Annotated in this window: 40 protein-coding genes; 8 read left to right on the top strand and 32 right to left on the bottom strand. The window is 52.3% G+C overall.

Annotation, left to right across the window (positions count from 1 at the left end; genetic code table 11):
- Window positions 1-14: 14 nt before the first annotated feature.
- The 9 genes from nagZ to adhE form a co-directional block, all read right to left on the bottom strand.
- On the bottom strand, window positions 15-1,676 hold the full coding sequence (gene nagZ / locus POTG_RS13125) for a beta-N-acetylhexosaminidase (protein WP_050769757.1): 1,662 nt from the start codon (window positions 1,674-1,676) through the stop codon (window positions 15-17).
- 5 nt (window positions 1,677-1,681) lie between these two features.
- Window positions 1,682-3,289, bottom strand: a complete 1,608-nt coding sequence (locus tag POTG_RS25155; protein WP_009225315.1) for a response regulator — start codon at window positions 3,287-3,289, stop codon at window positions 1,682-1,684.
- Window positions 3,264-5,114, bottom strand: a complete 1,851-nt coding sequence (locus POTG_RS13115; RefSeq protein WP_009225314.1) for a cache domain-containing sensor histidine kinase — start codon at window positions 5,112-5,114, stop codon at window positions 3,264-3,266. Before POTG_RS13115 ends, POTG_RS25155 begins: the two co-directional genes overlap by 26 nt.
- Before the next feature lie 51 nt (window positions 5,115-5,165).
- Entirely contained in the window at window positions 5,166-5,993 is an 828-nt protein-coding gene (locus tag POTG_RS13110; protein ID WP_036645272.1) for a carbohydrate ABC transporter permease, read from the bottom strand.
- The gene (locus tag POTG_RS13105; RefSeq protein ID WP_009225312.1) at window positions 5,993-6,877 is read right to left on the bottom strand and encodes a carbohydrate ABC transporter permease; all 885 of its coding nucleotides are present in this window, start codon (window positions 6,875-6,877) and stop codon (window positions 5,993-5,995) included. The genes POTG_RS13110 and POTG_RS13105 overlap by 1 nt, the downstream gene beginning before the upstream one ends.
- 92 nt (window positions 6,878-6,969) lie before the next feature.
- Window positions 6,970-8,361, bottom strand: coding sequence for an ABC transporter substrate-binding protein (locus POTG_RS13100; RefSeq protein ID WP_009225311.1), 1,392 nt, complete (start codon window positions 8,359-8,361; stop codon window positions 6,970-6,972).
- A gap of 209 nt (window positions 8,362-8,570) precedes the next feature.
- On the bottom strand, window positions 8,571-9,311 hold the full coding sequence (pflA, locus tag POTG_RS13095) for a pyruvate formate-lyase-activating protein (protein ID WP_036645325.1): 741 nt from the start codon (window positions 9,309-9,311) through the stop codon (window positions 8,571-8,573).
- A gap of 115 nt (window positions 9,312-9,426) precedes the next feature.
- On the bottom strand, window positions 9,427-11,694 hold the full coding sequence (gene pflB / locus POTG_RS13090) for a formate C-acetyltransferase (protein WP_009225309.1): 2,268 nt from the start codon (window positions 11,692-11,694) through the stop codon (window positions 9,427-9,429).
- Between the two features lie 244 nt (window positions 11,695-11,938).
- Window positions 11,939-14,554 carry a bifunctional acetaldehyde-CoA/alcohol dehydrogenase gene (gene adhE / locus POTG_RS13085; RefSeq protein ID WP_009225308.1) on the bottom strand — a complete coding sequence of 872 codons (2,616 nt, stop codon included), beginning with the start codon at window positions 14,552-14,554 and terminating at the stop codon, window positions 11,939-11,941.
- Window positions 14,555-15,002: 448 nt separating this feature from the next.
- Here adhE and POTG_RS13080 point away from each other — a divergent pair, with 448 nt between their 5' ends.
- Window positions 15,003-15,719, top strand: coding sequence for a Crp/Fnr family transcriptional regulator (locus POTG_RS13080; protein WP_036645269.1), 717 nt, complete (start codon window positions 15,003-15,005; stop codon window positions 15,717-15,719).
- 148 nt (window positions 15,720-15,867) lie between these two features.
- On the opposite strand, the gene POTG_RS13075 is transcribed toward POTG_RS13080, so the two are convergent.
- From POTG_RS13075 to POTG_RS13030, 10 genes are all read right to left on the bottom strand, one after another.
- Window positions 15,868-16,650, bottom strand: a complete 783-nt coding sequence (locus POTG_RS13075; protein ID WP_009225306.1) for a formate/nitrite transporter family protein — start codon at window positions 16,648-16,650, stop codon at window positions 15,868-15,870.
- Window positions 16,651-16,735: 85 nt separating this feature from the next.
- On the bottom strand, window positions 16,736-17,083 hold the full coding sequence (gene nirD / locus POTG_RS13070; protein ID WP_009225305.1) for a nitrite reductase small subunit NirD: 348 nt from the start codon (window positions 17,081-17,083) through the stop codon (window positions 16,736-16,738).
- Window positions 17,084-17,115: 32 nt separating this feature from the next.
- Window positions 17,116-19,548: a nitrite reductase large subunit NirB gene (nirB, locus tag POTG_RS13065; RefSeq protein ID WP_009225304.1), complete on the bottom strand. Its 2,433-nt coding sequence runs from the start codon at window positions 19,546-19,548 to the stop codon at window positions 17,116-17,118.
- 244 nt (window positions 19,549-19,792) lie between these two features.
- On the bottom strand, window positions 19,793-20,425 hold the full coding sequence (locus POTG_RS13060; RefSeq protein WP_157273438.1) for a hypothetical protein: 633 nt from the start codon (window positions 20,423-20,425) through the stop codon (window positions 19,793-19,795).
- Window positions 20,426-20,679: 254 nt separating this feature from the next.
- Window positions 20,680-21,246, bottom strand: a complete 567-nt coding sequence (locus tag POTG_RS13055; RefSeq protein ID WP_009225302.1) for an FAD-dependent oxidoreductase — start codon at window positions 21,244-21,246, stop codon at window positions 20,680-20,682.
- Window positions 21,247-21,309: 63 nt separating this feature from the next.
- Complete coding sequence (locus POTG_RS13050; protein ID WP_009225301.1) at window positions 21,310-21,627, bottom strand: winged helix-turn-helix transcriptional regulator; 318 nt, start codon at window positions 21,625-21,627, stop codon at window positions 21,310-21,312.
- Between the two features lie 169 nt (window positions 21,628-21,796).
- Entirely contained in the window at window positions 21,797-22,765 is a 969-nt protein-coding gene (locus POTG_RS13045) for a sugar phosphate isomerase/epimerase family protein (RefSeq protein ID WP_009225300.1), read from the bottom strand.
- 19 nt (window positions 22,766-22,784) lie between these two features.
- Complete coding sequence (locus POTG_RS13040) at window positions 22,785-23,867, bottom strand: Gfo/Idh/MocA family protein (protein ID WP_009225299.1); 1,083 nt, start codon at window positions 23,865-23,867, stop codon at window positions 22,785-22,787.
- A complete protein-coding gene (locus tag POTG_RS13035) occupies window positions 23,860-24,630 on the bottom strand; it encodes a sugar phosphate isomerase/epimerase family protein (RefSeq protein WP_009225298.1) in 771 nt (256 codons plus the stop codon). Before POTG_RS13035 ends, POTG_RS13040 begins: the two co-directional genes overlap by 8 nt.
- A 34-nt stretch (window positions 24,631-24,664) precedes the next feature.
- Window positions 24,665-25,723 carry a Gfo/Idh/MocA family protein gene (locus POTG_RS13030; RefSeq protein ID WP_036645265.1) on the bottom strand — a complete coding sequence of 353 codons (1,059 nt, stop codon included), beginning with the start codon at window positions 25,721-25,723 and terminating at the stop codon, window positions 24,665-24,667.
- A gap of 149 nt (window positions 25,724-25,872) precedes the next feature.
- Between POTG_RS13030 and POTG_RS13025 the strand changes: the two genes are divergently transcribed.
- Complete coding sequence (locus tag POTG_RS13025) at window positions 25,873-26,694, top strand: AraC family transcriptional regulator (RefSeq protein WP_009225296.1); 822 nt, start codon at window positions 25,873-25,875, stop codon at window positions 26,692-26,694.
- Between the two features lie 87 nt (window positions 26,695-26,781).
- Here POTG_RS13025 and POTG_RS13020 read toward each other — a convergent pair whose 3' ends face one another.
- Window positions 26,782-27,483, bottom strand: a complete 702-nt coding sequence (locus tag POTG_RS13020; RefSeq protein WP_009225295.1) for a TerC family protein — start codon at window positions 27,481-27,483, stop codon at window positions 26,782-26,784.
- A gap of 455 nt (window positions 27,484-27,938) precedes the next feature.
- On the opposite strand from POTG_RS13020, the gene msrB reads away from it, so the two are divergent.
- Complete coding sequence (msrB, locus tag POTG_RS13015) at window positions 27,939-28,928, top strand: peptide-methionine (R)-S-oxide reductase MsrB (protein WP_009225294.1); 990 nt, start codon at window positions 27,939-27,941, stop codon at window positions 28,926-28,928.
- Window positions 28,929-28,993: 65 nt separating this feature from the next.
- On the opposite strand, the gene POTG_RS13010 is transcribed toward msrB, so the two are convergent.
- Entirely contained in the window at window positions 28,994-29,560 is a 567-nt protein-coding gene (locus POTG_RS13010) for a CGNR zinc finger domain-containing protein (RefSeq protein WP_009225293.1), read from the bottom strand.
- 131 nt (window positions 29,561-29,691) lie between these two features.
- Between POTG_RS13010 and POTG_RS13005 the strand changes: the two genes are divergently transcribed.
- The gene (locus POTG_RS13005) at window positions 29,692-30,180 is read left to right on the top strand and encodes a DinB family protein (RefSeq protein ID WP_009225292.1); all 489 of its coding nucleotides are present in this window, start codon (window positions 29,692-29,694) and stop codon (window positions 30,178-30,180) included.
- A gap of 27 nt (window positions 30,181-30,207) precedes the next feature.
- On the opposite strand, the gene POTG_RS13000 is transcribed toward POTG_RS13005, so the two are convergent.
- Window positions 30,208-30,873 carry a YitT family protein gene (locus POTG_RS13000; RefSeq protein ID WP_009225291.1) on the bottom strand — a complete coding sequence of 222 codons (666 nt, stop codon included), beginning with the start codon at window positions 30,871-30,873 and terminating at the stop codon, window positions 30,208-30,210.
- 444 nt (window positions 30,874-31,317) lie between these two features.
- Between POTG_RS13000 and hmpA the strand changes: the two genes are divergently transcribed.
- Complete coding sequence (gene hmpA, locus POTG_RS12995) at window positions 31,318-32,523, top strand: NO-inducible flavohemoprotein (RefSeq protein ID WP_009225290.1); 1,206 nt, start codon at window positions 31,318-31,320, stop codon at window positions 32,521-32,523.
- A gap of 71 nt (window positions 32,524-32,594) precedes the next feature.
- Here the strand turns inward: hmpA and POTG_RS12990 are convergent, their stop codons facing one another.
- The 10 genes from POTG_RS12990 to POTG_RS12950 all read right to left on the bottom strand — a co-directional run bounded on the left by POTG_RS12990 (window position 32,595) and on the right by POTG_RS12950 (window position 43,124).
- A complete protein-coding gene (locus POTG_RS12990; RefSeq protein WP_009225289.1) occupies window positions 32,595-33,107 on the bottom strand; it encodes a Crp/Fnr family transcriptional regulator in 513 nt (170 codons plus the stop codon).
- A 123-nt stretch (window positions 33,108-33,230) separates the two neighbouring features.
- A complete protein-coding gene (locus POTG_RS12985) occupies window positions 33,231-34,160 on the bottom strand; it encodes a hypothetical protein (protein WP_009225288.1) in 930 nt (309 codons plus the stop codon).
- An 11-nt stretch (window positions 34,161-34,171) separates the two neighbouring features.
- Window positions 34,172-35,512, bottom strand: coding sequence for a nucleotide sugar dehydrogenase (locus tag POTG_RS12980; RefSeq protein ID WP_036645319.1), 1,341 nt, complete (start codon window positions 35,510-35,512; stop codon window positions 34,172-34,174).
- Between the two features lie 66 nt (window positions 35,513-35,578).
- Complete coding sequence (locus tag POTG_RS12975; RefSeq protein WP_028538296.1) at window positions 35,579-36,388, bottom strand: response regulator transcription factor; 810 nt, start codon at window positions 36,386-36,388, stop codon at window positions 35,579-35,581.
- Window positions 36,389-36,520: 132 nt separating this feature from the next.
- Entirely contained in the window at window positions 36,521-37,918 is a 1,398-nt protein-coding gene (locus POTG_RS12970) for a glycosyltransferase family 2 protein (protein ID WP_036645316.1), read from the bottom strand.
- Window positions 37,919-37,961: 43 nt separating this feature from the next.
- Window positions 37,962-38,717 carry a hypothetical protein gene (locus tag POTG_RS12965; protein ID WP_050769756.1) on the bottom strand — a complete coding sequence of 252 codons (756 nt, stop codon included), beginning with the start codon at window positions 38,715-38,717 and terminating at the stop codon, window positions 37,962-37,964.
- Window positions 38,718-38,743: 26 nt separating this feature from the next.
- On the bottom strand, window positions 38,744-40,975 hold the full coding sequence (locus tag POTG_RS12960; RefSeq protein WP_009225283.1) for a hypothetical protein: 2,232 nt from the start codon (window positions 40,973-40,975) through the stop codon (window positions 38,744-38,746).
- A 513-nt stretch (window positions 40,976-41,488) separates the two neighbouring features.
- Entirely contained in the window at window positions 41,489-41,656 is a 168-nt protein-coding gene (locus POTG_RS23900; protein WP_157273437.1) for a hypothetical protein, read from the bottom strand.
- A 164-nt stretch (window positions 41,657-41,820) separates the two neighbouring features.
- Window positions 41,821-42,615, bottom strand: coding sequence for an arsenite methyltransferase (locus POTG_RS12955; RefSeq protein ID WP_009225282.1), 795 nt, complete (start codon window positions 42,613-42,615; stop codon window positions 41,821-41,823).
- Between the two features lie 62 nt (window positions 42,616-42,677).
- Window positions 42,678-43,124 carry a MarR family winged helix-turn-helix transcriptional regulator gene (locus tag POTG_RS12950; RefSeq protein WP_009225281.1) on the bottom strand — a complete coding sequence of 149 codons (447 nt, stop codon included), beginning with the start codon at window positions 43,122-43,124 and terminating at the stop codon, window positions 42,678-42,680.
- 185 nt (window positions 43,125-43,309) lie between these two features.
- Here POTG_RS12950 and POTG_RS12945 point away from each other — a divergent pair, with 185 nt between their 5' ends.
- The 3 genes from POTG_RS12945 to arsC are packed head-to-tail and all read left to right on the top strand — an operon-like array spanning window position 43,310 to window position 45,154.
- On the top strand, window positions 43,310-43,633 hold the full coding sequence (locus tag POTG_RS12945; RefSeq protein WP_016311641.1) for an ArsR/SmtB family transcription factor: 324 nt from the start codon (window positions 43,310-43,312) through the stop codon (window positions 43,631-43,633).
- Between the two features lie 16 nt (window positions 43,634-43,649).
- Entirely contained in the window at window positions 43,650-44,705 is a 1,056-nt protein-coding gene (gene arsB, locus POTG_RS12940; protein ID WP_009225279.1) for an ACR3 family arsenite efflux transporter, read from the top strand.
- 20 nt (window positions 44,706-44,725) lie between these two features.
- Entirely contained in the window at window positions 44,726-45,154 is a 429-nt protein-coding gene (gene arsC / locus POTG_RS12935; RefSeq protein ID WP_009225278.1) for an arsenate reductase (thioredoxin), read from the top strand.
- The last annotated feature ends 175 nt before the right edge of the window (window positions 45,155-45,329 follow it).

The raw sequence follows: 45,329 nt of genomic DNA, 5'->3' as shown, positions 1-45,329 counted from the left end.
AAAACGCCCGGAAATCACTCCCGGGCGCTCCTATGAAATTTGGAATCCTGGTTTAAGCTGACGGGCAATACTCCCTGCGGCTGCAGCTCACCGACCAGAACCTTGGCCGCGACATCCAACGAAAACGGACGATTTTCATATAAGCAGAGATAGGTCTCGATCTCAGGAAACGCGTTGAAGTCGTAAGGATTCCGCGTAGATACGACGATCAGACGTTTGCCCGACAGCTGCTGAAGGCGCTGGACGAGCTTCTGCTGACCTTCAGGGATCCCCCCCTCTGCTGTGTAGGTCGCCACAACGATTTGGCTGACCTCTTGACTTTGTTCCAGTACCGCGGCAATCTCTTCGTCGCTGGGCTGCGTTCCAATCACCGTCATGACGACCTGGCCATGAAGCGGCCGCAGCGCATCCGCCAGCGTATATTGATGCACCGCCGGCTCATCGACCTCAGTGCGGTGCCGCAGCTCCGGCCAGACGACCAGCACCGGCTGATCGCTCTGCAGCGGCAAGCGGCCCGCTCCCTTCACGAGCGTCACGCTGCGCTCTGCCGCATGGCGCAGCAGCGCAGCGCTCTCCGCCTCCGGCGTCAGCGGCGCTGTCGTCGCGGTTGCAGCGGCTGCCGCCTGCGCCGCACTGCCGATCCGCTTCGCCTTGAGCGCCAAGATGCGCTCGAGTGAGCGGTCAAGGCGCGCCTCGCTGATCCGGCCGCTGCGCACCGCTTCGGCCACCCGCTCGATCGCCGCACGCTGTTCAGCCAGCGTATGGCTCACGAGCACGAGATCCGCGCCGGCTTCAATCGCTTGCACCGCACCCTCGGCGATGCCATAATATCCCGCGATAGCCTGCATCTCCAGACAATCGGTGACGATCAGCCCGCCGTAGCCCAGCTCCTCTCGCAGCAAGCCGGTCAGCACCCGATGCGACAATGTGGCTGGCGTCCCTTCCGGCTCAAATGCCGGAAAGATCACATGCGCCGTCATGATCGCATCCACGCCCTCGGCAATCGCCTCCCGGAACGGGACCAGCTCAACCTGGTACAGCCGCTCCTTCCCGTGCGGGACACTGGCTAAGCCGCGGTGGGAATCCACGGCTGTATCCCCGTGGCCGGGGAAGTGCTTCGCCGTCGCGATCACGCCTTCGGCTTGATAGCCGCGAACCGCCGCGGCTCCATGCACGGCCACCCGGTCCGGCTGCTCCCCAAACGAGCGGACGCCAATCACGGGATTGGCCGGATTGTTGTTGACGTCGACGCACGGCGCAAAGTTAAAGTTGATGCCCAGCTGCAGCATCTCCTTGGCCGCCAGTCGCGCCACTTCCTCCGTCAACGCCGGATCATTGGCCGCCCCCAGCGCCATATTGCCGGGAATCCGGCTCATCCCTTCATGATCCAGCCGGGCTACCATCCCGCCTTCCTGATCAATCGAGATAAACAACGGAAGCTCCGGTTTGCTGCGCGGCAAGCCTTGCAAGCTTCGTGACAGCTCGGCAAGCTGCTCCACCGAAGCGATATTCCGGCGGAAATAAACTACACCCCCCACATGATACTGCTGCACCAGCGTCCGAATCTGTTCGTCCGGCACCAAGCTATGGAACCCACAAATAAATAACTGTCCGATCTTCTCCTCCAACGTCCATGCTGATAAATCCACGAGCCGTCCTCCTTGCCGCTTATCCATTAGTTTTATGATACGTTTGATTCCTTCTGCCGGTAATCCGACGGCGTCATGCCGGTATACTTCTGAAAGACCTTCGTGAAATATCGCCGTTCCTGATAGCCGATTGAACTGCCGATTTGTGCGATCGAACGCTCACTGGTACGCAGCAGGCATTTCGCCATTTCCATTCGCTGTTTGGTCAAATACTCTACAAACGTTTCGCCAAAATGGTTCTTAAAGAGCAAGCAGAAATAACTGCTGCTAATGCCGAGATAGTCGGCGATGTCCTCGATCCCAAAGTCGCGGCCGAGATGGTTCTGAATATAATTTTGCGCGGACATCATTAGCAGCTCCGTAGATTTCTTCGCGGACAGGGAGCTGCGCGCATGCTCGATGAGCGAAACGATGATCGACAGCAACTCTTTCAAGCTCATCGGCTCCCGCAGCCGCTTCCATAGCCCTTCTTCCTGCTCCCTTGGGAGCATGTGCAGCTCGCGCATCTCGCGCAGCAAATGGATGAGCAAATAATGCATCAGCTTCTCCGACGCACACGCCTGCCGTTCATCCAGACCGCCGATGTACGATTTCAATTCCCCGGCGATGCGATCCAAGACCTCGGTGCTCCCGTTGCGCAATCCGGTTCCAAGCTGCTCGATCCAGCCCCATTGCACTTCCACCGCGTCCTTATCCGGGGCGAAATCGTCTGTTGGCAGCGCGTCAGCCTTCACGAACCCTTCCTGCGCTGCTCCCAGAATCAACCGATGCTGCAAGCGATGGTACACAAGCGATAATTCCTGCAAACCATGTAGCCCTGCCGCCATGCACATCCGAACGGGAAGTTCCTCCTTGCTGCGGATGAGCTGTCGGATCCGCTCAAAGCCCGGCATCAGCGTCTCCTCGTCAACTGTCCGATCCGCTGAAGGGGACGGGAACACGAGGCACCATTCCCCCTCCCGGATCTGCAGCACAGTTAAGCCTGGCAAAACTTCGCCAAATACATCCTTCAGCGCATGCTTGATGTGCAGATTCCACGCTTTTCGTTCATGGAGCGTCCAGACGATGGATCGGTGCGAATAACCTTCCAGATCCAAGAGCAGCATGGCGTAACGCCGCTTCGCTTCACCGGCGTCCTCGTCGTCCCACAACAGCCCTTCCGCATCTGTCTCCTGTCCGAGCAAGGAATGTAATAGGAAGTTTTCATTGGCCAGATCAACCACCTGGTTCATCCGCTGCTCCTTGTTCAGGTTTTTGCGCTTCTCGCGAATCTGTTTGGCGATCCCCCGAACCGTCTCCTCCAGCTCAAAATAATTGATCGGCTTGCAAATATAATCCTTCACGCCGTAACGTATTGCAGTTCGAGCATACTCAAATTCCTGATACCCGGTCAACAGCAAAATTTCGCAAGGAATCTCCCGCTCCCGGAGCTCCTGCAGCAGTTGAATGCCGTCCATCACCGGCATGCGGATATCGCTTAAGATCAAGTCGGGACGATGCTGCGAAGCCATCTCTAACGCTTCCTTACCGTTCTTGGCCAACAAAACAACTTCAAACCCCATTTCCTCCCAAGGCAAAACCTTCGACAAGTTCGTGAGTATATGAATTTCGTCGTCAACCAGCAACGCTTTTAATTTCATCGTGATCCCCCGCCTCATATCTTGGTATCACACATTGAATCGTCGTCCCGTACCCGGGCTGCGAGCAAATAAACAATCCGTATCTGCTGCCATACTGAAATCTTAGCCGATCCGACACGCTGCGAAGCCCCAAGCCCCGGCGTTCATGATTCGGATATGGCGCCAAGGAACGATACGCCGGATCGTCCAAATCCGCGTATTGGATCTTCGCCAGCTGCTCATTGGTCATCCCAATTCCGTTATCTTCAACCCTTAGCAGAATGCGGTCTTGCTCCATTCTCCCCGTGACCGTGATCCTGCCTTTATAATCGATGCCCTCAAACCCGTGCTGAATGCTGTTCTCCACGAGCGGCTGCAGCGTTAATTTCAACAGCAGACAGTTCATCATTTCGTCCGGAATATCAATCGAATACTCAAACAACTCCTCGAAACGGAACTTCTGAATTTCCAAATAGCTGCGCATATGCTCGATTTCGAGGCTTAGCTTGATCTCTTCCTTGTCTTGAATACTGATCCGCAAAATATTCGCCAGCCGCAGCACCATTTCGCTGACCTTGCGCCCTTCGTTTTGGACGGCAAGCACGTTAATCGATTCCAACGTATTAAACAGGAAATGCGGCTTAATCTGAGCCTGCAGGACGCGCAGCTCGGCGTTGGCCTTCAGCCGTTGCTCCCGTTTCACTTGCTCAAACAGCTCATTGATTTTATCCATCTGGTTATTGAAGCCCTTCTGCAGCAGAAGCAGCTCATCGTCGCCTTTCTCATCTACCCGAGCTTTCAGGTCGCCGCTCTCTACCTTGCGCATGAATCTGACAATCACACCGATGGTCCCTGTGATCCGGTTCATAAAGATCAAATTAAATAACATCGCCGTCAACAAGCACACACAAATAATGGCAACAAACCATTTGGCAAAGGTCGTCACCTCCTGCGACAAATAGCTCCAGGAAGTAACCGAAACGAGGCTCCACGGATAATCCTGCAATTTATAAATGGAGATGACGCTCTCTTGGTTGTTAAATTTACCTTTAAAGCTCCGATACCCCTCGCCACTCTCCCATTTCAATTTCTTTGGCAGGTACGCTTCGATTTGCTGGCCATCCAACTCCAATTGATAATCGTATAGAATCAGGCCTTTGTCATTCACCAGCATAAACCGGGTATCGCGCATCTGACTGCCCAGCTTCAGGTTCTGAAAAATCTTCTCGAACTCCCAGTTCTTGATCTGCACCACCAGCACGCCAACCCGCTCCAGATTGCTAAGCTCCTTAATCAGGCGGATTTGCGTAAACACGTTGTCCGATCCGGTTAATTCCGGATATTCGTGGGGAGCGATCCATTTCGGTTGGCCGTTAAGGGCCATCACTTCGTTATATAAAGGATGCTCCTTGAATTTTTCGTAGGGCAGCGTCTCGAAATTTTCCTTATTAAATATCGCGATAACATTGGATTGCCGGCCCCCATGGATGTTGTACAAAAACGCGTAGTCAATGGCCGGATGGCTATACAGCAGGGAACGGAAATTTCGCTGATTGGCGTTCAGCTCCAGTTGGGTCGTGGCCGTCAAATCCTGGGTATCCGGGTCCTTGGCTGATAAAGCGGCCTGAAACACCCCTTTGGAGATGCCATTATCCGTGACGTTATTCATCTCCTGAAAGACGTTCTTAATGCTGTAGCTGATCGCCTTCAGTGAATATTCCGCCTGCTGGCTGTATTTCTTCTCAATCGAGTTAAACGTAATCCAAAACGTGATAATGCCTAACACAAACAATGGAATGATGACTAAACCCAAAAAGGCGGTAAACAGCTTAATGCGCAAATTCATCGGCGGCAGCTCCCAATTGGTAAGACTATCCCTATTCTAACACGCCACGATCTAACCCTTAACGCTGCCGGCCGTAACGCCTTCAATTATTTTTTCCTGAAGCACCGCATAGATGATCATGACCGGCAGCACGCTGAACACGATGCCAGCTGACATCTGCGCGTAGTTGGTGTTGTACGCATCGCGGAATCCAACCATCCCGACCGGGAGCGTACGAAGTTCTTCTTTGGATAGAAAATAGTTCGCCAGCAAAAACTCATTCCAGTTGCCGAGGAAATTGATGATAAACACCGTCACGATCGCCGGTACTGTCAGGGGCAGCATCACGCGAAAGAACATCCCCGCTGAGCCTAAACCGTCCATGACAGCTGCTTCTTCAATTTCACCAGGGATCGAGCGCATAAACGCCGCCAGAATGATGACCGAAAACGGAATCGCGTTCGCCACATAAGGCAAAATCAAGGCCATGTGCGTGTCGAGAACGTTCAGGTTCCGCATCATGCTGTAGATCGGCAGCAGCAGCGAGTTGTTGGGGATCAGCATCCCCAGCAGGATGAGCTGGAATACGACCGCACTGAGCCGGTTGAACCGCATGCGAGTCACGGCAAAGGCCAGCATCGCCGCAAACAGAATCGACAAGCACGCCGATAATATACCGATATATAAGCTATTGAAAAAATACGTGCTGATCTTGGCGTTCACCCAAGCATTAATGTAATTGTCAAAAATAATCGACGACGGCAACCCAAACGGATTGGAAGCGATCGCTTGGTTATCGGTTTTGACCGAAGAGAACAACACGAACAGAAACGGATACAAAATGATGAGCAGATACGCCAACAGGAACAGATGCGGGATCGACTTTTTCAGCACTCTCATCAGTATTCAATCCTTTCTGTGCGTCGAACGACCAGGATTTGGTACAAGGCGGTAATAATGATCGTAAAGGCAAAGATCAGCACGGCGATGGCGTTGCCAAATCCGTGACGGAAGCTGGTGATCGCGTAGCGGATCATGTACGTTGCCATGACGTCCGTTGAGCCGGCCGGCCCGCCTTTGGTCATAACTAATACGATATCGGCCGCTTTCATGGCGCCGGCCACCGACAGCATCACGACGACACTGATGATCGGCATGATCAGCGGAAGGGTAATTCGGATCGCCCGTTGGATGCCGCTCGCTCCATCAATCGCCGCGGCTTCGTCCAGTTCACGCGGGATTGCCAGAATCGCCGCCAGCACCATTACGATATAGAATCCGGTCCACTGCCAAGCATTCGTCATCAGGATGGAGAGCATGGCCCAATTTTTGTCCGACAGCCAGTACACCGGAGGAATGCCAAAGATCCCAAGCACTTGGTTCATCAGCCCGAAATCAGGATTATAAATGAACCCCCACAAGATCCCGATGACGGCGGTGGACATGATCGACGGCATAAAGACCGCTGTCTTATACAGTCCCTTCAGCTTCTTCACATTTGCGATTAAGAGGGAGAAGAACACGATCAGCGGAACCTGAATCAGACAGGAGAACAGAATGAAGTACACATTGTTGCGCACCGATTTCCAGAATGCTTGATCCTTGAAGGCCATCTCATAATTGTCCAAACCAATATAGGTCATATGCTTAGAAATGCCGTTCCAGCTGGTAAAGCTGTTGTTGATGGCGTTAAAGATCGGATAGATGAAAAAGGCAACAAACAAGATCAATGCCGGGAGAACAAATAAGCTGTAAATCAGAGGACTTCTGAGCGCTTTATTCATGCCTATACCTCCGTAGTTGGAAGCAAGGGCGTCCCCAGAACCGCTGCCGGCGGGTGACGCCCTTGTTCATGATCAAACTTGAGATTTCACAATTATTCCGCCGCAGCATTGGCTGCATCTTGCGCAGCCTGCACATTCTCCAGCATCTTCGCCGGGTCAATTTCGCCGCCGATGATTTGCTGAATGCCCATGCTCAGCGCCGTATTCACTTCCGCTTGTACGATCGCGTCAAACGCCGGGAAGGAAGTGCCGATCTCGCTTACCGCTGCAAAGATATCCTGCATCAGCGGGTCGTCGGACGCCGTCTTCATTTGCTCCAGATCCATCTTCATGGCTGGCAGTACGCCGTCTTCTTTCAAACCGCGCAGCTGCATTTCGTCCGTCCACATGTTCTTGATGAATTCCTTAACGGCTGCCAGCTTGCGTGGATCCTCCGCAACGGCACTGGAGAAGCCATAACCGTTATTGGCATCCTGCATGACAACAACCGGATCCCCTTCATTTAATGGCGGCATGTTGAAGAAGCCGATTTTGCCAACCATGTCGCCAGCTTGAGCCGGATCACGGAATACGGAGTTCGCCCAGGAGCCGTCCATCATCATGATGGCCTCGCCTGTAATGACTTGGTTTCTCATATCCGCGTATTCAAAGCCGAGCTCGCCTTTCTTAAAGTAACCTTTTTCAACCCATTCCTGATGTTTGGCAATCGCCTTGACCATATTCTCGTCTGTCCATTTCGTTGCGCCTGTCTTGAAGCCGTAAGTGATCTCCGGACCGGCATAATAGGACCACAGGTTATTGGTCGTCATCAGCGGAATCCAAGCATCCTTCGAGGATTGTGCAAACGGAATTTTTCCGTCCGCCTTAATTTTCTCGGCGATTTGCTCCAGTTCCCCAAGCGTCTTCGGCACACTCAGCCCTTTGGATTCAAAGTACTCTTTATTATAGAAATACCCTTCGATGGAACCCCCGATTGGCAAGCCGTATACTTTGCCGTCAAGGGTAAACGGATCCAGTGTCGTAAATTTATCTTTAATGCCCAATTCTTCGATGATCGGTGTCAAATCCAGCATCAGGCCTTCCTTGGCATACAGCTGGGCATCCGGACTGCCAAATACGTCGAAGATTTCCGGCGGTTTGCCCGCGGCCATTTCGCCCCGCAGCTTCTCTTTGCGGTTCACTTCGGAGTCCACCGCATCCAGCTTGATGGTTAAGCCCGGTACAGCAGCTTCCGTCTTCTTGACGACGTCCTCCAGCATCGCCAGGCGGAACTTCTTGGATTCCCCAACCTGGGTGTGGCGGATCGTGATTTCAAACGGATCGTTGTTCGTTTCCGTTTCGGTCCCCGCATTTGACGTGCCCTGGCTTTCATTCGACGGGGCAGGGGCAGCATTGTTTCCGTTGTTGCCGGATTTGCCGCAGCCGGCGAGCAGCGCGGATGCAACAAACACAAGAGACAGCAGCAGCACCAAACTCTTCCTCATGTTAGATAGACCCTCCTCAAACTCGTTTATGTGATACACCCTCATTATAGAAAGCGTCACCACCTTTGATAAGGAGGACATTTTTCTATTAAGGGGATAATATCCTCTAAAAACCAAAATGAAAACGGTTAAACCTAACGTATATTGAGAGGTTTAACCGTTTGGAATTGAGATATTGGATTTTAGTGTAAGAGTATATGACATATATTTCACAAGTTGGCTGCTACTTGCTGCTCGCCTTCACGAATCAACCGATAAGCTCGTTCGATCTCTTCATCCGTTGGCGAAGGTACGCCTTCCAGCGGATAAGCCCAACCGAGCTCCTGCCATTTGTACACGCCCATTTGGTGGTAAGGAAGAATTTCGAATTTCTCCACGCCCTTCAGGCTGCCGATAAATCTCCCAAGCTCCAGTAAATCCTGCTCATCGTCGTGGATGCCGGGCACATACACGTGACGAATCCACATTTTCCGATCATGATCCGACAGCCAGCGGGCCATCTTCAACATTCGATCGTTGGGTTTGCCCGTCAGCTTGATATGCTTCTCGTTGTCGATATGCTTCAGATCCAGCAGGACCAGATCCGTTACATCCAGCAGATCGCGAATTTTATCCCCTTCATTATAGCCGTTCGTATCCAGCGTCGTATGAAGGTTCCAGCGTTTCTTCACTTCCCGGAACAATTCCGTGACAAACGGCGCCTGCAGCGTCGCTTCGCCGCCGGATACCGTCAGTCCGCCGCCCGATGTACGGTAATAGTTCAAATACGGCTCGATCTCGGCCAGAACTTCCTCGACGGTCATCTCCTTGCCTTCCGTCAAGCTCCAGGTGTCCGGGTTATGGCAATATTGGCACTGCAGCAAGCAGCCTTGCATAAAGAGGACGAAACGAATCCCCGGTCCATCTACGGTTCCGAACGTTTCTAACGAATGTATGCGACCTTTAAGCATCTTCGTCACCCTTTCCCTAATTCGCCTCCGATAAAGGAATGAGGAGAAAGGCGATCCAAGCCCAACTCCCCATTTTATCGTTCAGCTTCAATTGTTGCTGCTAGTCAGCAGGTTATTACATTTTGCCGTGGAAGGTCCGGTTGATGACATCCAATTGTTGTTCACGAGTCAACTTGATGAAGTTCACCGCATACCCCGATACACGGATCGTTAATTGCGGATAGTTCTCCGGATGTTCCATTGCGTCCAGCAGTTGTTCGCGGTCAAAGACGTTGACGTTCAAGTGATGCGCTTTGCTGCCGAAGTATCCGTCCATCATCGATACGAGGTTCGACTTCCGGGTTTCCGTGTCTTTACCCAAGGCCTTCGGCACGATCGAGAACGTATTCGAGATGCCGTCCAAGCTGTGCTCATATGGTAGCTTCGCTACCGAGCTCAGGGAAGCTAACGCCCCTTTCTTGTCGCGGCCGTGCATCGGGTTCGCCCCTGGTGCGAACGGTTCGCCGGCTTTACGTCCGTCCGGCGTGCTGCCTGTTTTCTTACCATATACAACGTTCGACGTAATTGTCAATACCGATTGGGTTGGCAGCGAGTTGCGGTACGTTTTATGCTTGCGGATCATGCCCATAAACGTTTCAACCAGCTCTACCGCAATTTGGTCAACGCGGTCGTCGTTGTTTCCGTAGCAAGGGAACTCGCCTTCGATTTCGAAGTCTACGGCAATGCCGTTTTCGTTGCGGATCGGTTTCACTTTGGCATATTTGATCGCACTGAGCGAGTCAGCCGCTACGGACAAGCCGGCGATACCGCAAGCCATCGTGCGGAGAATGTCGCGGTCGTGCAGCGCCATCTCGATCCGTTCGTAGCAGTATTTATCGTGCATGTAGTGGATCACGTTCAGGGTGTTGACATACAGCTTAGCCAACCATTCCATCATTGGGATGAAGCGTTTCATTACTTCGTTATAGTCGAGATATTCCGAAGTGATCGCTGGATATTCCGGACCCACTTGGACGCCGGATTTTTCATCCTTACCACCGTTGATCGCGTACAACAGAGCTTTCGCCAAGTTCGCACGAGCGCCGAAGAATTGCATTTGTTTCCCGATTCTCATCGCGGAGACGCAGCAGGCGATCCCGTAATCGTCACCGTAAATCGGACGCATCAGATCGTCGTTTTCGTATTGAATCGAGCTCGTTTCAATCGATACCTTCGCACAGTATTTCTTGAAGGCATCAGGCAGTTGCTCCGACCAGAGCACAGTCAGGTTTGGTTCTGGAGCCGGTCCCAGGTTGTACAGCGTATGCAGGAAGCGGAAGCTGTTCTTCGTTACAAGCGTCTGACCGTTTACGGACATCCCGCCGATCGATTCCGTTACCCAGGTTGGGTCACCGCTGAACAGTTCGTTGTACTCTGGCGTTCTCAAGAATTTCACGATGCGCAGCTTCATAACGAAATGGTCAACCAATTCTTGGGCTGCTTCTTCAGTCAGCGTTCCTTCAGCCAGGTCGCGTTCAATGTAAATATCGAGGAACGAAGATACACGTCCGAGGGACATCGCGGCACCGTCTTGTTCTTTGACCGCTGCCAGATAACCGAAGTACAGCCATTGGAAAGCTTCCTTCGCATTGTTCGCCGGTCTGGAAATGTCGAATCCGTACATTTCGCCAAGCTGTTTCAATTCACCCAAAGCGCGAATTTGTTCAGAAATTTCTTCCCGCAAGCGAATCACATCTTCATCGATGACATCCACTTCAAGGGATTTCAGTTCTTGTTGTTTTTGCTTGATCAAGAAGTCTACGCCATACAGAGCAACGCGGCGATAGTCCCCGATGATCCGACCGCGGCCGTATGCGTCAGGAAGGCCAGTGATAATCCCGGCTTTACGGGCGGCTCTCATTTCCGATGTATAAGCATCAAATACCCCTTGGTTATGGGTTTTACGAATCGTTGTAAACAGGTTGACGATCTCAGCTGGCAGATCGAAGCCATAAGCTTTGCACGCATTGATAACCATGTTGATCCCGCCGAATGGATGGATCGTGCGTTGGAACGGGGCCGAACCCTGAACGCCAACGATTTGTTCCTTCTCTTTATCCAAATATCCAGGAGCATGGGAAGTGATCGTCGACGGCGTATTCACGTCTACATCCAGGACCCCTCCAGCTTCCCGTTCTTTCACGGACAGTTGCGATACGATATCCCACAACGCTTTCGTGTTCGCCGTAGCGCCTTTCAAGAAGGATTCATTTCCTTCATAAGGATTCACGTTGGATTGGATGAAATCGCGCGTATCCACTTCCTTCATCCATTTCCCAGCTTTGAAGCCTCTCCATGCGTTTTGTGCCTTCGTTTCTGTTACTTCTCTTTCGATCACCGACATCTTGATTCCCTCCATTTATATATGTGGTCGCGGTTGAAGGTCTATCCCGCGCCTCATGATCCCTAAAATTTGTGATACTTTTCACAACTTAGACAATTATGGTACCCGGCCCCGAAAGACCGGGTTCCACTCACTTATTTCTGAGGGATCATTTATACTGTAATCATAGCTCTTCCTATCCGAAAAGATTGTGACAAATATCACATTGAGTGATATTTGTCACCTTTTTTACCCGCCTGTTCACTTATTCTTCAAATCTACCATAGAAGGCATCGCGATAAATCTCAGCCAGCTCGCTGACCAGCGGCAGCTTCGGATTCGCCGTCGTACATTGGTCTTCGAAGGCACGGTCCGCCAGGTAATCGACGCGCGATTCGAAATCCTTCGCATCGAAACCAAGCGCTTGGAACGATTCCGGAATGCCCAGCTTCTTGTTCAGATCGCGCACCGCTTTGATCAAGCTCTTCACGCCTTCTTCCGTCGTGCGAGCCGGCAGACCCAGAATGCGGGCGATTTCTGCATAACGTTCATCGGCAACGAAATTTCTGTATTTCGGCCATGCCGCGAATTTCGTTGGTTTCTTCGCGTTGTAGCGGATGACGTGCGGCATCAGAATCGCATTGGTACGTCCATGAGCCGTACCGTATTGACCGCCCCATTTGTGCGCCAAGCTGTGGTTGATGCCAAGGAATGCGTTGGCGAACGCCATCCCTGCGAGCGTCGAAGCGTTGTGCATTTTCTCACGGGCCAGCTTGTCACCGGTCAGTGCCGATTTCTCCAGGTATTGGAATACCAGTTGGATCGCTTTAATCGCCAGACCGTCTGTGTAGTCGTTCGCCATAACCGAGACATAAGCTTCGATCGCGTGCGTCAGTACGTCCATACCGGTATCTGCGACTGCAACTTTTGGCAAGCTGTATACGAATTCAGGGTCGATAATCGCGACGTCCGGCGTCAGCTCGTAATCCGCCAACGGGTATTTCGTATTGCCGTTGATTTTATCCGTGATTACCGAGAACGAGGTCACTTCGGAACCGGTACCCGATGTTGTTGGAATCGCCACGAACTTCGCTTTTTGGCCGAGACGCGGATATTTGTAGATCCGTTTGCGAATATCCATAAATTTTTGCTTCAGATTGTGGAAGTCGGTATCCGGATATTCATAGAACAGCCACATGCCTTTTGCTGCGTCCATCGGCGAACCGCCGCCCAGCGCGATAATGCAGTCCGGCTGGAATTTCGCCATCAGCTCTGTACCGCGTTGTACAGTCGTGGTCGATGGATCGGGTTCAACGTCCGAGAACACTTCGATGGCGACTGGCGTTTGGCGTTGACGCAAGAAATGTTCGACTCTTTCCACGTAGCCAAGCTTCACCATCATCGGGTCAGTCACGATCATGACGCGGGAGATGTCCGGCATCTTCGCCAAGTATTGCGTCGAGTTTTTCTCGAAGTAAATTTTGCTAGGCACTTTAAACCATTGCATGTTCACGGTACGATGATTCACCCTTTTCACGTTGATCAGATTCACGGCCGTGACGTTCGACGAAGTCGAGTTGCGTCCGTACGACCCGCAGCCCAGTGTCAGCGACGGCAGGTTCGTGTTGTAGATGTCGCCGATACCGCCTTGCGAAGAAGGTTGGTTCACCAGGATCCGGCAGGTTGGCATCCGTTCGGAAAATTGTTGAATCACTTCATCATTATTCGAGTGGATGACCGAGGAGTGACCCATACCGCCGAATTGCACCACTTCCAGGGCACGCTTAATGCCTTCCTCTGCATTCTTCACTTTGTAGCAAGCAAGTACAGGACTCAACTTCTCTGCGGACAATGGGAATTTCGGACCAACGCCTTCGATCTCGGCAACGAGAATTTTCGTTCCGGCCGGAACGTCGATGCCGCACATTTCCGCGATTTTTACGGCCGATTGACCAACGATCGCAGGGTTCACCGCACATTTCTCCGCGTTGATGGCGCCTGCGGTCAGCTTGGCAGCTTCTTCTTTATTTACAAAATAGCAGCCGTTGGCGATCATTTTCTTCTTCACTTGGTCGAAGATCGGTTCTTCGATAATCACCGCTTGCTCGGATGCGCAAATCATACCGTTGTCAAACGTTTTGGACAGGATCAGGTCGTTGACCGCTTGATCCAGATCGGCGCTCTTCTCAATGAAGCAAGGAACGTTACCAGGGCCTACGCCGAGGGCCGGCTTACCGCAGCTATAAGCTGCTTTAACCATCGCGGAACCGCCGGTAGCCAGAATGCAAGCGACATCCGGGTGATTCATCAGCGCGTTCGTGCGGTCCATAGATGGATTTTCGATCCATTGGATACAGTCCGCAGGTGCCCCGTGTTTAACAGCGGCTTCAAGCAATATTTTAGCGGCTTCCGTGCTGCAGGCTTGCGCGGATGGATGGAAGCCGAAGATGATCGGGTTGCGAGTTTTGATGGCGATCAGAGATTTAAAGATGGTGGTCGACGTTGGGTTCGTGACCGGGGTAATCCCCATGATGATCCCAACCGGCTCGGCGATTTTTTGGAAGCTCTCGTAAGGATTGTCTTCGATGACGCCTACAGTTTTTTGGTACTTAATGCTGTTCCAGATATACTCGGTTGCAAACATGTTCTTGATGATTTTATCTTCGTATACGCCGCGTCCCGTTTCCTCGATCGCCATTTTCGCCAGATGCATATGCTTGTCGAGCCCAGCCAAAGCCATCGCTTGCACGATCTTATCGATCTGCTCCTGATCCATGCTCATGAATGCTTCGGAAGCTTTCTTGGCTTTGTCGATCAACGTTTGAATATACTCTTGCGCGGTTGGCTGAGCCTTAGCAGCTACTTCGTTTTTAACAGCCATCTCTCTCATCCTCCTAAATTTTTGGATTAGGGATTTGCTTGCACATAGTGGACTAAGTTTTATATTGTGAAAAAATTCACTTATAAGCGAATCCCTATGAAGCTTGTGTGCTTCTCTTTATGTCTTGATCATAGCACAGGATTTTTGTTTTGTATAGTGAATTTTTTCACATACTTTAAAAAAGTTGAAAGTTTTTCGCTTGCCACGATAAATTTTTCATATATACTTTACATTGTGTACATAGTGTCTCTTTGAAATACTTATCGAATGCTGCGAGCGCCAGTTTATTAATTTGCACCGTTTATAACGTGAATATCCGATTCGACATAGTGAAATTTCTCACAATGTTCACTTTTTCGGGCTTTACAGCCCCCAAAAACTAAAAAAAACGGGTTATAATTAATTTAAAATTTTCAGAAAAATTTGGAGCACAAAGGGGAAATCGATGATGAGTGAAATTGTTAATGCCACCCTGCCCCGCGGCAATACGAGCTGTTTTTCAGAGCAAAACTTCAATCGCCTTCTCGTTACGATGAAAGACAAATCTTATCCCGAGGGGACACATTTGTTCTGGGAAGGTGACTATTCCGATAAACTGTTCTACATCAAGCGCGGCCGTGTGAAGTTGACGAAATCGACGGATGAGGGCAAAGAATTGATCCTCTACATGTATGGTGTCGGCGATATGGTTGGGCAAGCCGATCCGTTCTTCAGCTCGAAGCATAGCTTTACCGCCGAAGTCATCGAAGACTGTGAAATCGGCATTATCGAGCAGAAGGACCTGGAAATCATGATCTGTCAGCATTGCGATTTCGCCATCGATTTCATGAAATGGATGGGCATCCATCACCGTTTGACGCAAACCAAATTCCGCGATCTGATGATGTACGGCAAACCGGGCGCTTTGTGCTCGACCTTGATTCGCTTGAGCAATACGTACGGTGAGCCGCACGGAGACGCCATTCTGATCAATAAGAAGATCACCCATACTGACTTGTCCAACATGATCGGGGCAACGCGCGAAAGCGTCAACCGGATGCTGAGCGACCTGCGCAAGAAGGATGCGCTGGACTATGAGAACGGGATGATCGTGATCAAAGATCTGGTCATGCTGCAAGATATTTGCCACTGCGAGCTGTGCCCGAACGAAATCTGCCGCATTTAACCGCCTAGTACTCGCCCCATATTCGGCGTTAGTTCTAGCGATTTGAACCGTCCCTTGAGTGCAGGGCGGTTTTTTTGCTTTCTATCAACGTGCAAAAAAATCCCCCAATCCTCTTCGCTACCCATTGAGGTTGGGGGATAATTTGCATCTATACTTTCTTGCGCACGGGCGAAATGAACCAATAAGCCATGCCGACGAAAACTGCGCCGCCCACCATATTGCCCAGCGTGACCGGCACCATGTTGTGCAGCCAGCCGGCGAACGTCACCGTATCCGGATGGTTTGGCAGCAGCAACGACAAGCTGAGCAGCGTCATATTGGCCACGCTATGCTCATAGCCGCTGGCGATAAACGCATAGAGACACCACCAGATCAGAACGAGCTTAGCGATATCCTCCTTGGCCCGGTTCGCCATCCACAGCGCCAAGCAAACAAGCCAGTTACACAGAATCCCGCGAAAAAACAGCTCCGATACCGGGGCGCCCATCTTCTTGGCTGAAGCAGCAAAGATCAGATGCTCCGGTGCGGCCGTCTTAAACAAGCCGCTGCCGACGATCAGCAGGCAAAGCATGAGCGCGCCCGCCAGGTTCCCCATAAACACGAGGGTCCAGTTTTTGGCCGTATCGCCGACCGTCGTTCGCTTCGCCAGCGTGCTTGCCGTAAAAAACATATTATTGCCGGTAAACAGCTCCGAGCCGGCAAACACAACCAGCGTCAGGGCGAGTCCGAAGGACATCCCCATCAGCATCGTCTGATACGGCGACTTGGCCGCCGCCAACGGCCCGCCGATGCTGAAGATCAAGATAATGCCTAGACCGACATAAGCGCCGGCCAGCATCGCCGACACGAGGTACCTCGGCAGGCTTTCGTTCATCTTTTCCTTCTTCTTCACCGCCGCTTCCACAATCGCTTCTACATTTGGCGTAAACATTTGTGCTCCTCCCCCAAATCAAACTTGCCTCATCCTTCAAAAATAGCGCGGCGACCTTCCGATCACCGCGCTATCGATCGCCGCACTACGCTCGCTGCAGCTCAGCTGCGGCAAGGTAGACCTGTCCGTCCTCCACCTTAACCGGGAATATCATGACCTGCCCGGTATCCGGTGCTTGAACGAGCCCGGTAGTCAGGTCGATTTTCCAGTCGTACAACGGATCATACAGATAATGTCCCGATACGATCCCCTCGGCCAGCGGTCCGCCCTTCGGATGCGGATTTTGGTTCAGCGCCGCAAATATCCGGTCATCTGATGTTCGGAACACCGCTATCTGCAGGTCGCCCACTTCCACGACACGCCCGATTTGCGGCAGAAAATCCTCCAAGGCGCCAACAGGATAAAACGTTTCTCCCTTACTCTCCATACTCATGCACCATAACCCCTTTCCCTATGAACGCTGTATTAAAGCTGGCTGCTCACTTCTAACGAGTGATACAATTTGCCAAGCTGTTCCTTGTCGTTCAGCACTTTTTTCCATGGATCCGATACTTGCTTCAAAGCAAATTCAATCCGTTCCATCAGCGCTTTGCGGTTCTTGACATCGTCAACGACAACCGAGCGGATATGCTCAAGCCCCATCCGTTCCACCCACTCCGACGTTCTCTCCAGGTAGTTGCCGGTTTCACGGTAGTACTGCATCAGCGCGCCGCACACTTCAATCAATTCCTCATCGGTTTTCACCTTGCACAGCGAATCCGCCAAGCGCGGCTTGATCCCGCCGTTGCCGCCGATGAAGACTTCCCAACCGCCGTCATTGCCAACGATGCCGATATCTTTGGTGCACGACTCGGCGCAGTTACGCGGACATCCGTTTACCGCCATCTTGAATTTCGCCGGGAAGTCCAGCCGCTCGAATTTTCGCTCCAGCAGCGCGCCCATGCCCATCGAATCTTGGGTGCCAAAGCGGCAGAACTGCGAACCAACGCAGGTTTTTACGGTGCGCAACGATTTGGCATAGGCATAACCCGACGGCATATCCAGCTCCGCCCACACTTTCGGCAGATCCTCTTTCTTCACGCCGATCAAGTCCAGCCGTTGGCCGCCCGTGACCTTGACCACCTTAACATTGTATTTCAACGAAACATCGGCGATTTTCTTCAGATCCTCCGGCGTCGTGACGCCGCCGTACATCCGCGGCACCACGGTATACGTGCCATCCTTTTGAATGTTGGCATTCATCCGTTCGTTCACGAAACGCGAGGCTTTCTCATCCTCATGTGTATCCGGATAGATCATGCCCAGGTAGTAGTTGATGGCCGGCCGACACTTCGAGCAGCCTTCCGGCTGCGTCCATCCGAGCACGTTCATCACTTCTTTCGTTGTCTGCAGCCCTTTCGCCTTAATCTCGGCAACGATCTCGTCCCGGCTAAGCGTTGTGCAGCCGCAGATCCCCTGTTTCGCCGTTTGGGTAAAGCCGTCGCCAAGCACATATTGCAGGATTTGCTCGACGACCGGTTTGCAACCGCCGCAAGAACGGGTCGCTCCGGTGCTGGCCTTAATCTCGTCGACCGTCGTCATGCCCTGAGTCACAATGCACTCCACGATCGCGCCTTTCGTAACCCCGTTACAGCCGCAGACGATTTCCTCATCGCTCATCGTTTCGACCGATGCCTTCTTCTTGGTGCCGCCGCAGCAGCCCCGGCCTATCAGCGATTCGTACAACTCATCGGTCATCTCCGCGCCTTGCTTAATCAGCTTCTGCAGCTCAGCCGAATCTGTGATATCCCCGAACAGCACTGCCCCAACCAGCTTGCCGTCCTTCAGCAAAATTTTCTTATAGGTGCGTTTCCACTCGTCCTTGCTGACGATCACTGTATGCTCCGGTCCATCGATAAATTCACCGGTGGAGAATACATCCACGCCGGAAATTTTGAGCTTGGTCGATACGACCGAACCCTCATAAGGCGCGGTATCCACGCCGCTGATATGCTTCGCCAACACCATCCCCTGCTCGAACAAAGGCGCAACCAGACCGTAACAAACCCCGCGGTGCTCCGTACATTCCCCCACAGAATACACACCTTCAAGCGAGGTTTGCAGATAGTCGTTCACGACGATCCCACGGTTCACTTCGATGCCGCTGGCTTTAGCAACCGCAACATTAGGTCGGATTCCCACAGCCATAACGACGAATTCCGCCTCCAGCTCCGTCCCGTCGGCAAAGCGCAGGCCGCGAACCCGATGGTCGCCAAACAGCTCCGTCGTTTGTGCGCCCATCTTAAATTTGATCCCTTGCCGCTCCAACTCTGCTTTCAACATGCTCGCTGCCTGATGGTCTAACTGGCGTTCCATCAGATCTTCCATCAAATGTACAACCGTCACGTCCATCCCCAGTTGCACAAGGCCTTTGGCCGCTTCCAATCCCAACAGTCCACCGCCAATGACGGCCGCCTTCTTGTAGGTCTTCGCCGCCTCCAACATTTGCTTGCAGTCCGCGATGTCACGGAAGCCAACGACCCCTTCCTTATCGCTGCCTGGAATCGGCAAGATCAGCGAATTGGAGCCCGTTGCGATCAGCACTTTATCGTACGGGACGCGCAACCCATTATCGGCGACGACCTCTTTGGCTTCGGCATCAATCCGTTCCACTGCAGTTCCGACATGCAGGGTGATCCCGTTCTCTTTGTACCAGTTCAAATCGTTCAGCACGATATCGTCCAGCGTTTTGCTGCCTTCCAGCACATATGACAGCATAATTCGATTGTAGTTCGGATGCGGCTCGCTTCCGAATACCGTAATGTCAAATTTCGTAGTCAACTTCAGGATTTGCTCTACCGTGCTGATTCCGGCCATTCCGTTACCGATAACAACTAGTTTCTCTCGTTCCATTCCCATATCTTTAGAATGCCTCCTCCCATAAACACCTGGGTCTCATGCAACTTGGCGATAGTTAAAATTTGAAGTGCTCCCATGCTCCCAGTATACTTTTCAAATAAGGAGGACTTTGTGATTCCATTCACATTAATTGTGAAAATTTTAACATACTTTTGTCATAATTTTTTTCAATTTTCTATTGAAAAAAAAATCCGCTCTCCCGGATCATCACCAGAATTGCGGATTCCCTAAGCTAATCGTACTTCTAACGCGTCATCAAGGTAATCTCCACGTAGTCCTGCGGCTTTAATTTCATGTCCAGCCCATTATCCAGCAGCTTCTTCCCATTCACCTTCAGGACCCACTGCTCGTCCTGCTGGGACGTATAGCCGCCGACGGAGATGATCGATTTATGGTTGGGGTTAAACTGAACCATTCCGCTGCGCTTCAAGAGGTCTCGAACGGTGGTATTATCGCTGTATTTATGAACAAAATATTGCTTCTGGCTGCCCCCGTCGATAATCAACAGCAAAGACGCCAGCGGAGGGATCGCTTCATAGCTGTCCACCGTCTTGACGTATACCAACAGCTTGTCGCCCATTTGCAGCTCCTGATCCCAGTTCGTAGGGGCGAGTTCCTTATCATTCAGCCGGGTTCCCCATTCCAATGCCGAATCCAGCGACACTTCCCCCACCGATTGAATGGCGGACTGGTCCTCTGTAAATTTGACAATCCCGCTGCTTGCCAAGGCATGACGTACCGTTAACCCGTCGATATAATCAAAATGCAGGTTACGCGTCACATCAGGGATAAAGGTGCCTCCATCAATCATTAATGTGATATCGTGGGGGTGTTCTACTTCTGTTGTCTGCGTCTCCGCTGGTGTCGGTTGATCCATAATCTGGCCGCGGGCGCACGCCGACGCGATTATGATTATAGCCAGTCCTGCCATACATCCAACGAACCATCGCCATCTCATGTACTTAGCCGCCCTGCCTTTCTCCACATCATTGTCCCCACTTCGGCATGATCCTATTCCTTCATCCTAAGCATACCGGACAAGGCGCAGGTTCTCAAATTTCGGGCATCCCCTGATTTTGCAAAAATAAAAGACCTCCCGTAAATAGGAGGCCTGTCGTATGTTCAGATGTCTTACTTAAGTACGTCGTGATCAACGTAGCGTTCGCCGTTCATTTCGCTGATCAACTCAATCGCGACCTTCGCGCCGTCGCCCGCGGTAATGATCGTATGCACGCTTACCCCGGCAACCGTTCCTGCTGCCCAAATGCGCGGAATGCTCGTACGGCCTTGGCCATCCGTAGCAATCACCGTTTTGATTCGAGGTTCGCGGCCTTCCTTCAGCTCCAAACCGATAGCGCTTGCAAGGTCGGTTAACGCGCCGGTGGCCAATATGATATGGGACGCTTCATAACTGCGGCCGGATTCGGTCTTCACCGTAACCGTTGAACCACCGTTCGTATCGATGTCAGTCACTTTCTCTTCAATGAACTTCGCGCCGAATTTCTCCGCTTGCTCCCGGCCGACCTTCAGCAAATCGGGTCCGGAAATGTCCTTCGCACCGTAATGATTCTCGATCCATGCCCGTTTGGTCATACTGGAGTTGCTGTCCAGAACGAGCGTTTCTTTACCTGCCTTCGCCAAGAAAAGTGCTGCACTAGCTCCTGCAGGTCCTGCTCCAATAACAATTACATCAGCCACACGTACACCTACTTTCTATGATATTCCATGCCGCCCGCTCGCCGGTAACGGCATGTTCGTTGTTTATTTAATCCACTCTTCCGCCCAGGACTGCACTTGTTCCATAACGGGACGAAGCGCCCGGCCTTTCTCCGTTAGTTCATATTCAATCCGGACCGGCGTCTCAGGATAGACATGGCGAACCAGGATTCCTTCACATTCCAGATCCTTCATCCGCTCGGATAACATTTTATCGCTCATGGAAGGAATCTGATTCGAAATATCCTTAAATCGCTTGGGACCGTCCATCAGCGTTTTGATGATCAGACCGTTCCAACGTTTGCCTAAAAACGAAAATGCCGATTCAAATCGCGGACACATTGCCTGGGAATGCTCATCCATAAAATTCACCTCGTTATCATCGCCGACCTAAGGGCTAAAAGCTTACAATTTGTTAGTATATTTCATAATAGCATATTTATTAGAGGAAAGTAAGGGGGATGCCCGGTCATTTAAAAAAACGACCGCCTAGGCGGCGGCCGCTAATATAGTATATTACGTTGGTTGTAACTTATACCCACCACATTTCGGCGGCAGAATCCTCCACCAGCACCTGCTGAAGGTTGCGTACCGCCTTCGTAAACCCTTCGTCGATCGACATCAGGCCGTCTTCATGCTCGATGCTGACGACATAGTCGTAGCCGTACAAGCGAAGGGCGCTGATGATGTCCGCCCAGGTTTTCAAATCATGGCCATAACCAACCGTACGGAACTGCCAAGCCCGGTCCTGCATCATGGTATAAGGCTGCATATCCGTAAGTCCGTAACGGTTCACGTTCACCGGATCAATCGTCGTGTCCTTGGCGTGGAAATGGTGAATCGCACCAGCCCGGCCAAGGATCGAAATCGCCTGCACCGGATCAATCCCCTGCCACCACATATGGCTCGGGTCCAAATTGGCGCCGATAGCTTCCCCGGCCGCTTCGCGCAGGCGAAGCAGCGTGGCCGGCGTATGCACGGAGAAACCGCCGTGCAGCTCCAAACCGATTTTCACATGATGCTCTGCGGCATAACGGCCCATTTCCGACCAATACGGAATCACCTTCTGGTTCCACTGCCAATCGAGGATCTCCTGGTAATCGTTCGGCCACGGTGCAACCGGCCAGTTCGGATATTTCGCGTCCTCGTGATCGCCGGGACAGCCGGAGAACGTATTTACCACCGGCACCTCCAGCAGTTCAGCCAATTGGACGGTCTTGACGAAGGCGTCATGGAACTCTTGCGCCACCGCCTTTTGCGGATGCAGAGGATTTCCGTGGCAGCTCAGCGCACTGATCGTTAATCCGCGCGATTCCACCGCCCGCTTGAACTCCTCCCGCGCTTGTTTATTCTCCAGCAGTACATCGGGATTACAATGCGCGTTGCCAGGATAACCGCCAGTCCCGATCTCTACGGCTTTTAACCCCTGGGCGGCTGCCTTATCCAACGCCTGCTCCAACGGGAGCCCTCCGAACAATACGAGAAATACGCCTAATTTCATTCCCGGTCCCCTCCCGTGATTAATCAAAATAAACGGTCTTACCTGTTCTCGCCGACTCGTAAATCGCTTCCAAAATTTCCGTGACGACCAGCGCTTGCTCCGGCTTCACCAGCGGTTCCTTATCCTCGAGAATCGCCTGCACCCAAGCTCTTGCTTCACGCGTTGCCTCGGTTTCCTGTTTGCCCTCAAAGAAGGCAACGCCGCCCGAACCCAAATCAATCTTCGTTTCATACAGGCGACTCATTTTCTCGCCGTTGATGCGCAGGCCGTTGGTCATGTCCGCGCCGCCTTCCGTCCCGCACAGCAGCGTCTTCGCTTCGCCGATATCCACGATGTTCAGCGCCCAGCTCGATTCAAGAATGATCGTCGCGCCGTTCTTCATCGTAATGAAGCCAAATGCAGAGTCCTCCACTTTAAATTCCTCCGGATTCCAAGGCCCAAACGCATTTGCTGCATTCTCGCGGCTGCCGAGTTTATGGAAGACGGAACCGGTGACGCTCTTCGGCTCGTAGTTGTTCATCAGCCACAAGGTCAGGTCTAGGGCATGGGTCCCGATATCGATCAACGGACCGCCGCCTTGCTTCTCCTCGTCGAGGAAGACGCCCCATGTCGGCACTGCCCGGCGACGAAGCGCCAGCGCCTTGCCAAGATAAATGTCGCCGAGCTCACCTTTTTCGCAAATCTCCTTCAAATACAAGCTGTCGCTGCGGAACCGGTTTTGGTAGGCGATTGTCAGCTTCTTGCCCGTACGCTTCGCTGCATCCAGCATTTGACGAGCCTGCTCTGCCGTCTTAGCCATCGGCTTCTCACACATGACATGGCGACCGGATTCCAACGAATCAATCGTAATTTCGGCGTGGGAATCGTTTGGCGTGCACACATGCACAACTTCAGCATCGCTTTCCTCTAACAGCTGGCGATAATCGGTATACACCTTGGCGTTCTCCCCGCCGTATTGCGCTGCGGCTTTGGCTGCGCGCTCCTCGATAATATCGCAAAATGCGACCATCTCCACCTCAGGCTGCTGGGCCAGGCTTGGCAAATGTTTTCCATTCGCAATCCCGCCGCAGCCGATAATGGCTACTTTCAACGTTTTAGACATGAAGTTTACCTCCTTTTTGCGCATAGTCACGCACCCATTCCATGCTTGTCTGAATGCTCGTGAGCGAATCTCCGGCGCAATGATCCTGCTCGACGATTAACCATTCCACCCCCGCAGCAATCGCAGCATCGCCGATTTCCGTGATGGCAATCTCCCCGCGGCCAAGCTCAACCGTATCCGGCGAACCGTCCGCCTTCTTGACCACGTCCTTCCAGTGCACCAGCGGAAGCCGCCCCGTATATGTAGCGATATAATCCAGCGGATTCGCTCCAGCAAAGGCGACCCAGCAGGAATCAAGCTCAACCTGCAACAGGTGTTCAGGCACTTGCTCGTAGATGGCGTCAAGCACCGGCTTGCCGTCGTGCTGTAACGTCAGCTCAAAATCATGATTATGATAGCAAAGCACCAAATCTTCCTCTTTGCACTTTTCACCGAATTTTTTCAAATCTTCGATGATTTCCGACCAACGGTTGCGGTCTTCCTCTGCCAAATAAGGAACGATGATATAGCGGCTGCCAATCGCTTTATTAAACGCCAATTCCTCGTCGATCGCTTCCTTCAACCGGGTATATGGGGTATGCGCACCAATCGCCGTTAATCCCGTCTCCCGCAAAATCTCCTGTACTTGCTCTGCCGTGCGCCCGTAAAATCCGGCAAACTCAACCCCTTGATAGCCAAGCTCTGCCACTTTGCGCAAAGTTCCTTCAAAATCCCGTTCCAAATGATCTCTTACCGTATACAACTGCAAACCAAGCTTCGTCATGATTTCATTCTCCTCTTCATCATAGTAAGTCCGATTAGAGCTCTACAGGGCTCAACAGGATATGCCGACCTTCCTTCGAGGACCGGGCAACCGCATGCATCGCCTCCAGGACATGATAAGCCAGTTTGCCGCTGGCTCGATGCTCCCGGCCTTCCTGTATCGCTTGCACCATTTCCTCAATACCGCGTCCCCGCTCGTTATCTCCGCTGGCAAACACCGGCGGCAGCGTCTCCCAAGTCTCTTCCCCGGCCCGACGCAGCTTCACCTCACCGGTAAACCAGTTCGGATCAGGGACTTCCAGCGTACCTTCGGTGCCGTAAATCTCAATCCGCGGCAGCATGCTGCCGCCCCGCACGTCAAAGCTGGTCACCAGCGTACCGATCGCCCCTCCCACAAAATCCAGCGTTGCGCTGTAATGGGTTGGCGTATGAACGGGAATCGGGGTGCCCGCTTTGGGACCGGACCCGATCGTCCGCTCCGGAATCTGGCTTCCCGCCGAACCGCTGATCCGGCGAATCGGTCCAAGTAATTGGACCAGCGCCGTCAGATAGTACGGCCCCATGTCGAACATCGGCCCGCCGCCTTCTGCATAGAAGAACTCCGGATTCGGATGCCAGCTCTCCGGCCCGCCGCTTACCATAAACGCGCTGGCTGCCGCCGGACGGCCGATCAGCCCGTCTTGAATCGCCTTGCGGGCCGTTTCCAGTCCGGCGCCAAGGAAGGTATCCGGGGCACAGCCGACGCGAAGATGGCGTGCAGCGGCCAGCTCCAGCATTCGACTGGCATCCTCCAAGTGGATGGCCAGCGGCTTCTCCACGTAGACATGCTTGCCGTGCTCCAGAGCCGCAATGTTAATCGCCGCATGGGACGAAGGCACCGTGAGATTCAGAATCAGGTCGATCTTAGGATGCCGCAACATTTCTTCAACTGTGAATACGTTTTCAATTCCGAATTCCTCGGCCCGCTCGCGCGCCTTCTCCGGAAACTGGTCGGCCAGCGCCACAACCTTCAGCCTGTCACTCTTCGCCAAATGACGGAGGTAAGCCGGACTGATGTTGCCGCAGCCGATAATGCCAATCTGGATGTCTGTCATTTTGGTCACTCCTGCCAAGCAGATGTTTGTCAATTTGATGCGCTACCCATGTACCATGGTATTTCAAATTGCTCCAATGTAAAATGAATAATATGATTGAAACATGAACAATCTGGTCATTTTTTTCGAGAACCCTGTGGAGGACACCGATGAACAAAGAGGTAAACCTGCAAATTTTACATGCCGGCTATTCGTTGCACCGCAAGCCGTTCCACACGACCCAGCCGAACGGGCACGAAAATTATCTGATCCGCCTGCAGACGTTAGGCAAATGCCGTACGCGGTTAAACGGGCGGCTGGAGTTGCTTGAGCCTGGGGATTTGCTGCTGTTTGCCCCCGGGGACCCTTACGAGCTGAAAATCGAAGCCGAAACGAACGGAACAGGCGAACCGGTGGTTTCCAGCGGAGATTACCATATTTTTTTGTCCGGGGAATGGATCGAGTCCTGGTGGAACCGCCGGCCGCTTCCGCACCGCTTGAAGGTTCCCCTGTCCGAAGGGATGGTTGGGGCCTTCCGGCAGATTATGCTGGAGCAGCGCCGCATCTCCAACCCGATGCCGGAAATCTCCGAGTACTACTTGAAGATTCTGTGCCTGGAGATCGAACGGAATTTGCTCGAGCAGCCGCAGCCCACCTATCCTACCTATCTTGCCCACCGTCTGAAAAATTATATCGAAGAAAACGCCTCCTCCCCATTTAAGCTGGAGGACGCTGCAGCCCACGTCGGCATCAGCGTGTCGCGGGCGGTGCATCTGTTCAAGCAGGCCTTTGGCACCAGCATGATTCAATACACGCTGGAGGTGCGGCTGAACATGGCGCGCGAGCGGATTATTTTCAGCCCTCTGTCGCTGGAGCACGTTGCGGAAAGCTCCGGTTTCCCCAGCTACAACTACTTTCATAAAGTATTCCGCAAGCGGTTTGGCATGTCGCCTAAGCAGTTTCGTTTATCTGCCCGGGAGAACAACACTTAACTCCGGAGCCAAAAAATCGCAAAAAAACAACGCCGCGACGGGCCAAATGATCGGCCGCCTGCGGCGTTGTTTGCATGCGTTTTTCCTTTAACTTCCGTTTGTCTGCGGCATCGCTTTCGCTTGGTGAAGCCGCGCTTTGCGCTTCTTCATGAATTTGCCCAGCAGCACGACAGCGGCGATGATGAGCAGCTCGAAGCCGTATTTAATCCAAGGGCTGGCGAACCAGTCATGAATCAGCGGTTCTTCGACGATCATCTTGGATGCTGTCCAAGCCAGCACGGCTGCCCCAATCGTAATGACGATCGGAAAGCGTTCAGTCAGCTTCAAAATCATCGTGCTGCCCCAAACCATAATCGGTACGGATACGGCCAGACCGATAATGACCAGCATGGTGTCCCCGTGCGCCGCGCCAGCTACCGCAAGCACGTTGTCGAGGCCCATCATGACATCGGCGATGATGATCGTGCGGATGGCCGCCCACATCTGGTTTCCGGCCTTGATCTCATGACTTTTCTCCTCAATCAGCAGTTTATAAGCAATCCAGACTAATGCAAGCCCCCCGGCAAGTCGTAAACCCGGGATGTTGAGCAGCTGCACGACGAGCAGTGTCATGATCACCCGGATCAGAATCGCCCCCAGGGTCCCCCATACGATAACTTTCTTCTGATCCTGTTGCGGCACATTGCGGGCGGCAAGCCCAATGACGATCGCGTTATCCCCGGCTAAGACGAGGTCGATCAGGACGATGGATAATAAGGCCATCCAAAATTCCGGTGACAGTAAGTCCATGTTCTCTCCCCTTTCTAAATGTTCCATGCAACGGATCTATTTTTTCTGGATAACGGCCTCGCCATTCACGTCAATTGCCGCAGGCCTGCAAAGGCTGCGAGACGGTACAATCGGACGTTCGATATGGCTGGGACTACGGGAAGATCCCACCGTTCCAAAAAAAATACGCCGTGTCCGTATTGGGCACGACGCATATACGCATCAAAAAAGACCTTTACCCAATACTCGCTACGGGCAAAGGTCTCGCTAACAACTCTTCGTTGCCAATAAAGCCGGGGTATGTATAACTCCCGTAATGACGACTTTATTGTAACAGCTACTCCCCTTTGGGAACCATGCATGTTTTATTGAGTTATATTATAGCACGCACTTTACGAGAGAACCAGCCTTTTATGCTATCATTTTGGCTTTGTGCCAAAACAAGTTATAATAGTGATGAAATGGAGGGATCCCAAATGAGTTCATCATCAAATTCCAATCTCAAATTAGCCACGTTTGCCGGAGGCTGCTTCTGGTGCATGGTATCACCATTCGAGGAACTGCCCGGCGTTCATGGCATTATTTCTGGATATACCGGCGGTCATACGGTGAACCCTACGTACGAGGAGGTTTGCGCCGGGAATACCGGGCATTACGAAGCCGTGCAAATTACGTACGACCCGGACATCTTTCCTTACCGCAAGCTGCTGGAGTTGTATTGGCAGCAAATTGATCCAACGGACGAAGGCGGCCAATTCCATGACCGCGGCGATTCGTACCGGACCGCGATATTTTATCATGATGAGCAGCAGCGTCTGGAAGCGGAAGCTTCCAAGCAAGAGCTTGCGCAAAGCGGCCGCTTCGATAAACCGATTGTCACCCCGATTCTGCCGGCAGCCCCATTCTATCCTGCCGAAGAGTATCATCAGCAATATCATAAGAAAAATCCGGGACACTATCGGCTGTATCGCAAAGGTTCCGGACGTGAAGATTTCCTGGAGCGCCACTGGTCCGGCCCTGCCGATCGGGAAGAGCTGAAGCGCAAGTTGACGCCAATCCAATACGAGGTCACACAAAATAATGCGACTGAGCGTCCTTTTACCGGAGAGTATTGGGACCATGAAGAAGAAGGCATTTACGTGGATGTCGTCTCCGGCGAGCCGTTGTTCAGCTCCCGTGACAAATACGATGCCGGCTGCGGTTGGCCGAGCTTTACCCGCCCGATCCGGGGCTATCACATCAAGGAGAAGACCGATACCAGCCATTTCATGATTCGCACTGAAGTGCGCAGCCGGCTGGGCGATTCCCACCTGGGTCACGTCTTCGAGGACGGTCCGGAACCAACAGGACTTCGCTATTGCATCAATTCGGCAGCGCTCCGCTTCGTGCCGAAGGCCGATTTGGAGAAGGAAGGATACGGAGAATATCTGTACCTGTTTGAAGATGAGCCAAAATCACAAAAGTAATACCTGAAACAAGAACCAGGCAGCCCCTCTCGGCCGCCTGGTTCTTGTTATTTATGAAGAACAAGCTATTGCTCGCCTGGATCGGTTCCCGCCTTCTTCCGGGCGCGAAACCTCCGCACCTTCATCAAATTGCCGCACGTCTTGTCTTCACAGTATTTCTTCGTCCGGTTACGCGTGTCATCGTAAAAAAACCAGCGGCAATCCGGGTTATCACACAGGCGAATTCTTGACGTTTCTCCGTGAAGCAGCGTTTCGCTGAAGCTGGCGGCAATCTCTGCCCGCACATGGCGCCAGTCCTCCGTCACTGGAACATATTGCAGTCGGATGTCTCCCGGTTCTCCGGACAACCTGCGGGTAACCGGATCCTGCACCAAATGTTCATTGAGCATCTGCCAATCCGCTTCCTCCATCTGGCCGCCTCCCGCCAATTTGACCGCTAAGGCATGCAGGCGTTCCCGAAAATGACGCATGGCCAAGACCTCTTCCACCGGCATCGGTACAGGAGCAGTCAATTGCCAGTGATTAAGGAACCACTGCTGCCAGGTCAGCTTCTCCAGCCGATCTTCGCTGCGTCCGCTTCCCCGCCAATCATGCCACTCGCTGTTCAAAAAATCGCTCCATAATGTCTCCACTTCGAAGCCCCCCAAATTCGTAACGACCTAATCAATAAATAAATGGTTACATTTCTCATTTCTTCTGCTACAATATCATTGTAACCCTTGAAATCGTAATTAGCCAGTTACAATGATAAGGAGGAAATGGAATGAGCATTACCCCCGTCGATTTACTCGTTGTGCAAAAGGACAATACTTGGGATGTCGAGGAATGGATCGTACCGTTGTCGACAGCATTGGAGGGATTGACCGCCGAGCAAGCTGCTTGGGCTCCTCCGGGAGGCGGAAATACGATCTGGCAAACCGTCAATCACATCAATTATTATAACGGGCGGATCCTCAGCCGCTTAAGAGGAATCAATCCGGGCCCGGCCTTAGAAAAAAACGAAGACACCTTCGCCGGAACCGGCGGGACCTCGTATGAAGCGGCATGGGCCGACGTTCTGGCCGAAACTAAACGAATCCAACAGGAATTGCGCGAGGCGATCGCTTCTTTAACCGATGAAGCCCTAGAGGCACCATACGCCAATACGGGCGAGTCGTACGGACACGAACTCTCCCGCTGGATGCTGCATGATGCCTATCATGCCGGACAAATCGTATTGATCCGCCGGCAGCAGGGATCTTGGAGATCCTGATCCATCAAAGAGAAAACGGCCCGAGCCTTAAGCTCGAGCCGTTTTCTCTTTGATGGGATGGTAAGGCAGCCGCATCGGCGTTAGCTGTCCCTGACCGTAATGGACGGTCCAGGTGATCACTTTGCCGGCGATCAGCACTGCCAATATGGTAAACATCGTTTCTTTGAATGGTAAATATAACAATGAGACCGTCAGCACGACCGCATCCATGATAATAAACATTGTACCGATCTTGATGCCGGACCACTGGCTTAGCAGCATGGACAAGATATCGTCCCCGCCGCTCGCTCCGCCGGCCCGCAGTACAAGTCCCGCACCGAAACCGGTGAGAAGACCCGACAGTAATGCGGCCAACGGCAGGTTGCCGTGCAGGTTCATCGACAGCGGCGAAAATTGCTCGCACAACTCGTAAACCAGCGAAAACGTCAGTGATGCCACCACCGTATTCAGCACGAACCGATGGCCCTTCAACCACCAGGCAAGCACCACGATCGGCAAATCAAGTGCGATCATGGTCAAGGCCGGAGGCAGGTTAAACAAATATTTGCCAAGCAACGCCAGGCCAACAAATCCGCCTTCCAACAATCCGTTCTGAAAATTGATGTGGTAATACGTAAACGCCAATAAACTAGATCCTGCTAACATCATTAATAACCGAGAACCGTACGTCTGCCATCTTGCTATTGTCCTCATTTGGAATCCCTCTTATCGTAGTTTGGTTGACCATTCGGCAACACCCTACGGAGTGAGTCCATGAGGAATTCATCCTTCGCATGATTTCACGCTTCTTTCGTAGGTTTGTCGCCGAAATACCGACTAGCTACGAAAGGAGCTAAGTGTAAGAGAGATCACAACGTTTCCAAATCGTCCTTTGGGATTTCGTCCTTCGGGGACTCATGGTATCCTGATCCTTTCTGTTAGAATTTCTTCTATTCATATTATACCACAAAACAAATCATGACTCCACGGGACAGGCGACAAGCCAATTTATTTCCTTGGATTGTGTGATAGATGTCATTGCATTTTAGTAACAGTTCACACATTGGCAATTTTCGATGTGACGAAAGTCACCTTTTGACCATTCAAGCCTTCCTATACTGAGGTGGAACGAAAAATCAAGGAAAGAGGGTTCCACCGATGCTTGATTCAAAGACGATCGAAATCATTAAATCTACCGTACCTGTTCTCGAAGTTCATGGACAAACGATTACGAAAACCTTCTATCAGACCATGTTCAAAAATCATCCCGAGCTGCTCAACGTGTTTAACCATGCCAACCAACGCCAAGGCAAACAGCCTACCGCGCTGGCGAATGCGGTGTATGCCGCTGCGGCGCACATTGACCGTCTGGAAGAGATTCTTCCGGTCGTTCGCGGCATTGCCCAGAAGCACCGGGCGTTAGGAATCCAGCCGGAGCAATACCCGATTGTTGGCGAGAACCTGCTCGCCGCCATCAAGACGGTGCTGGGTGACGCCGCCACCGAGGAAATCCTTGATGCTTGGGCTAAGGCATATGGTGTCATTGCGGACGTATTTATCAGCGTAGAAGCGGAGATGTACCGCGAAGCCGAGCAAAAAGAAGGCGGTTGGCGCGGATTCCGCCGCTTCATCGTTGACCGGAAGATTAAGGAGAGCGACGTGATCACCTCCTTTTATCTGAAGCCGGAGGACGGCCAAGCGATTGCCGCCTATGAGCCGGGGCAATACATTACTGTCCGTGTGAAACCGGAAGGCCAGGAGTTTACCCATCTGCGCCATTACAGCCTGTCCACGGCACCGGGCAAGCCGTATTACCGGATTTCGGTGAAACGGGAGGATGCTGCGGAGGACCGCCCGGCGGGCATTGTCTCGACCTATCTGCATACCCAGATCGAAGAAGGCGATGTGCTCGAACTTAGCGCGCCGGCCGGCGATTTCACATTGAATCCATCGTCGAACCTGCCGCTTGTGTTGCTCAGCGGCGGCGTTGGTCTTACGCCGATGGTCAGCATGTTGGAAGCAGCGCTGCAAGGCGAAATCAAACGCGATATCGTCTATGTCCACGCCGCTCGCAACGCGAAGCACCATGCGATGAAGGAGCATATTGCCGAGCTCGCACGGACCAACGACAATCTGCGTACCTACACCGTATATGAAACGTCCGAAGCCGGCGAAGGCTGCGACAAAACCGGCTATATCGATCTGCCTTGGCTGAAGACGATTACGACAGCTGACAGCGACTTTTACTTCTGCGGCCCGGTTCCCTTCATGAAGGCGGTTCGCCGCGCCCTGAAGGAATGGGGCGTGCCCGAAGAGCGGATTCACTTTGAATTTTTTGGACCGGCTGGAACCCTGGACGAATAAGCGGCATACCAAAAGCGCGGATAACCGGAGCAATCCCCGGTTATCCGCGCTTTTGTTCGTGAAGCCGTTTCTTATGACCGTTCGTGACCATGGCTGCGCAGCAGCCGGTTCACCGTCTCTCGCCGCACGCCGATCAGCTGTCCGATCTCTTCTTGAGTCAAATAATCGGTCAAAGGTACGCCATGAGCATGCTGTCCCAGCCATTTCGTCAGCAGCTCCAGACGTTCAGCCGGCGTCCCTATCGTCAAATGGTCAAGCCGCTCCTGCATGAACCGAACCTTCTCCTGCAACAGCTGCGCGACCTCCAGCGGCTTCTTCGGATCCTCCTGAAGCTCGCGATACCATACCTGCGCAGGGATCGCTTCAACCTCGCTGCGCATGAGAGCGATCGCCGTCCCGTGCACCTCTTTCGGGGTAATCAAGGAATGATGCGGTACCGTTTCCCCCGGGTACAAAATATTAAACAAAACCATGTTCCCGTTCGGGTGCAGACGCGTTACCTTAAACAGCCCGCTCTTAATATGGTATAGAAAAGAACCATCGTCCCCTTGACGGAACAAGATTTCGCCTTTATGTAGGATCATGCCAATCTCTCCATTTCCACAACTGCCAATTAGTTTTATTATAGCAAAAACAGAGAAGACTGTCCTAACCAAGATCAAAACAAAGGCTGTCCCCGTCTATTTCTATGGGGCAGCCTTCTGTTATTACGGCCCATTGAGTTTACGATGCCAAGCTTCATAGCTGTGAACGGCAATGCCGGCAAACGATCCGTGCCTTTTCCCCAGCTCCTCTAACCTTTCCATTTCCCGGTCCAGCGAAGCAAGCGGCAGATCATGGAAGGAGACGCCGGGCCCTTCCCGGCTCTCGCCCAGCTCGACGCCCACCCAGACCCGTTTCTTTTGCCGATCCGCTTCATTTAGCGTCCGCTGTGAAATTTCATAGATGCGGCCTGCAGCATCCCGATAGGCCATAATCGCCAAGTAATCGAACTGATCAACCATCCAGTCGCCCAGCGGCAGCTTCAGGGCTCCGCTCGGGTGATCTATCCGATCCAGCCAGAATGGAACGGCCGCACCGATCGCAAGATCGTTATATCTCGCCTCTTCAGTCCAGATACGGATGCCCTCCATCCATTGCTCTACCACGGTTTCTTGATCGTTCCGCCAACGGTCCAGCAAATAGGGCTCAACGTCCAGTTGGACGCCCGCAAACCGCTCCTCCGGCTTCCCTTCCCGGTTGAAGTCGATCACCCATTTCAGAAACGCCTCGGCTTCGCCCCGATGCTCCCGCAGCGCCCAATCCGGATGACCGCTTAAAGCATGCACCTGGATACCTGCCTGGGAGGCAGCGCGGATGAAGCTGCGGTAACTGCCCTGCTCTACCCCGCTGCCAATTTGCAAGAAGATTGTATTCACGCCCTGCCTGCGGACGAAGTTCAGCAGCTCGTCCGGTTGCTGTTCGATCACCTTCGTTTCCCAAATCCAGGTTGCCTTCGCTTGTGAACCTGATGGCCGGATAAAAGCCAATAACATAAGCAAAGCCAATAGCAGCATTCCGCCAAGCACCAGCAGGGTCGGCCGCTTGCTTCCCGACAACGCCCGAAGGCGGACGAAGATCGGTTTTTTGAGTATCAAGACTCGTATCCTTAACCTACGATCAACGCTGGGGACTCTTCCTGAACTTGTGCAACCGAGTGGCCGATCTTATACACATGCGGCAGCGGATAGTCACGGAACGCATTGCGCGTGTCCACGATTGGCACGCCGAGGTGAGCGATGCCTTCATAATCGAAGTTGCTGTGATTCGTCACCAGGACGATGCAGTCGTAGGCTTTGAATCGATCAAGGTCGTATTCGACGCTGTGCACCACGCCGCCGGATTTTTCACGGAAGCTTGTCGCATACGGGTCGTAATAGTCCACCTTGGCGCCGCTGTCCTTAAACAGCTCGTATACGGACAATCCCGGCGATTCGCGCAGGTCGGCGATGTCCGGCTTGTACGCCATGCCAAGGATCAGGATGCGTGATTTTTTAATCGATTTGGCATATTCATTCATGATTTTGGACGTTTTATTCACGACATAATAAGGCATGTTGTCGTTGGTCGACTGCGCCAGCTCGATGAATTGGCTGTAGAACCGGAAGCCCTTCGCTTTCCAGCTCAAATACATCGGATCCAGCGGGATGCAGTGACCGCCGATGCCTGGTCCCGGATAGAACGGCATAAAGCCAAACGGCTTGGTCTTCGCCGCGTCGATGACTTCCCAAATATCGATGCCCATGCGGTCGCACATCATAGCCATTTCATTCACAAAAGCGATATTCACGCTGCGGAACGTGTTCTCCAGCAGCTTGGACATTTCCGCCACTTTAGGCGAGGACACAGGAACAACCGTTTGGACATATTGGGAATACAGTGCCGTCCCCAAATCCAAGCAAGCCTTGGTAGTTCCTCCGATGACTTTCGGGGTGTTGTAAGTATTAAATTTCGGATTGGACGGATCGACCCGCTCCGGCGAGAAGCAGAGGAAGAAGTCCTCACCTACTGTATAGCCCAGCTTCTCCAGCTCGCGTTGAATCAGCTCTTCCGTCGTCCCCGGATAAGTTGTGCTTTCCAGCGTAATCAGCATGCCTTTTTTCATGTACCGCTTCAACTGATCCACCACGGTGACGATATAGGAGGTATCGGGATCCTGATTTTCGCTCAGCGGCGTCGGCACGCAGATGCTGACCGCGTTAATTTCGGACAGTACCGCGTAATCCGTGGTTGCCTGGAATCGCCCTGTAGCCATCACTTCGGCCAGCGTTTCGGACGGGATATCGTGAATATACGATTCTCCGCGGTGGATTTTCTCGATTTTTGATGTATCCAGATCGATGCCCACCACTCGGAATCCTTGCTTCACCATTTCCACTGCCAGCGGCAAGCCGACATAACCTAAACCCACTACGCCCAGTACAGCGGTTTTCGATTCAATCGCATTCATCAGCTTCTGGTAATGATTGTTCACAGGTTTCTACCTCCATTATGTTCTCTGTATTGGAATCAGATATTATTGGATGCAACGGCGAATTCGCGCGTCGAGTTCAACCGGGGAGAACGGCTTGGTGATATAATCGTCTACCCCGTTTTGGAAGCATAAGCTGATCGTTTTCTCGACCCGCTGCTCCGTTAGCACAACGATTTTAGGCATCTGCTCGTTGCCGACCTTCTGAATTTGATGGATATACGGCAGTCCATCGATCCCGTACAGGTTCAGCTCCGTCAGCACCAGATCCGGCTTCCAATCGGCAATCAAGTCCAGGGCGGTCAAGCCGTTATCGGCTGTCATCGTTTCATAGCCCTGCATATTCAGCCGGATTTGAAGGAATTCGCGTACCGCCGGATCCCCTTCCACGATTAGGACTCGGCTTTTGACAACCAGCATGTCAGCCTTGGTAAAAATATAAATATCATCGGAGTAATTCTGTTTGGCTTTTTCCTCGATTTGACTCAGCACCTGCGGGGTAATCGCTGCCTGCGAAGTGAAGCTGGCCAGCGCCATCCGCGGACGGTAATCGGCAATGCGCTCCTGCAGCTGCTGCTTCAGGCGCAAGCCTTGATAGTGAACCGCATCCAGTGTCAGGCCTGGCAGCAGTACCGCCACGCTTCCTGGCTCATCCCCGCTCCATACATCAAACTGAAGTCCAGGTTCAGACTCCAAAATTCCCCGCACCTGGGATGCCACGTAAGAGGGGCCGCCTGCGGAATAAATGAATACCACCCCGTTTACCTCGCTGGCTGTTTCCCTCACGCGTTGCCCCATGCCGGCGTATAAGCCGGATTGTTCCGTTTGGTTATGCAGTGCTGTCAGGTTTGACATCATTCATTCCCGCCTTTCTTCTTCCGTAAGTTTATCCTTAAGTTTGGTTACTTCTTGGATCCAAGCCTTCCTTTGCCCTATCATCTCCTTTCCGGCAACCGCCGCAAAGCGGGGGAGGGAGCTCTCTGTTCCCTAGGCTGACTTGGCCGGCTTGGCTGTTTTGGCAGCCGAATCTCCTTTGTCCTGCCAGCTTTGACGGGTCATCGTCCCCCAGGAGTTGTTATTGCGCATAAACTGGATATGTCCCTGGATGCGCCACAATCCCCCGAGCTGCGCGTAACCGAAAAACTTTAGCGCCGAGAACAACAACAGCTTGCACAAATCCGACAGCTTGTCGAATCGTTTGAACGCCAGTTCCTCCAGTAAGAGCGCCCCGATACTGAGCACGTAACCGCTGAGGAAGTTGATCAGCCAGAAGATCGCAAGAATCCGCCAGTGCGTCATGTCCATCAGCGTGTACCCAATCAGGGCGAGCAGCCCCGTGATTTTAAAATAAGGGTTCAGCGCTTCAAAAATAATGTTGTACGGCATCGTCAGAAGCCCCATCACCTTGTATCTCGGATTAAAGGCCATGTCGTAGTTCTCGATCATGTTCTTCAGGTTCCCGCGGCCCCAACGCTTGCGCTGGTTCGACAGAATCCGGTACGTGTCCGGCGCCTGCGTCCAGCACACCGCCTCCGGACAGAACGCGATGCGGTACTTCAGCTTGTTCTCCAGCATGTAGCGATGAAGCTTGATGATGATGTTCATATCCTCGCCGGGATACCCGCCGCGATAACCGCCGACGGCAATAACGTAATCCTTGCGGAACAGGCCAAACGCTCCCGAGACGATGATCAGCCCATTGATGGAGCTCCAGCCGATCCGGCCGCCGAGGAACGCCTTCAAGTATTCCGTGGCCTGGAACATCGGCCAGATTTTGCGAGGCAGCGAAACCTCTTTCACTGCCCCGTTCTCAATCATGCAGCCGTTGGCAATCCGCACGTCGCCGCCGATGGCCACCGTTTCCTCCGGATTTTCCATATACATCCGGGCCATCCGGATCAACGCGTCCTTCTCCAGCAACGAGTCGGCATCAATCGAAGAAATGAGCGGATAATGCGCCAGGTTGATGCCGGCATTCAGCGAATCGGCTTTACCGCCGTTCGGTTTGTCGATGACGTACAGATGCGGGTACTTCGGATTGTGGTACACCGCCGTAATCGGTTGGCAGTCGATCGTGTGACGAACGTCTGGATTCGGGAGCGGCATCAGCTCAAATTCTTCCCGCAGCACGCCCAGCGTGTTATCCTTCGACCCGTCGTTAATGACGATGACCTCATAGGTCGGATAATTGAGGGTCAGCAGGCATTTCACATTCTCGATGACCGTGAGCTCCTCGTTAAAGGCTGGCACCAGCAGCGAGACCGGCGGTACCAGCTCGGAGCCGGACAGCGTGTTGTATTTCGAATAGGCCGCCCGGCGGAAGATCGTCAGAATTTGGCGGAACGAGAACGTCATAATCGAAAAATAAATCAAGTTAACCGACATGACGTAATACGTCGCAAACAGACCATAAATCAGCAAAATATCTCTAAGCAGTGGTCTCCCTCCTCTCAAGCGCAAACGCATAACGCCCCAGCGCCGGGACTTGCCCCGGCATTTCTTGGCCGCGCATCGCAGCCATCGCCACCTTCACCAGATCCGGGTTATCCTCCTTCATCAACTGAAGCAGAAGCCGACTGGTGTCCAGCCGCGTCTCCATCAGAATATCAGCGGCGAGATGGTGAATCGGTTTGCCATGACGCAACAGATAGACCAGCATATCTCTGAGCTGCTGCTCATGCTCCGCGCTCTTGGCAATTGAGCGGGCAATGACGATGCTCAGCGGGCTGTATTTCTGATGCTTCAGCATCGTGAGCAGCCGCGGCACCGCCTCCACCGCCCGCATCCCGCCAAGCCGGTAGGCGGCGGCGATCCGCCGGCCGTAGAACAAGCTGTCGAGCAGCTTCAGGTCCTGCTGGACAAAGCCAGCGTTGTAACATAATGCGATCAGCTTCTGCTGCAGATCGCCCTTAAATTGTTCGATCCATTCGGTTACCCGCTGTTGGATCACCCGCCGTTCCAGCTCAGTCAGCTTGCCCGGCGGCAGCGGAAGCTCCTCAGCATCGCCCAAATGAGCCTGAAGGAACATGAAATAGTCTTGGTGCTTCTGCAAGTATTCCTTCGTTTTACGCTGAATGCGCAAATGCCGGATCTTTAAGTAAAACAAGAGCAGTATGCCTATGCCGATCAGCTCCAGGCATACATAAATAAAGGCAATTGCCAGGCCAAGATGCTGACCCGCCATCTTCATTTCCTCCTCTCGGCGCCTGGTTATTCTCCCGTGGTCCTGCGATCTGGCAAGCTGCGGTAGAACGCCTGCAAGGCGTAATAACCGGACTTAAGCCGCTCGGTGTACTGCACGGTTTCCCAAGGCTGCCATACGTATTTGGGGAACGTGTCCAAAGCAACGTTCTCCCCGCTGTCACCGTGATCTGTCCCCGATTCACTTCGCTCCTCAATCCAAGGCACGAAGGTGATGCCGTCGGTCTCGGTCGTCGAGAAGGCGAGGTCCTCCTTCAAAGGCCGGTAGTCGATAACCTGGCGCGAGCTGGGATCAGCGAAGCCCAGCAGCATCCAAGGGATACGCAGTTCTACCTCATTGCCGCTGTACTGCCACGAAGCGAGAGAGTTGAAATCATCGCTTCCCGTGTCGGTTGTGCCGCGAATCAGCTGCCCAACGGTCATGTCCTGAAACGGATGGGCCGATCGGGTATCCGGAGGTTTCATGGTCAAGCTGACCGCCAGCTTCCAAGGTTGAAACTGCACGGTTTGCTCCTCGGTAGGATCGTCCAGCATCCAATAACCGTGCCGCCCGTAGAGACGGCGGTGGAAATCGTAGCTTGGCGCCACCCGCACCTCAGTCTCCTCATCGCTTCCGATATTCACGATCGCTTCCAGGCCGTCGTCTAACCGCAACCCTGGCATCTCCGTCACCGGTTGGTTGCCGCCAGGCTGTGTGTTTGCACCGAGGCGGATGAGCCGCTTCGCAGGGTCGAACGGCTCGCTGAGCCGCAGCCCGACATACACATAAGCTTCGTCATGGGTCACCTGCAGCCGGTCGATGCCAGATGCTGGTTGATCCCAGGCTTGGACCTCTCCCTCCGGCAGGTTGTCCCAATCGTCCAGCTTGCCGTCGATGATGAGATCGTCTTCTTTTCCGGGACCCATGGACAACAGGCCAAATTGTTTTTCGTTCGTAAGCACATTCAGCCAAAAGGCGCGTCGATCCTCCGGGATCTCAAAGCGCATCGTATTCCACGTCTTCTTAAACCATTCATCCTGCCACATGAACAAGATCGCGCCGGCATATCCGGTATCGTAAATATCCTTCGTCAAAGAGACGTTGATTTCACCTTGCTCTTGTTCGTTGTGCCCCCCCTGGTTCCGTCCCCCTCGGCCGAGGTGGGAGACGCCCAGCGAAGACGGGACGCCATATTCGGTAATCATAACCGGGATGTCCTTATAGTAAGCTTTGAGCTCCTGTAAGTAAGCTTTATAGGTGTTGTAATCCCCATTTCCATCCGGAATCGTCTCGAGCGTCTTATCCAGATGGAAAAAGTCGGGATAGTACGGATACGCGTGATAAGCAGCGAAGTATCCTGCTTCCCATTTCACCGGCCGAATATGGGTGGCATCCACACTGGCCAGATCCTCCTCGAACAACGGTTCACCAGGATGCTCCAGCACATCCGTGGTCACCCAATTCGTAAACGTGATCGGATGCTCCCAACCGTAAGCCCGCTCCTTCTGAGCTGTGTCGTCCACCAGCTCCGCGAGCCAGCTCTCAAACGGAGTTGCTTCCTCGGTCGCCGCAAAATGCTGTCCTTGATACGGCGTAACATCCGCGTGCTTGCGGTTCGTATTATCCACCATTTCCGGGTCCCATTCGGTGCCGATATGCCATGCCATGAGATAAGGACCAGCGTTGGCGGTATATTTGCCGCCCGATGTTCCCGGCTGCTTGGGCACCTTCAAATCGCCGTATACAGCTTTGACCGCTTTTTCAATTTCCTTGTGAAAGGCTTCCTTGATCCCCGGAATATAAGCGTCCTGCTGCTCAATGAGCTGCTCTTCCGGCGACCAGATCCCTTGAATGAAATAGAGGGGATCCTTCCCTTTGTCCCGGTTGTATTTGACGAGCGCCTTGTAGAACACCGGGTTGTGCACCGTATAAATACGAATGACGTTTGCGCCCATATCGTCAATTTGTTGGAACCAGCGTAAGTAGTCGTCTTCCGTGATCGGAAATTCCCCAGGAAAATGTCCCGGCACCGTCGCCCCCAGGTTGACGCCTTTGACGAACAGTTCCTCCCAGCGGCTCTCGCCGTCATAGGCGAGAAATTTGTCGCCTTCGGTGCGGAACTTCAGCTCGGTTCCGTCCTCTGCCGCATAGCTGTAATGGGGCGGCGGCCAGTTTAATACGACCAGCACCACGCAGCCTGCGATCAAGAGGCCTGCCAGAACGAGCCCGATCGCTAATCGTTTTTTCGCTAATGTCGTCATCGGATTTACCCTTAGTTCACCTCGCTGTTCTTCTTCTCGTGCAAGTTCCGAAAAGATCGAAGCCCCTGCCGTGCCCGGCCTCTCCTATGAGGCAGCGATCTTACGTACTGCCGCTTTCTATGCAGCTATGCAGGTGATGATCCAGTATGGCCGATTCGCACCTCCGCTTCTCAAAATCACTTTTAATCATGAACCAAGCGGACCTGTCGTGTAACTAGGCTGATGGGAGTGTTTTACAGTTGGGTCTGTTTTCCGGGGGGATACGGATTTTCGGCATACTTGCCCGGTTGGGTCATTTCGTGATAATAGACGTGCAAAATTCATCTAGGTTTCGCTCAATTTTTACACCCTTTTCCATAATGGTTACAAAATTGATACCAAAGTCTTGTCCGAAAATCGCGTCATTCTGCGGTTTTTCGCGATTTGCTTCCGTTACAGCCCATCGCAAAAAAAGCTTCCCAGGTCCCAGCTTGGGACTAGCGTTTTTCCAGCATCCCGGGTGACGCTTTTACGTCATGCCATCCTACCTTGGTCGGCGACTTCTTTCCTAAAAAATGATGTTTTCCCGCCCACTTCCATTTCAGAAGCAAGCAAATTGATTTCACCTGGCGTTAACAAAAAAAGCTCCCGACCTGCCAGCGGCAGATCAGCAGCTTCTTTGGTTTTACCTTGGTTTTGCACAAATTTACCCGCCGTTAATCCGGCGAATCGGCCGCGGCCCCATCATGCCCGCGAACGCGATCCATTCCGGTCCGGACTCGGTCTGAAGGCGCGCCCGCCGTGCGCCGGGATTGACTCGCGTCACGGTTCCTAGGACCTCTCGCCCCTGCCATTCCCAATGAATCTTATGGTTTGACAGCTTTAATGACTGCCGAGACGATATAGTCTTCTACCTTCGACTCAGGAACCCAATCTTTAATAAACGTCCGGGATTCCTCGTTTGGCTCGACTGCGATATCCTTAAATCCACTTTGTGCAAGCATCGTTTTTAGTTCGTCAACCGACGAAGCTCCGGATATGCACCCTGAATATAAAACATCCAGGTCGTTTTTGATTTCCGCCGGAAGCTCTGCCGTTGTGACAACATCGGAAATGGCCAGACGCCCGCCGGATCGCAGGACACGGAATGCTTCGTCATAGACTTGCTGTTTATCCGGCGAAAGATTGATGACGCAGTTGGAAATGATCACATCCACCGTTTGATCCGGGACCGGTAAATGCTCGATCTCCCCTAGCCGAAAATCCGTGTTCGTGAATCCTCCTTTGACGGCGTTGCTGCGAGCGCGACTCACCATTTCCGGCGTCATATCGACCCCGATCACATAGCCGGTGTCCCCAACCTGTCGAGACGCCAGAAAACAATCGAAACCGCCGCCGCTGCCAAGATCCAATACGACTTCTCCCGGTTTCAGCTCCGCGATGGCTTGCGGATTGCCGCAACCTAAGCCAAGGTTCGCGCCGGCCGGAACCGCCGTTAATTCTTCAGTAGAATAGCCCAGCTGCGAAGATACGCCATTAGCCGATCCGCAGCAGCTTGAAGCTGGTGAACAGCACGAGCCCGACTCCACTTCTTGCAAGGCGATTTCCTTATACCGGCTGCGTACATTTTGGCGAATTTGATCATTCTTTAATTGATTCATGAATCCTCTCTCCTTCATTTTAAATATTTGCAAATTGCAAGTATTATAGAAAAAAGACACCCTCAAAAAGGGGCTGAACAGCATTGGCTGGATTTCGCCATCGCTTCGTTTAATAGTTTGATCGAGCGTATGACCGTATCTTTTTCAAAATCGTTCATGTGTGAAAAGATTTCGTTGAAATAGTCATTCATTTGCCGGTCAATCGCCCCCGCAACATATTTGCCTTCTGTCGTTAAGGAAAGAAGATGCACCCTCCGGTCGTTTGGATCGGGCGTTTTCTTGACTAAATTCATCTTGATTAACGATTGGACCTGTCTGCTAAATGTCGTGATATCGGTCCCTAATGTCTCTGCTACTTGCTGAATAGAAGGCTTGTGCTGACGATCAATTTCATAAAGGATATGGCTTTGAATGACGGAGATGTCACAGCCACCCGCAGAACAGCAGTTTTTATTCAGAAAGCCAAAGCGACGAGTCATGATTTGAAATAATTCACGTACATTTTCCACATTTTCCACGGTGCCTCACCTCTCATGAAACAGTTATACCGCATTTATTTGCAATTTGCAAGTATTAACTTTACCTTTATCTCAGGAAATGGGTTATGAGGAGGGCGTAAATTTCGGTATTGACTTTTTTTAATACAAATAACAATATGGTTATATGGTTTTAATATGGGGTGATAATCATGACAATGGAATTTGAAAAGATAGCGGATATTCTGAAAGCTCTAGCCGATCCGACAAGGTTGAAAATCCTCTCTTTGCTCCGTATTCGCGATTGCTGCGTGTGTGAACTGGTTCCCATCTTTAACATTTCCCAGCCAGCCATTTCTAAACATGTAAGCCGTCTAAAAACGGCTGAATTGGTCCGCGAAACGCGAAAGGGGCAATGGGTGTTCTATTCGATCAACGAGAAGCGGTTAGAGGAAATTGGTTATGCTCTGTCCCATTTGCCTGATCTGTCCGAGGAGCTGCGGAAATTGGAGCAACGAGGAATGACAGTTACATGCGAGTAAAGGGAGTGTACAGTAATTGAGTAAACAAAAGAAAAAGCGACTCTCATTTCTGGATCGCTATTTGACGTTATGGATTTTTATTGCGATGGCGATAGGAATTGGCTTGGGTTACGTATTTCCTAACTTTGTCGCCGGTTTGAATGAATTTCAAGTTGGAACCACGTCGATACCGATTGCACTTGGCCTTATTTTAATGATGTATCCGCCGCTGGCGAAAGTACGATACGAAGAAATCGGCCGTGTCTTTCGAAATGGCAAAGTGTTATCCATTTCATTGATTCAAAATTGGCTTATCGGCCCGATCTTAATGTTTTTCTTGGCTATAATTTTTCTCCAAGGTTATCCAGAATATATGGTCGGCCTGATCATGATCGGTTTAGCCCGCTGTATTGCAATGGTTATCGTCTGGAATGATTTGTGCAGAGGGGATGCCGAGTACGCGGCGGGACTCGTTGCTTTCAACTCGATCTTTCAAGTTTTGTTTTACTCCGTCTACACCTATATCTTTGTTACGATTTTGCCGGGATGGTTCGGGTTGGAGGGCGTCGTTGTTGATATTACGATGGTCGAAGTCGCCAAGAGCGTGTTTATTTATTTAGGGATACCGTTTGTAGCCGGAATAATTACTCGCTATTCGCTTGTAAAAGCAAAAGGGCGATCCTGGTACGAAACGGTCTTTATTCCAAAAATCAGTCCCATCACACTTATCGCATTGCTGTTTACGATTATCGTCATGTTCTCACTGAAAGGCGAGATGATCATCCAATTGCCTTCGGATGTCGTGAGGATCGCGATTCCGCTATTAATTTATTTTGTCGTTATGTTCCTGATTTCGTTCTTCATGGGCAAAAAAGCCGGAGCTGACTATCCAGTGACTTCTACACTGGCATTTACCGCCTCGGGAAATAATTTTGAGTTGGCAATCGCTGTTGCCGTTGGGGTCTTTGGAATTCATTCCGGCGCTGCATTTGCGGCCGTGATCGGACCTCTTGTAGAAGTCCCTGTGATGATTGCGTTGGTCAACGTCGCGCTCCGATTTCAGCGAAAGTACTTTTCAAAGGAAGCTGCTTAACATAAACAGGAGGTATCATCATGTCAGATAACAAAAAACTCGTTTATTTTCTTTGCACAGGAAACTCTTGCCGCAGCCAAATGGCGGATGGTTGGTTGAAGGCGCTCGGTAATGATCGGTACGAAGTAAAAAGCGCCGGGTTGGAGGCACATGGGCTGAATCCGCGTGCCGTCCAGGTGATGAAGGAAGCTGGCGTCGATATTAGCGGTCATACATCGGATGTTATCGATCCGGAGATTTTGAATCGGGCTGACTATGTGATTACGTTATGCGGCCATGCAGACGAACATTGTCCGGTGATTTCGAATAAAAACGTCGTGAAGTGGCATTGGGGCTTCGATGATCCAGCCAAGGCAACCGGCACCGAGGAAGAAATCATGAGCCAATTTCGAGCGGTTCGGGACGCGATTAAGTCGCGTGTCGAAAAGTTTCTTGCCGAAGGTTGCTAAAATTACAGAAAAGGCGTGCAGCGTTATGGCACGCTTTTTTGTTTGGCGATCATCAGCCTTCGGAACGACGAAGCCAAGGCGGAGTCCTCGAAGAGCAGAAAATGATTCCCTTTATATATATCTACTTTGCGGGTAGTATCAACTTCGCTGGTACTACCCCAACCCCTGGGCGGTA

Source organism: Paenibacillus sp. oral taxon 786 str. D14 (assembly GCF_000159955.1).
In the GTDB taxonomy this organism is placed as follows: Bacteria; Bacillota; Bacilli; order Paenibacillales; family Paenibacillaceae; genus Fontibacillus; species Fontibacillus phoenicis.
This window is presented reverse-complemented; position numbering and strand designations above follow the sequence as displayed.

Bases quoted from the DNA above. Each gene is read 5' to 3' on its own strand.
- nagZ (WP_050769757.1), bottom strand. From the start codon at position 1,676: ATGGATAAGCGGCAAGGAGGACGGCTCGTGGATTTATCAGCATGGACG.
- POTG_RS25155 (WP_009225315.1), bottom strand. From the start codon at position 3,289: ATGAAATTAAAAGCGTTGCTGGTTGACGACGAAATTCATATACTCACG.
- POTG_RS13115 (WP_009225314.1), bottom strand. From the start codon at position 5,114: ATGAATTTGCGCATTAAGCTGTTTACCGCCTTTTTGGGTTTAGTCATC.
- POTG_RS13110 (WP_036645272.1), bottom strand. From the start codon at position 5,993: ATGAGAGTGCTGAAAAAGTCGATCCCGCATCTGTTCCTGTTGGCGTAT.
- POTG_RS13105 (WP_009225312.1), bottom strand. From the start codon at position 6,877: ATGAATAAAGCGCTCAGAAGTCCTCTGATTTACAGCTTATTTGTTCTC.
- POTG_RS13100 (WP_009225311.1), bottom strand. From the start codon at position 8,361: ATGAGGAAGAGTTTGGTGCTGCTGCTGTCTCTTGTGTTTGTTGCATCC.
- pflA (WP_036645325.1), bottom strand. From the start codon at position 9,311: ATGCTTAAAGGTCGCATACATTCGTTAGAAACGTTCGGAACCGTAGAT.
- pflB (WP_009225309.1), bottom strand. From the start codon at position 11,694: ATGTCGGTGATCGAAAGAGAAGTAACAGAAACGAAGGCACAAAACGCA.
- adhE (WP_009225308.1), bottom strand. From the start codon at position 14,554: ATGGCTGTTAAAAACGAAGTAGCTGCTAAGGCTCAGCCAACCGCGCAA.
- POTG_RS13080 (WP_036645269.1), top strand. From the start codon at position 15,003: ATGAGTGAAATTGTTAATGCCACCCTGCCCCGCGGCAATACGAGCTGT.
- POTG_RS13075 (WP_009225306.1), bottom strand. From the start codon at position 16,650: ATGTTTACGCCAAATGTAGAAGCGATTGTGGAAGCGGCGGTGAAGAAG.
- nirD (WP_009225305.1), bottom strand. From the start codon at position 17,083: ATGAGTATGGAGAGTAAGGGAGAAACGTTTTATCCTGTTGGCGCCTTG.
- nirB (WP_009225304.1), bottom strand. From the start codon at position 19,548: ATGGGAATGGAACGAGAGAAACTAGTTGTTATCGGTAACGGAATGGCC.
- POTG_RS13060 (WP_157273438.1), bottom strand. From the start codon at position 20,425: ATGGATCAACCGACACCAGCGGAGACGCAGACAACAGAAGTAGAACAC.
- POTG_RS13050 (WP_009225301.1), bottom strand. From the start codon at position 21,627: ATGGATGAGCATTCCCAGGCAATGTGTCCGCGATTTGAATCGGCATTT.
- POTG_RS13045 (WP_009225300.1), bottom strand. From the start codon at position 22,765: ATGAAATTAGGCGTATTTCTCGTATTGTTCGGAGGGCTCCCGTTGGAG.
- POTG_RS13040 (WP_009225299.1), bottom strand. From the start codon at position 23,867: ATGTCTAAAACGTTGAAAGTAGCCATTATCGGCTGCGGCGGGATTGCG.
- POTG_RS13035 (WP_009225298.1), bottom strand. From the start codon at position 24,630: ATGACGAAGCTTGGTTTGCAGTTGTATACGGTAAGAGATCATTTGGAA.
- POTG_RS13030 (WP_036645265.1), bottom strand. From the start codon at position 25,723: ATGACAGACATCCAGATTGGCATTATCGGCTGCGGCAACATCAGTCCG.
- POTG_RS13025 (WP_009225296.1), top strand. From the start codon at position 25,873: ATGAACAAAGAGGTAAACCTGCAAATTTTACATGCCGGCTATTCGTTG.
- POTG_RS13020 (WP_009225295.1), bottom strand. From the start codon at position 27,483: ATGGACTTACTGTCACCGGAATTTTGGATGGCCTTATTATCCATCGTC.
- msrB (WP_009225294.1), top strand. From the start codon at position 27,939: ATGAGTTCATCATCAAATTCCAATCTCAAATTAGCCACGTTTGCCGGA.
- POTG_RS13005 (WP_009225292.1), top strand. From the start codon at position 29,692: ATGAGCATTACCCCCGTCGATTTACTCGTTGTGCAAAAGGACAATACT.
- POTG_RS13000 (WP_009225291.1), bottom strand. From the start codon at position 30,873: ATGAGGACAATAGCAAGATGGCAGACGTACGGTTCTCGGTTATTAATG.
- hmpA (WP_009225290.1), top strand. From the start codon at position 31,318: ATGCTTGATTCAAAGACGATCGAAATCATTAAATCTACCGTACCTGTT.
- POTG_RS12990 (WP_009225289.1), bottom strand. From the start codon at position 33,107: ATGATCCTACATAAAGGCGAAATCTTGTTCCGTCAAGGGGACGATGGT.
- POTG_RS12980 (WP_036645319.1), bottom strand. From the start codon at position 35,512: ATGAATGCGATTGAATCGAAAACCGCTGTACTGGGCGTAGTGGGTTTA.
- POTG_RS12975 (WP_028538296.1), bottom strand. From the start codon at position 36,388: ATGTCAAACCTGACAGCACTGCATAACCAAACGGAACAATCCGGCTTA.
- POTG_RS12970 (WP_036645316.1), bottom strand. From the start codon at position 37,918: ATGTCGGTTAACTTGATTTATTTTTCGATTATGACGTTCTCGTTCCGC.
- POTG_RS12965 (WP_050769756.1), bottom strand. From the start codon at position 38,717: ATGGCGGGTCAGCATCTTGGCCTGGCAATTGCCTTTATTTATGTATGC.
- POTG_RS12960 (WP_009225283.1), bottom strand. From the start codon at position 40,975: ATGACGACATTAGCGAAAAAACGATTAGCGATCGGGCTCGTTCTGGCA.
- POTG_RS12955 (WP_009225282.1), bottom strand. From the start codon at position 42,615: ATGAATCAATTAAAGAATGATCAAATTCGCCAAAATGTACGCAGCCGG.
- POTG_RS12945 (WP_016311641.1), top strand. From the start codon at position 43,310: ATGGAATTTGAAAAGATAGCGGATATTCTGAAAGCTCTAGCCGATCCG.
- arsC (WP_009225278.1), top strand. From the start codon at position 44,726: ATGTCAGATAACAAAAAACTCGTTTATTTTCTTTGCACAGGAAACTCT.